57 protein-coding genes and 1 other RNA gene (2 of these 58 only partly in view) are annotated in these 57,671 nt (G+C 27.1%); 3 read left to right on the forward strand and 55 right to left on the reverse strand.

Going from position 1 to position 57,671, the window contains the following annotated elements:
- The 20 genes from ABDZ71_RS18060 to ABDZ71_RS18155 form a co-directional block, all read right to left on the reverse strand.
- On the reverse strand, positions 1 to 1,668 hold the 5' portion of the coding sequence (locus tag ABDZ71_RS18060; RefSeq protein ID WP_343763972.1) for a YhgE/Pip domain-containing protein. It extends 489 nt beyond the left edge of the window; 1,668 of the gene's 2,157 nt are visible here — the first part of the coding sequence; its start codon is at positions 1,666 to 1,668; the stop codon falls past the left edge of the window.
- 264 nt (positions 1,669 to 1,932) lie between these two features.
- Positions 1,933 to 2,367, reverse strand: coding sequence for a type II 3-dehydroquinate dehydratase (gene aroQ / locus ABDZ71_RS18065; protein WP_343763974.1), 435 nt, complete (start codon positions 2,365 to 2,367; stop codon positions 1,933 to 1,935).
- Positions 2,368 to 2,471: 104 nt separating this feature from the next.
- Positions 2,472 to 2,966, reverse strand: coding sequence for a shikimate kinase (locus ABDZ71_RS18070; protein ID WP_343763976.1), 495 nt, complete (start codon positions 2,964 to 2,966; stop codon positions 2,472 to 2,474).
- 9 nt (positions 2,967 to 2,975) lie between these two features.
- Positions 2,976 to 3,785: a shikimate dehydrogenase gene (gene aroE, locus ABDZ71_RS18075; protein WP_343763978.1), complete on the reverse strand. Its 810-nt coding sequence runs from the start codon at positions 3,783 to 3,785 to the stop codon at positions 2,976 to 2,978.
- Between the two features lie 18 nt (positions 3,786 to 3,803).
- The gene (gene pheA, locus ABDZ71_RS18080) at positions 3,804 to 4,976 is read right to left on the reverse strand and encodes a prephenate dehydratase (RefSeq protein WP_343763981.1); all 1,173 of its coding nucleotides are present in this window, start codon (positions 4,974 to 4,976) and stop codon (positions 3,804 to 3,806) included.
- 172 nt (positions 4,977 to 5,148) lie between these two features.
- On the reverse strand, positions 5,149 to 6,234 hold the full coding sequence (gene aroC, locus ABDZ71_RS18085; protein ID WP_343763983.1) for a chorismate synthase: 1,086 nt from the start codon (positions 6,232 to 6,234) through the stop codon (positions 5,149 to 5,151).
- Positions 6,206 to 7,501, reverse strand: a complete 1,296-nt coding sequence (aroA, locus tag ABDZ71_RS18090; RefSeq protein WP_343763986.1) for a 3-phosphoshikimate 1-carboxyvinyltransferase — start codon at positions 7,499 to 7,501, stop codon at positions 6,206 to 6,208. Before aroA ends, aroC begins: the two co-directional genes overlap by 29 nt.
- A 163-nt stretch (positions 7,502 to 7,664) precedes the next feature.
- Positions 7,665 to 8,735 (reverse strand): 3-dehydroquinate synthase, encoded by a 1,071-nt coding sequence (aroB, locus tag ABDZ71_RS18095; protein WP_343763988.1) that lies wholly within the window; start codon positions 8,733 to 8,735, stop codon positions 7,665 to 7,667.
- A gap of 5 nt (positions 8,736 to 8,740) precedes the next feature.
- Positions 8,741 to 9,586, reverse strand: a complete 846-nt coding sequence (locus tag ABDZ71_RS18100) for a prephenate dehydrogenase (RefSeq protein WP_343763990.1) — start codon at positions 9,584 to 9,586, stop codon at positions 8,741 to 8,743.
- Position 9,587: 1 nt separating this feature from the next.
- A complete protein-coding gene (gene aroF, locus ABDZ71_RS18105; protein WP_343763992.1) occupies positions 9,588 to 10,604 on the reverse strand; it encodes a 3-deoxy-7-phosphoheptulonate synthase in 1,017 nt (338 codons plus the stop codon).
- A gap of 90 nt (positions 10,605 to 10,694) precedes the next feature.
- Positions 10,695 to 10,862: a hypothetical protein gene (locus tag ABDZ71_RS18110; RefSeq protein ID WP_343763994.1), complete on the reverse strand. Its 168-nt coding sequence runs from the start codon at positions 10,860 to 10,862 to the stop codon at positions 10,695 to 10,697.
- A 230-nt stretch (positions 10,863 to 11,092) separates the two neighbouring features.
- Positions 11,093 to 11,824 (reverse strand): GntR family transcriptional regulator, encoded by a 732-nt coding sequence (locus ABDZ71_RS18115; RefSeq protein ID WP_343763996.1) that lies wholly within the window; start codon positions 11,822 to 11,824, stop codon positions 11,093 to 11,095.
- Between the two features lie 249 nt (positions 11,825 to 12,073).
- Entirely contained in the window at positions 12,074 to 13,000 is a 927-nt protein-coding gene (pfkB, locus tag ABDZ71_RS18120) for a 1-phosphofructokinase (RefSeq protein WP_343763999.1), read from the reverse strand.
- A complete protein-coding gene (locus ABDZ71_RS18125; RefSeq protein WP_343764002.1) occupies positions 12,997 to 13,854 on the reverse strand; it encodes a tagatose bisphosphate family class II aldolase in 858 nt (285 codons plus the stop codon). The genes pfkB and ABDZ71_RS18125 overlap by 4 nt, the downstream gene beginning before the upstream one ends.
- A 67-nt stretch (positions 13,855 to 13,921) precedes the next feature.
- Positions 13,922 to 14,674 (reverse strand): DeoR/GlpR family DNA-binding transcription regulator, encoded by a 753-nt coding sequence (locus ABDZ71_RS18130; protein ID WP_343764005.1) that lies wholly within the window; start codon positions 14,672 to 14,674, stop codon positions 13,922 to 13,924.
- 203 nt (positions 14,675 to 14,877) lie between these two features.
- Positions 14,878 to 16,281, reverse strand: a complete 1,404-nt coding sequence (locus ABDZ71_RS18135) for a PTS galactitol transporter subunit IIC (RefSeq protein WP_343764008.1) — start codon at positions 16,279 to 16,281, stop codon at positions 14,878 to 14,880.
- 54 nt (positions 16,282 to 16,335) lie between these two features.
- Positions 16,336 to 16,638: a PTS sugar transporter subunit IIB gene (locus tag ABDZ71_RS18140; protein ID WP_343764011.1), complete on the reverse strand. Its 303-nt coding sequence runs from the start codon at positions 16,636 to 16,638 to the stop codon at positions 16,336 to 16,338.
- 195 nt (positions 16,639 to 16,833) lie between these two features.
- Entirely contained in the window at positions 16,834 to 17,319 is a 486-nt protein-coding gene (locus tag ABDZ71_RS18145; protein ID WP_343764013.1) for a PTS sugar transporter subunit IIA, read from the reverse strand.
- Entirely contained in the window at positions 17,312 to 17,824 is a 513-nt protein-coding gene (locus tag ABDZ71_RS18150) for an RpiB/LacA/LacB family sugar-phosphate isomerase (protein ID WP_343764015.1), read from the reverse strand. The genes ABDZ71_RS18145 and ABDZ71_RS18150 overlap by 8 nt, the downstream gene beginning before the upstream one ends.
- Positions 17,825 to 17,840: 16 nt before the next feature.
- Entirely contained in the window at positions 17,841 to 18,275 is a 435-nt protein-coding gene (locus ABDZ71_RS18155; RefSeq protein WP_343764017.1) for an RpiB/LacA/LacB family sugar-phosphate isomerase, read from the reverse strand.
- A 402-nt stretch (positions 18,276 to 18,677) separates the two neighbouring features.
- Between ABDZ71_RS18155 and ABDZ71_RS18160 the strand changes: the two genes are divergently transcribed.
- Complete coding sequence (locus tag ABDZ71_RS18160; RefSeq protein WP_343764020.1) at positions 18,678 to 20,234, forward strand: BCCT family transporter; 1,557 nt, start codon at positions 18,678 to 18,680, stop codon at positions 20,232 to 20,234.
- A 239-nt stretch (positions 20,235 to 20,473) separates the two neighbouring features.
- Here ABDZ71_RS18160 and rnpB read toward each other — a convergent pair.
- From rnpB to ABDZ71_RS18200, 8 genes are all read right to left on the reverse strand, one after another.
- Positions 20,474 to 20,828: RNase P RNA component class A (gene rnpB / locus ABDZ71_RS18165), an RNA gene on the reverse strand.
- A gap of 75 nt (positions 20,829 to 20,903) precedes the next feature.
- Positions 20,904 to 21,617: a zinc ribbon domain-containing protein gene (locus ABDZ71_RS18170; RefSeq protein WP_343764023.1), complete on the reverse strand. Its 714-nt coding sequence runs from the start codon at positions 21,615 to 21,617 to the stop codon at positions 20,904 to 20,906.
- Between the two features lie 117 nt (positions 21,618 to 21,734).
- Positions 21,735 to 22,538 (reverse strand): Nif3-like dinuclear metal center hexameric protein, encoded by an 804-nt coding sequence (locus ABDZ71_RS18175; RefSeq protein WP_343764025.1) that lies wholly within the window; start codon positions 22,536 to 22,538, stop codon positions 21,735 to 21,737.
- Positions 22,538 to 23,221 (reverse strand): tRNA (adenine(22)-N(1))-methyltransferase, encoded by a 684-nt coding sequence (locus tag ABDZ71_RS18180; RefSeq protein WP_343764028.1) that lies wholly within the window; start codon positions 23,219 to 23,221, stop codon positions 22,538 to 22,540. The genes ABDZ71_RS18175 and ABDZ71_RS18180 overlap by 1 nt, the downstream gene beginning before the upstream one ends.
- A gap of 28 nt (positions 23,222 to 23,249) precedes the next feature.
- Entirely contained in the window at positions 23,250 to 24,137 is an 888-nt protein-coding gene (locus ABDZ71_RS18185; RefSeq protein ID WP_343764031.1) for a PH domain-containing protein, read from the reverse strand.
- 182 nt (positions 24,138 to 24,319) lie between these two features.
- Complete coding sequence (gene rpoD, locus ABDZ71_RS18190; protein ID WP_425544739.1) at positions 24,320 to 25,384, reverse strand: RNA polymerase sigma factor RpoD; 1,065 nt, start codon at positions 25,382 to 25,384, stop codon at positions 24,320 to 24,322.
- 48 nt (positions 25,385 to 25,432) lie between these two features.
- Positions 25,433 to 27,205 carry a DNA primase gene (gene dnaG, locus ABDZ71_RS18195; protein ID WP_343764035.1) on the reverse strand — a complete coding sequence of 591 codons (1,773 nt, stop codon included), beginning with the start codon at positions 27,203 to 27,205 and terminating at the stop codon, positions 25,433 to 25,435.
- Between the two features lie 259 nt (positions 27,206 to 27,464).
- The gene (locus ABDZ71_RS18200) at positions 27,465 to 28,493 is read right to left on the reverse strand and encodes a deoxyguanosinetriphosphate triphosphohydrolase (protein ID WP_343764037.1); all 1,029 of its coding nucleotides are present in this window, start codon (positions 28,491 to 28,493) and stop codon (positions 27,465 to 27,467) included.
- A 163-nt stretch (positions 28,494 to 28,656) separates the two neighbouring features.
- Between ABDZ71_RS18200 and ABDZ71_RS18205 the strand changes: the two genes are divergently transcribed.
- Positions 28,657 to 29,733, forward strand: a complete 1,077-nt coding sequence (locus ABDZ71_RS18205; RefSeq protein WP_343764040.1) for a CotS family spore coat protein — start codon at positions 28,657 to 28,659, stop codon at positions 29,731 to 29,733.
- A gap of 294 nt (positions 29,734 to 30,027) precedes the next feature.
- On the opposite strand, the gene ppdK is transcribed toward ABDZ71_RS18205, so the two are convergent.
- From ppdK to gpr, 26 genes are all read right to left on the reverse strand, one after another.
- Entirely contained in the window at positions 30,028 to 32,661 is a 2,634-nt protein-coding gene (gene ppdK, locus ABDZ71_RS18210; protein ID WP_343764043.1) for a pyruvate, phosphate dikinase, read from the reverse strand.
- A 54-nt stretch (positions 32,662 to 32,715) separates the two neighbouring features.
- Positions 32,716 to 33,357: a transcriptional regulator CcpN gene (gene ccpN, locus ABDZ71_RS18215; RefSeq protein WP_343764046.1), complete on the reverse strand. Its 642-nt coding sequence runs from the start codon at positions 33,355 to 33,357 to the stop codon at positions 32,716 to 32,718.
- Between the two features lie 314 nt (positions 33,358 to 33,671).
- Positions 33,672 to 34,241 carry a DUF4342 domain-containing protein gene (locus tag ABDZ71_RS18220; protein WP_343764049.1) on the reverse strand — a complete coding sequence of 190 codons (570 nt, stop codon included), beginning with the start codon at positions 34,239 to 34,241 and terminating at the stop codon, positions 33,672 to 33,674.
- A gap of 2 nt (positions 34,242 to 34,243) precedes the next feature.
- On the reverse strand, positions 34,244 to 34,987 hold the full coding sequence (gene recO, locus ABDZ71_RS18225) for a DNA repair protein RecO (protein ID WP_343764573.1): 744 nt from the start codon (positions 34,985 to 34,987) through the stop codon (positions 34,244 to 34,246).
- A 91-nt stretch (positions 34,988 to 35,078) separates the two neighbouring features.
- The gene (gene era / locus ABDZ71_RS18230; protein ID WP_343764052.1) at positions 35,079 to 35,969 is read right to left on the reverse strand and encodes a GTPase Era; all 891 of its coding nucleotides are present in this window, start codon (positions 35,967 to 35,969) and stop codon (positions 35,079 to 35,081) included.
- Positions 35,970 to 36,023: 54 nt separating this feature from the next.
- Complete coding sequence (locus ABDZ71_RS18235; protein WP_343764054.1) at positions 36,024 to 36,419, reverse strand: cytidine deaminase; 396 nt, start codon at positions 36,417 to 36,419, stop codon at positions 36,024 to 36,026.
- Positions 36,420 to 36,501: 82 nt separating this feature from the next.
- The gene (locus ABDZ71_RS18240) at positions 36,502 to 37,200 is read right to left on the reverse strand and encodes a diacylglycerol kinase (protein ID WP_343764057.1); all 699 of its coding nucleotides are present in this window, start codon (positions 37,198 to 37,200) and stop codon (positions 36,502 to 36,504) included.
- Between the two features lie 49 nt (positions 37,201 to 37,249).
- Complete coding sequence (ybeY, locus tag ABDZ71_RS18245; protein WP_343764060.1) at positions 37,250 to 37,750, reverse strand: rRNA maturation RNase YbeY; 501 nt, start codon at positions 37,748 to 37,750, stop codon at positions 37,250 to 37,252.
- Between the two features lie 10 nt (positions 37,751 to 37,760).
- On the reverse strand, positions 37,761 to 39,842 hold the full coding sequence (locus ABDZ71_RS18250; protein ID WP_343764063.1) for an HD family phosphohydrolase: 2,082 nt from the start codon (positions 39,840 to 39,842) through the stop codon (positions 37,761 to 37,763).
- Between the two features lie 38 nt (positions 39,843 to 39,880).
- Positions 39,881 to 41,116: a sporulation protein YqfD gene (yqfD, locus tag ABDZ71_RS18255; protein WP_343764065.1), complete on the reverse strand. Its 1,236-nt coding sequence runs from the start codon at positions 41,114 to 41,116 to the stop codon at positions 39,881 to 39,883.
- A gap of 1 nt (position 41,117) precedes the next feature.
- Positions 41,118 to 41,402, reverse strand: a complete 285-nt coding sequence (gene yqfC, locus ABDZ71_RS18260; protein WP_343764068.1) for a sporulation protein YqfC — start codon at positions 41,400 to 41,402, stop codon at positions 41,118 to 41,120.
- A gap of 141 nt (positions 41,403 to 41,543) precedes the next feature.
- Complete coding sequence (locus ABDZ71_RS18265; protein WP_343764070.1) at positions 41,544 to 41,993, reverse strand: GatB/YqeY domain-containing protein; 450 nt, start codon at positions 41,991 to 41,993, stop codon at positions 41,544 to 41,546.
- Between the two features lie 41 nt (positions 41,994 to 42,034).
- Complete coding sequence (gene rpsU / locus ABDZ71_RS18270; protein ID WP_343764073.1) at positions 42,035 to 42,211, reverse strand: 30S ribosomal protein S21; 177 nt, start codon at positions 42,209 to 42,211, stop codon at positions 42,035 to 42,037.
- 151 nt (positions 42,212 to 42,362) lie between these two features.
- On the reverse strand, positions 42,363 to 42,707 hold the full coding sequence (locus ABDZ71_RS18275) for a histidine triad nucleotide-binding protein (RefSeq protein WP_343764076.1): 345 nt from the start codon (positions 42,705 to 42,707) through the stop codon (positions 42,363 to 42,365).
- Positions 42,708 to 42,762: 55 nt separating this feature from the next.
- Complete coding sequence (gene mtaB, locus ABDZ71_RS18280; RefSeq protein WP_343764079.1) at positions 42,763 to 44,058, reverse strand: tRNA (N(6)-L-threonylcarbamoyladenosine(37)-C(2))-methylthiotransferase MtaB; 1,296 nt, start codon at positions 44,056 to 44,058, stop codon at positions 42,763 to 42,765.
- A complete protein-coding gene (locus ABDZ71_RS18285; RefSeq protein ID WP_343764082.1) occupies positions 44,058 to 44,816 on the reverse strand; it encodes a 16S rRNA (uracil(1498)-N(3))-methyltransferase in 759 nt (252 codons plus the stop codon). The genes mtaB and ABDZ71_RS18285 overlap by 1 nt, the downstream gene beginning before the upstream one ends.
- A gap of 30 nt (positions 44,817 to 44,846) precedes the next feature.
- Positions 44,847 to 45,782, reverse strand: coding sequence for a 50S ribosomal protein L11 methyltransferase (gene prmA / locus ABDZ71_RS18290; protein WP_343764085.1), 936 nt, complete (start codon positions 45,780 to 45,782; stop codon positions 44,847 to 44,849).
- Between the two features lie 213 nt (positions 45,783 to 45,995).
- Positions 45,996 to 47,150 (reverse strand): molecular chaperone DnaJ, encoded by a 1,155-nt coding sequence (dnaJ, locus tag ABDZ71_RS18295; protein ID WP_343764088.1) that lies wholly within the window; start codon positions 47,148 to 47,150, stop codon positions 45,996 to 45,998.
- 148 nt (positions 47,151 to 47,298) lie between these two features.
- Entirely contained in the window at positions 47,299 to 49,182 is a 1,884-nt protein-coding gene (gene dnaK / locus ABDZ71_RS18300; protein WP_343764091.1) for a molecular chaperone DnaK, read from the reverse strand.
- Positions 49,183 to 49,234: 52 nt separating this feature from the next.
- Positions 49,235 to 49,906: a nucleotide exchange factor GrpE gene (gene grpE, locus ABDZ71_RS18305; RefSeq protein ID WP_343764094.1), complete on the reverse strand. Its 672-nt coding sequence runs from the start codon at positions 49,904 to 49,906 to the stop codon at positions 49,235 to 49,237.
- A gap of 21 nt (positions 49,907 to 49,927) precedes the next feature.
- A complete protein-coding gene (gene hrcA / locus ABDZ71_RS18310; protein WP_343764097.1) occupies positions 49,928 to 50,941 on the reverse strand; it encodes a heat-inducible transcriptional repressor HrcA in 1,014 nt (337 codons plus the stop codon).
- A 193-nt stretch (positions 50,942 to 51,134) separates the two neighbouring features.
- Entirely contained in the window at positions 51,135 to 52,286 is a 1,152-nt protein-coding gene (hemW, locus tag ABDZ71_RS18315; protein ID WP_343764575.1) for a radical SAM family heme chaperone HemW, read from the reverse strand.
- A gap of 33 nt (positions 52,287 to 52,319) precedes the next feature.
- Complete coding sequence (gene lepA / locus ABDZ71_RS18320) at positions 52,320 to 54,128, reverse strand: translation elongation factor 4 (RefSeq protein ID WP_343764099.1); 1,809 nt, start codon at positions 54,126 to 54,128, stop codon at positions 52,320 to 52,322.
- A gap of 157 nt (positions 54,129 to 54,285) precedes the next feature.
- Positions 54,286 to 54,693, reverse strand: coding sequence for a hypothetical protein (locus ABDZ71_RS18325; RefSeq protein ID WP_343764101.1), 408 nt, complete (start codon positions 54,691 to 54,693; stop codon positions 54,286 to 54,288).
- A 71-nt stretch (positions 54,694 to 54,764) separates the two neighbouring features.
- Positions 54,765 to 55,844 (reverse strand): stage II sporulation protein P, encoded by a 1,080-nt coding sequence (locus ABDZ71_RS18330; protein ID WP_343764103.1) that lies wholly within the window; start codon positions 55,842 to 55,844, stop codon positions 54,765 to 54,767.
- 88 nt (positions 55,845 to 55,932) lie between these two features.
- Positions 55,933 to 56,907, reverse strand: a complete 975-nt coding sequence (gene gpr / locus ABDZ71_RS18335) for a GPR endopeptidase (RefSeq protein WP_343764105.1) — start codon at positions 56,905 to 56,907, stop codon at positions 55,933 to 55,935.
- Between the two features lie 191 nt (positions 56,908 to 57,098).
- Between gpr and rpsT the strand changes: the two genes are divergently transcribed.
- Complete coding sequence (gene rpsT / locus ABDZ71_RS18340; protein ID WP_343764107.1) at positions 57,099 to 57,365, forward strand: 30S ribosomal protein S20; 267 nt, start codon at positions 57,099 to 57,101, stop codon at positions 57,363 to 57,365.
- 33 nt (positions 57,366 to 57,398) lie between these two features.
- On the opposite strand, the gene holA is transcribed toward rpsT, so the two are convergent.
- Positions 57,399 to 57,671 carry the end of a DNA polymerase III subunit delta gene (gene holA, locus ABDZ71_RS18345; RefSeq protein ID WP_343764109.1) on the reverse strand. Its footprint extends 762 nt past the window's final position, so only the last 273 of its 1,035 coding nucleotides appear in the window; its start codon lies off the right edge, out of view; it ends in the stop codon at positions 57,399 to 57,401.

Genomic DNA, 57,671 nt, shown 5'->3' on the forward strand with positions numbered 1-57,671 from the left:
ATAACACTGTCTATATGTAAATCTATTTTCTAAATCTTTAACATCAACGGAAATAAGAGAAACCAGTATCAAAGCACCTACCCATAGAGATAAAACAGTAAAAAAAGGTGCCATAGCAGAACCATAATTAGGTATAGGAAACATTCTATTTTCTTTTATATTTATAGGATTTGCTATAAACTCACTTTCCTTTTTAGCATTATTTTTTAATAACTCTATCATTTCATTTAACTTTTCATCATCATTTAGTTCTTTCAATTTATCACTAAGTTTATGGATATCTAATTGAATATATGGAAGTTTTTTCTTTAATGTATCCATATATTTTTTACCTTTTATAGAATCATTTTTTACATTATTTATTATTTTTTTTATTTCTGGTAAATCTTTATTTATCTCTTTTGTAATAACTAGAGTTTCATCAGCTACTTTTATTAAATTATCAGCTAATTTATTTATAGAAGGTGCAATCTTACTATCATAATTTTTTATACTTTTATCTAATAAATCATTAATTTCATCTGATTCACTATCTAATCTTTTTAATAAGTCTAAAGAAGGATTTTCACCTTTATTTATAATTTGAATAATTTTATCTATTATAGTTGTTTTGTACTTTATTTTATCTTGAATTAAAGAAATATCCCCTTTAAATTTATTTATATTATAATTATTTTCTTTTTTATTCATTGAAGTTAGTATCTTTTCTATGTCCTCTATTTTATCTACTACAAAATTAAGATTACCTTTAACTTTTATAAGCTTCTCTTTTATATTGGATTTATTATTTGTTATATAATCTATAGTCCCTGGTAAAATCTTTTTAGAAGTGCTTAATACATCTTTTATAACAATTAAATCATCCTTTATAAATGGAGATACTTTTTTAAATGTATCTTTAGATTTTTGTAAAAAAGATTTGCTTTTTACGGATATATCATTACTAATTTCTAAGACATCTTCTATTGAAGGCATATTTACATTTATTTCATCTATAAATTCTCTTAAAGTCAATGCTCCTTTTTGTACTTTATCTATAGCTTTATTTATTTCTGGAGATTTTTTATCTATGTAAAAAATTATATTCATCATGTCTTTAAGTTTTGGTTTGCTCTTTTCTATTTCTATGCCTAATTTATTAAATAAATTAAATATTATTCCATTAACAGTTTCTACAAAAGTTTTCGTAAGCTCTGCCTGAACATTAGTTATACCTTTATCTGTAATTTTAGGTGCTATAGCATTTATTTTTTCATTGACAGAATATATTAAATCTGGTTTTTCAGGGTTATCTTCTACTATTGTAAGTATCTTTTGTGAAAAATCTTCTGGAACAACTATGCTAGCATAATATCTACCATATTTAACTCCTTCTTGTGCTTCATTATAATCTACAAACTTCCAACCTATTTTTTTGTTAGTTTTTAAATTGTTAACTAATTCTTTTCCTATATCTATACTTTTTTCTTTAAATGTAGCACCTTTATCTTTATTAACTACAGCTATAGATATTCCACTAGTCTTTCCATAAGGGTCCCAAGAAGATTTTATATTAAACCATGCATATAAAGAAGGTAATATTATAAGTCCTAAAACAACTACTAAAAGTACCCAATTAGTAATTATATTTTTAATATCTAAATAATAAATTTTAAATATATTTTTCATCTATTTCAACCTTTCAAATACATAAACTATATATAAATAATCAATTTATATTAAAATCAATATTAATTATTATTTTCTTATTTATTAATTTGATGTATTATATATGAAAGTTTTACTAAAATAAAAATATATCTTTTTACTTAGATAACGAAAAATATTAAGCCTATTATATAGTACGTTTAAAATACTACATAATAGGCTTAATATTTTTTATTTAATTATATTTTTTACTATCATGCCTATAAGTTATAATAATTTAATAAATTACCTGCCCTCTTGTTCTTTCATAGCTTCCATAGCCATAACATAGGAAAATATTCCAAAGCCACAGATTTGGCCAATACAAGCCCCTGCTGTTACTGATTTTTTTCTATATTCTTCTCTTTTATGTATATTACTAATATGAACTTCTATAGCTTTCATATTAACAGCTTTTAATGCATCATAAATTGCTATACTATAATGAGTATAGGCTGCGGGATTTATTATTATTCCATCATATTTTTTATATGCAGATTGTATATATGTAACAATTTCTCCTTCTACATTACTTTGGACTATATCTAAATCAATTTCTAATTTATCTGCTTTTTTATTAAGATAACTGCACATTTCATCATAAGTCATATTTCCATATATGTTTTTTTCTCTAATACCTAACATATTTAAATTAGGTCCATTTATAAGTAAAATTTTCATATATATATCACCTCTAACAAGCATTAATATATGGTACTTTATTTTAAATTAATCTAAAAAACTTATTATTTCTATAATAAATACATAAAATATAATTTGTTATTTTATCTATTAATATTACTAATAATATTATCTATTACAGAATGTAAATCTAAATTATTATTAATAATAACATCACTATATTTTTTATAAAGTTCATATCTTTCATTATACAAATTAATTAAATTACTTTTTTTATCTTTAAGTAGCGGTCTAGAATCTGTATCTATATCATTTATTATATTTTCAAGTGGTCTATTTATAAAAAATATTTTTCCTTTTTCTTTTAACTCTTTAATATTTTCTTCTCTTTTTATTACTCCACCACCAGTAGAAATAACAATATTTTCTTTTTTGCATATCTCTTTTATAGCACTACTTTCTGCATCTCTAAAATATTCTTCTCCTTTTTTAAACAAACTAGAAATTAATTCATCTGTCATTTCTTCAATATATTTATCTACATCATAAAACTCTAAGTTAATTTTCTCTGACAATATTTTTCCTATTGAAGTCTTACCACAGCCTGGCATTCCTATTAAAACTATATTTTTTTTCATTTAAATCACCTATATAATTTCTACTAATTTATCATATATTTCATCTATTATTTCTTCATCAAACTTAATATTGTTCCATAGTTCTTGAGCTTTTATAGCCTGCCCTACTAACATATACAATCCATTAACAGAGGTATTTCCTACTTTTTTAGATTTTTTCAAAAACAACGTTTCTAAAGGATTATATATTAAATCTACACTAACTTTAAAATTTTTTAGAATATTTTCCTCTACAATTGAGTTATCTACATTAGGATACATTCCTATTGGTGTACAGTTTACTATAATTTCTGAATTGGTTACATTTTTTAAATCATTATAAGTGATAAACTCACAATTTTTAAATTTACACTGAGCTTCTTTTATATTCCTAGTTACAATTATAATCTTTTTTGAACCTTTATCTTTTAAATACTGAACTACAGCTTTAGAAGCTCCCCCACTTCCTAAAACTACTACAATTTTATCTTTAACTTCTACTTTAAATTTTTTAAGCATCATGCCAAAGCCATAATAATCTGTATTATATCCTATCATTTTGTTATTTTTTAAAACTATAGTATTTATAGCACCTATTTTTTTTGCTTCTTTAGACACTTCATCCATATAGTCCATAACTTTAATCTTATAAGGTATAGTAACATTTAAGCCTTTTATATTGAAATCTTTAACTTTATCTACTACATCTTTAATATTATTTTCACTTACTTCATATAAATTATAAATTCCATTAACATTTAATTTTTCAAATATTAGTTTATGTATTTCTGGGGATAAACTATGTCCAAGCTTTTTTCCTAATAAACCATATATATTCAAAATTATCCCTCCAAACTTCTATTCACAAACTTGATCTTTAATATATTCTCCTAATATTTTAAAATACTGGCTATTTTGCTTTATTAACTCTATTGCCTTTGAAACTTCTTTATTTTGACTATTACCTTCAAAATCTATATAGAAGAAATAAGTCCAATTTTTATCCCCTGTAGGTCTAGATTCTATTTTAAGCATATTAATATGATTTTCTGAAAAATATTTTAATGCATTATATAAGGTTCCCACTTTATGTTCTAAAGAAAACACTACACTTATTTTATTATTATTAACATCATTAATTAAATCTCTTCCTATTATAATGAATCTAGTATGATTATTTTTATTATTATTTATATTTTTTTCTAAAATTTCTAATCCATATATTTCTGAAGCTCTTTTACTAGCTATACATCCTTTACTTAAATCCTTTTGATTTTTTATATATTCTGCACTTATAGCCGTATTATAATATGGTATTAATTTAACCTCTTTATAATCCTTTAAAAATTTATTACTTTGTTGAAATGCTTGAGGATGAGAATATATTTCCTCTATATTTTTAATTTTACTTCCTTTTATTCCAAGAATATTATGTTCTACTTTTATACACTTTTCCCCTACTATATAAAAACCATACTTTCTTAATAAATCATACACATCAGATATAGCTCCAGTAGAAGAATTTTCTAAAGGAAGTATTGCATAATCTATAATTTTATTTTCCAAATTCACAAAAACATCTTCAAAAGTTTCAAAATTAAAAGTGTCTACCTCTTCTCCAAAATAATCAAGTAATGCCTGTTCACTAAAAGAACCTCTTACTCCTTGGAACCCTATTTTATTTTTTTCATTAAATATTAATCTATCTTTTTTATTTTTATAAATTTTATCTTCTTTTTCTTTAGCTAAATTTTTATTTAGTATTTTATCTCCCTGATATTTTCTACTTATACTCATTGTATTTTGGAAAAATTCCTCAGCATATAGTTTTAGATTTTTATCTTTCAATCTATTTACGTTTTTTTGTAAAACCTCTTTTTCTCTTTCCCCATTAAATATAGCAATATTATTTTCTTTTTTATATGCTCCTATATCCTTTGCAATATTCATTCTTTCTTCAAAGAGATCTATTAATTTTTTATCTATATCATCTATTTTGTTTCTTAGCTCATTTAATTTATTTTTACCCACAAAAACACCTACTTTTAATTTTTAGGCATATTAAAATAAATAGTAAGTCAAAGATGCCACGAATATCTTGTAAAATACAATGACTTAGGTTCTACTAATAGTTTCTTTATTAGTAGGTTCTAAGGAAAAAGTAGTTTGCAAAATAGACTAGCTTACTGACTTATTTATTTTTTTAATGTGCCTTACTTAAATAAAAATCTAATAATGAAATAGCCGCTACTGATTCTATTACTGGAATAGCTCTTTGGACTATACAAGGGTCATGCCTACCATTAACATTTAAAGTTACGTTTTCTTTTTTACTTATATCTATAGTTCTTTGACTTTTTGCTATAGAAGGTGTTGGTTTTATAGCACATCTAAAAATCAGTGGCATCCCATTTGTTATTCCTCCTAATATTCCTCCATTATTATTACTATAGGTTTTAACACCATCACCATCATAATAAAATTCATCATTAGATTCTGATCCAAACATTTCAGTTATGTCAAATCCTGCTCCAAATTCTACTCCTTTAACTGCTGGGACTGAAAATAATAAATGTGACATTACGCTCTCTATAGAATCAAAAAAGGGATTTCCTAATCCTACATCTAAATTAATAGCAGCACATTCTATTACTCCTCCTACAGAATTTCCTTTTTCTTTTGATTTTAAAATTATTTTTTCCATTTCATCTTTTTTATCTTTATTTATAGTAGGAATTTTTTCTTCCTTTAATCTTTTTAGTTTTTCTTCTTTTATACTACAAAAATCAAAACTATCATCTTCAATATCTTTAATTGATTTTATATGACTTCCTATAATTACACCTTTTTTTTCTAATAATTGTTTTGCTACTGCTCCTGCAAAAACTATAGGAGCTGTTATTCTTCCTGAAAAATGTCCTCCACCTCTATAATCATTGAATCCTTTATATCTAGCATTACCTGTAAAATCTGCATGACCTGGCCTCATTACATCTTTTATTTTAGAATAATCTTTTGATTTTTTATCACTATTTTTTATCATAGCACATAAAGGTGTTCCTGTAGTTTTTCCTCCAAAGTATCCACTTAATATATTAAATTCATCTTTTTCTTTTCTAGCTGTTGAAATAGGATTACTACCTGGAGCTCTTCTTTTCATTTCATATTTTATATAATCTAAATCTAAATCTAATCCACTAGGTAATCCATCTATAACTATTCCAATAGCTTCTCCATGAGATTCACCAAAAATAGATATTTTAACGTTCTTTCCCCATACTGCACTCATAAACTTTACCTCCAAGCATTTTAAAATCATCCCAAAAACTAGGATAAGATTTTTTAACTGCATCTGAATTCTTTATGAAAATACTTTTTTCACATTTTATTGATGCTATAGCAAGTGCCATAGCTATTCTATGGTCATTCCAGCTATCTACTTCTTTGCCACCTTCTAATATTTCTTTTCCTTTAATTATAAGACCATCTTCTAATTCTTCAATATCTGCACCAATTTTTTTAAGCTCTGTTGCCATAGCTTTTAGTCTATCACATTCTTTTATTCTTAATCTTTTAGCATTTACTATTTTAGTTTTTCCTTTACTTAATGCTCCTAGTACTGAAAGAACTGGAACTAAATCTGGGCATTGTGATACATCAATTTCAGTTCCCTTTGTCTCTGATTTAAAAACTTTAACTTTATCTTTTTCTATATCTATGTCTCCACCCATATCTTTTATTATTTTTAAAATAGCTTTATCCCCTTGAAGTGAATCTTTATGTATATTAGAACATGTTAAATCACCTCCAAAGAGTCCTGCTACTAAAAAAAATGCTGCTTGTGAAAAATCTCCTTCAACCTTATAATCTTTACTAGAATATTTCTGATTACCTTTTATATAGAATTCTTTATAATCTTTATTTTCTATTTTTATATTAAACCTATTAAGCATTTCAAAAGTTAAATCTACATATCCTTTAGATTCAAGAGTAGTTGTAATTATTATTTTTGAATCTTTATCTAAAAGTGGTAATGAAAATAGTAATCCAGTTATAAATTGTGAACTAACATCTCCTCTTACTTTAAAAGTTCCAGCTGTTAAAGGTCCCTTTACTTCTAAGGGAAGTTTACCCTTTGAATTTTTATACTCAATTCCTTTTTCCTCAAATATTTTATAATATACATCTAGTGGTCTTTCTACTAGTTTTCCTTTACCTTTAAATGTTACTTTATTATTTTGTGTTAGAGCTATTGGAATTAAGAATCTTATTGTAGAACCAGACTCATTACAATCAATTACATTATTTATTAACTGAAGTTTATTTCTACCTTTTATATAAATTTCTTTTTTTTCTTTTATACAATCTATATTGGCTCCTAAAGATTTCATAGCTTCACAAGTTGCTATTATATCTTTAGAAAAAATAACATTTTGAATTTTAGTTTTATCTTCACTTAAACTAGCACAAATTACAGCTCTATGACTCATACTTTTAGAAGGAGGTATTTCTATCTTACCATTTAAATTACAGGGCTCTATTTTTAAATTTTTCACAAAACTTCACCTACTTATTTTATAAATTTTAAAATTTCTTACTTTTTAGGGTTAAAATATATATAAAGTCTACTGTAAAAACACAACAAACCTCACTAGAACTTTGAAATTACTACAATATAATAGTTTTATTTAAACATATATAAATACTTTAAAATAATTATTAATCTTTAATTACATATTTTGAAGCTTCTTCTTTTTTTATTTTTTTTATAAAGCTTTCCCCTATACTTTTAATTAAAATTAGATTTATATTGTTTCCTTTTCTTTTTTTATCTAAGCTAACTGTTTCTACAATTTTGTCTATATCAACTTTTTTAGAAGCATAAGGCAAGTTGTATTTTATTAATAATTTTTTTATTTTTTCTGCTGTACCTGTGTTTGTTTCTCCTATTTTTTCTGAACTATTTGTCATCATGTACATTCCAATAGCAACTGCTTCTCCATGAGTATATAAACTATAATTAAAGTATCTTTCTATGGCATGACCTATTGTATGTCCAAAATTAAGTATCATTCTTTTTCCGGTATCTTTTTCATCATCTTCTACAAATTCTTTTTTTATACTACAACATCTATGTATTATATACTCTATATCATTATATAACTCTTCATAAGACTTATAGCCTTCAAGCTTTGAAAAAAGCTTTTCATCTTTTATACATCCATACTTTATACATTCACCTAATCCGTCATTAAATACTCTTTTATCTAAAGTTTTCAAAACTTTAGGATCTATAAATACAGCTTTAGGATGATAAAAGTTTCCTATTAAATTTTTTCCTCTTTTTAAATTAACTGCAACTTTACCACCTACACTACTGTCAATTTGAGAAAGAAGGGTAGTCGGAATCTGTATAAATGGTACCCCTCTTAAAAATGTAGCTGCAGCAAATCCGCCTATATCACCTACAACTCCACCACCAAAAGTTATTATAAGATCACTTCTTGTAAGATTAAAATCTAAAAATCCGTTATATATATCTTGAAGTACAGTAATTGATTTGCTCTTTTCTCCATTTTCTATAACAACAAACTTTATTTTAAAATTAATTTTTTCTAATATATTTTTTATTTTATCTCCATATATTCTATATACATTATCATCTGTAACTATTGCTATTTTTTCACCTTTATATATTTCTTTTATCTTATATCCAACTTTATCTAACAAACCTTTTTCAATAAAAATATTATAATTTTCATCTGGCAAATTTATACTTAGACTTTTCACCTATATCATATCCTCTCTTTATTTTCCCGACCTTTATCAAATATCTCTTTTAATTTATGGTAATCTTTTAAATCTATTAAATTTTCTATTACTTCTAATTGAGTTATAAAATCCTTTATTTGTTTTACAACATTATCTTTGTTTTCAATTAAAAGTTCTACCCATAAATCAGAATTAACATTTGAAACTCTTGTAATATCTTTAAAACTTCCACCTGAACATATATTTTCTTTATCGGCCATACTATTGTTCATAATAGAAGTAGCTATTATATGAGGAAGTTGACTTACATATGCTATCATTTCATCATGGTCTTTTACACTTGTTTCTACTATCTTTTCAAATTTCATTTCTTTAATTATTTCTTTTAATAATTTAATATTCTCTGGCTTATTTCTCATAGTAGGAGTTAAAATATAATCTGCATTTTCAAATATCTTTGCTGATGAAATATCAAATCCTTTGCTTTCTTTTCCTGCCATAGGATGGCCCCCTATAAAGTCTATATCATCACGGATTAAATTTTGAATTACTTCAACAATATTAGATTTAACTCCTGTAGCATCTGTTATTATAGAATTTTCTTTAAAATTTTTTAAATTGTCCTGTATAAATTTTACCACTAATTCAGGATATAAGCATATTATTGTAATATCAGATTTACTTAAAGGAATACTTGGATTTGTAAACCCTTTATCTATTATATTTAGCTCTTCAGCTTTTCTTAAGTTCTCTTGGTTTATATCTATAGCCCATAAATTTTTAAACCCACATTTTCTTAAAGATTTGGCAAAGGACCCTCCTATAAGTCCTAAGCCTACAATAGATATATTAAAATCTGAAAAATCCATTTTATATTTCTCTCCCAACTGCAGTTGCAATATCTTTTAAATCATTCATTAATTTATTAAATCTCTTTGGTGTTATAGATTGTGCTCCGTCACATTTAGCATTTTCCGGATCATTATGAACTTCTACTATAATTCCATCTGCTCCAACAGCAATAGCTGCTTTAGTTAATGGTTCTACCATCCACCATAATCCTGCAGCATGGCTTGGATCTACAATTACAGGTAAATGACTTAATTTTTTTATAGCTGGAATAGCACTTAAATCTAATGTATTTCTAGTATATTTTTCAAATGTACGAATTCCTCTTTCACAAAGTATTACATTTTCATTACCTTCTGACATTATATATTCAGCTGACATTAAAAGTTCTTCTATAGTAGCACTTAATCCTCTTTTTAAAAGTATTGGTTTGTTGGTCTTACCAAGCTCTTTAAGCAAATCAAAATTCTGCATGTTTCTTGCCCCAACTTGAATTACATCTACATCTTCTTGAAATTTTTCTACTAATTTAGGAGACATAATCTCTGTAACTATAGGTAATTTAGTTTCTTTTCTTGCAATCTTTAATAATTCTAATCCTTCACTTTTTAACCCTTGGAAACTATAAGGAGATGTTCTTGGTTTATAAGCTCCACCTCTTAAGAAAGATGCTCCACCAGATTTTACATTCTTAGCAATTTCTACAATTTGTTCTTCACTTTCTACAGAGCAGGGACCTGCTATAATACTTAATTTTTTTCCACCTATCTTATTTCCTAGTATATCTATAACTGAGTTTTGTGGATTTAAAATTCTATTAGCTTTTTTGAAAGGTTCTTGTACATGCATAACTTTTTCAACTCCACTCATACAAGTAATTTCTTTTTGATCTAAACTACTAGTATCCCCTATAAGACCTAATATGCGGTATTTATCACCTTTAACCTCTCTAATTTCTATATTCCCTAATTTTCTAATCTTTTTCTTAATGTTTTCTAATTCTTTTTCTGATAAATTGTTTTGTAATACTACTACCATTTTTACATCTCCTTTTTTGGGTTAATAATTTTTATAAAAAAAAAGAGCCTCTTAATGAGACTCTTTTACTTACTAAAATTTATTTTAGTATTAACCTACCAAACTGTAGGTTTTTGAATTTGTAATTTTCTCATTAGAAAAGTATTTAAATATTTTTTTGTAAGACAAAGTTCTAGCGCTAAAATAAAAGCCCCAGCTAAAATAATAATTTTTAAATTGTAATTGTCCTACATTAACTTTTCTAGCGATCAATTCCATAATTCTCCTCCAAAATATAATTTTTTATTAATATAACCTATATTACATATCATAACTATAAATTATAATATTGCTTTTTATCTATTTGAATATTTCAATTTTAAAACTATTTAAAATTTATTGTAACAGAAAAAAATCTAAAGTCAAGGAAAAATTTTTTAACATTTCTCCTTATATTTAAACACTTCTAAATATATAAAAAATATATTTATGTTCATGAATACGTTACACTAATTGGTATTATCCAGTTTAACTCTGTACTTAAATTTATCTCCTCTTGCAATACTTATAGTATATTCTATTATTTTATTTTTTTCATAAGTGTATCTTGCTATTTTTAAACTAGGACTACCTTCTTTTATTCTTAAGATTTCAGATTCATCATAATTAGTCAAAATAGGTCTGAAAAATTCTTCAGCCATATCTATTTTTAAATCATATTCTTCTCTTAAAATTTCATACAATGGTTTTCTCTCTAACTTTTCTTCACTAACTCCCTTAAATCTATTATAGGGTATATAGGTAGTTTCAAGCATCATTGGTACTTTATCTGCCAGTCTTAATCTCTTTAATTGATAAAGAGGTTCTCCTTCCATAATCTCCATTTTTTTACTCAAGCTACTAGTAGCTTTAATAATGTGAAAATCTAATATTTTAGAAGTTGGTGTTTTCCCTAATTTTTTCATTTCATCAGTAAAACTATAAAATTGAACTAAATCTTGATGTACTTCCTTATCAGCTACAAAAGTCCCTTTACCATGCATCTTATATATATATCCATCTCTTTCCAATTCACTTATAGCCTGCCTTACAGTGGATCTACTAACATCGTATTTATCACATATTTCTCTTTCTGAAAGTAATTTATCTCCTTTTTCCATGGTATTTTCAATTTTATATATTATTATGTCCATTAGCTGTAAATATAGTGGTACTCTACTGGTTTTATCAATAGTTCTCATTTTTTTCTCCTTTCCTTTAATAAAATTATACTAAAATTCTTCCTCATTATCTTATAATGTTGTTATTACCAGTTATACTTCTATTATAATTTTAGATTACCATATTTTCAATATATTATCACTATTTTATACAAATATAATAAAGAAGATATGTTATATTATACCTTCTCTACTATAAATTTAACCATTGAAATTGAAAATATATGTTCTAAAGATAATATTTACAAAATAACTCTTATAATTTAAAAATTAAATTACACTTATTTTAATATCTTTTACTATTTCATCTACTACTTCTTTTCTAACAAATCCTGTTTCTTCCTCTATTGCATTAGCTGTACCACAAGCTGCAGCTAGTGCTATTGTATCTTTTATGTTATATCCTCTTTCAAGTCCTACAGCAAATCCTCCTACAAATGAATCTCCTGATCCTACTGGATTTATTGCTTTTATCTTTGGAACTTCTACTTTATATATTTTATCTTTATATCCAACTAAAGATCCATCTTTTCCTAAAGATACTGTAACGCACTCTATTCCCATTTCTCTTAATTTCTTTATTTCTTTTATTATTTCTTTTTCATTTGAAACTTTATTTCCTGTTATCATTTCTATTTCATCTTGGTTAGGCTTTATAAAAAAGGGCTTTGCTTCTATACCTTTTAATAAAAGCTCTCCACTTGTATCTAATAAAAACTTTTTCCCTTCTTTTCTTGCTTTTTCTATTAATGTTTTATATATATCTTTTGGTACTTTTTTAGGTACACTTCCTGAAGCTGAAATTATACTGCTTTTTTTAAGAAGGTCATCGTATTTTATCAAAAATTCTTTTAACTCTTCTTCTTTTATACAAGGACCAGACTCTAATACTTCTGTTTGCTCTAAATCATCTGTTATAAAAGCTAGGCATTCTCTTGTAGAACCTTCTACCTTACTAAAATCACCTTTTATCCCCATATCTTTAAGCTTGTCTTCTATAAATTCTCCAGTTTTTCCACCTAAGAATCCTGTAGCAAGTACATCTTCTCCAAGTATAGTGGCTACATTAGCTACGTGTATTCCCTTGCCTCCTGCAGTATTTTCTACAGATCTTGCTCTTATAACTTTTCCTTTTTCTATATCTTTTATTTCATATCTTTTGTCTATTGATGCGTTTAAGTTTAATACAGTTATCATGCTCTATTCTCACTTCCACACATTTTTATTTTAGCTACTACTATTTCTTTCATCGCTTCTTTTCCTGGTGTCATATATTTTCTTGGATCATTTGCATCTGGATTTTCTTTAAAATATTCTTTTACTGCCTTTGCAAATGGTATTTTTAAATCTGTTGCTATATTTACTTTACATATTCCAAGTTCTATTGTATTTTTAACTGATTCTTCTGGTACATCAGATGCTCCGTGAAGTACTAAAGGAACTTCTACTTCTTTTCTTATTTCTTTTAATCTATCATAATCTAATTTAGGTTCACCTTTATATAGTCCATGAGCTGTTCCTATTGCTACTGCTAAAGAATCTATTCCTGTCTTTTCTACAAACTCTTTTGCTTGATCTGGGTTTGTATACATTGCATCTTTTTCATCTACTACTAAGTCATCTTCTTGTCCACCTAATTTACCAAGCTCTGCTTCAACTACTACTCCTCTTTCATGAGCATAGTCAACAACTTCTTTAACTGTTTTTATATTTTCTTCATAGGATTTTTTAGATGCATCTATCATTGCAGACGTAAATCCTTCATCTATATATTTTTTTATTTCTTCTACATCTTCAAAGTGATCTAAATGTAGCGCTATTGGAATATTGTGTTTTTTAGATGCAGCTTCAAGTATTGCTACTAAATATTCTCCTCCAGCATATTTAATTGTTCCTGGTGTTCCTGCTATTATTACTGGTGATTTCATTTCTGCAGCTGTCTCTACTACTACTCTTATTGTTTCTAAGTTATGAATATTAAAAGCTGGTACTGCATACTTTCCTTCTTGAGCTTTTTTTAATATTTCTTTTGTTGTTACTAATTTACACATTTAAATCCCACCTCTTAAAGTTTATTTATTTAATAGCACATAACTTTTTATATATTCTACATAATAACTAATTTATAACTTTAGTTATATTTTCATATGATTTTTTTACTTCTTCATCTATTTTATTGTCCGTTATTATAGCTGTAGTATCTTTTAAATTATAAAAACTATAAAAATCTTCTTTATCAATTTTACTACTATCACATATAATGTATTTTTCTAAAGCATTATCTAATATTATTCTTTGGCATACCCCTTCTTCTTCATTAGATGTAGTTACGTTATTACCATATATACCATTAACTCCTACGAAAGCCATTTTAACTCTTATCTTTTGTAAAATTTCATTAGTGAAATTCCCTACAAACACATCTGTTCTTGAACGAAATCTTCCACCGGTAAGAATAAGTTCAAAACGACTATCATTTTTTAATTTAGTAAATATAGACATTGAATTAGTTATTATTTTTGCATAGGACACGTCAATATAATCACATATATATTCATTAGTAGTTCCTGGTCCTATATAGATAATATCATTTTCATGTACTAATTCACTTGCTAACTTAGCTATATATTTTTTTTCTTCTGTATGTATCTTTCTTTTTTCATTATGTGATAACTCTTTAAAAAGAACTTCTTTTTTCTTTTTAGCACCACCATGAATTCTAATCAATAAATCTTTTTCTTCTAAAAACTTCAAATCTCTTCTTACTGTCATTTCTGTTACACCTAAAATTTTTGTAACATCAGAAATCTTTATTATATTTTCTTTTTCTATAAGATCTAATATTTTTTGAAATCTTTCATCTCTAAGCACTTCCTATACTACCTCCAATAAATTCACATCAAAAGTTTATGTTCGTTTTTGTTTGATTTTGTTGTCATTCTAACATTTTTATTCTTATTAGTCAACAGCTTATAATTAAAAAATATTAAATCTTTTTAAAGCATTTCTAACATCCCATCTCACAAAACAAGGATACAGTCTAAAAAGACTATACCCCTTAATTTTATTATAGACTAATTGTTAGATGCATATTCCTCATTACGTTTTTTCATTTGAGCTCTATACCATACAAATAATAATATATATACTACTATTACTCCTAAAGCCATCAATATGTCTCTCATTGCACCAGCACCTGCTCTACCTACTATTATAGCAATGAATTTTTCTACTGGTCCTTCTAAAGTTGAATGAGTAATCATAGTAGAACTTGCTAATCCTTTTGGAAAAGCTCCTACTGCTTTTGCAGTATTTGTAACAAAAGGTGCTATAGCTGTACCTGACCATAAAAATACTGGTAACATTAATGTTCCTACTATTATCATTCTAATAATTTTACCACGAGTTACTACTAATAATGCTGGAGTTAGTCCTATTGCTATTATTCCTCCAAGAGGTAAAATTTTATTTCCTGGTAATACTAATGCCATCACAAGCATTATAGGTGCTAATATATTTGCCGCTGCCCACATTTCTGCTCTTGCAGCTATGAAAGGCCAATCAATACCTATATTAAATGTTCTTCCTTTTAATTTTTTACTCATAAAGTTTGTTATTCCTTGAGATAATGGTTCAACTGCTGCTATAAACCAGCTACCTACTGATGAGAATAGTTCTAAACACATACCTCCTGTAAAAGCTAGTGTAAATATTTCTTTGGCTGGTTGTCTACCTAATAGTCCTACAAATACCCCAAGATAAACTCCTATAGCAAATTTACTTCCCCAAAATCCTATCTTCTTATTTAAAGTAGCTGCATCAAAATCATATTTATCTATAAAAGGGAAAACCTTATCAAAAATCTTATCAAAAACCATTATTATAGGATTTAACATAAAATTTAAATGTGTTGTTGTAGTGGGATTTGAACTTGGCATATTTAATAAATCATTAAATGTTGGCTTCATTAAATCTGCATTTATAAATTTCATTACTCCTATTAATGCAACTAATGCTGTTGCTAATACTAAGTTATTATTTGAATAATACATAGTTATTAAACCTACAATAGCTGGATGCCATACATTAAATATATCAACATCTAAAGTATCAGTTTTATTAGTTACAAGCATAATTATATTTATTATGATTAATATGAGTAAAAAGTATAACGTATACACTGAACCCCAAGTTATTGTTGCAAGAGGAGCCCAACCAACGTCTGTTATAGATAACTGAATACCTGTAGATTTAACAAAAGCTTGTAGTGCTGGCGCAAAAGCATTTGTCAAAATACCAATAATTGCTCCCATAGCTGTTAAAGCTATTGCAAGCTTTATACCACCTTCTAAAGCTTTAGAAAGCTTTACTCTCATAAATAATGCTATAATAGTTAAAACAACTAACATCATAGGCGGTGCACCTAAATCTATCAAAGGTTTAAAAACCTTATTAGCTACTTCTATTATTCCTCCCATTTAAAAATCCTCCTCATTTACTTATAAATTATCTTTTGTCATCTTCTTAAAGCATTATTTATCTAATTTTTTTATTATTTCTTCTAATTCATCGAAAACCGGCTGAGACATTGCAGGTATTCTATAAAGTATTGGTCCTGCTTCTACCATAGGTATTGTTATATCGAATCCAAAGTCTGGTTTTGAAATAGGTGTAAATACATCATATTTATTTAGCATTTCTTCTGTAATATCTTTTATTACAACTGCATCTGCTGATACTTTGTATCCTCTATTGCCCATTTCTTCCTCTATTGCTGTTTTTATTTGATGACTTGAGTTTATTCCTGCTCCACATGCTGCTAAAATTTTTATCATAATTAACCCCTCCATTTAATTAATAATTTATAATATTACTTACTACTTTAATGAAATATAAAAGTATCACATAGTAATTCAAGTTAGAGGAAAATAAAACACTTCATTGTAAAAATATAATTAAAGCATTTATATGAATCTAAATCAGTAAAGTAGTAAGTATACATTAGTACAACTTAATTTTAATATTTAAAATTATTGTTTAACAATACAATCATATATTTCTTTTGTGCTATTAGATTTACATAAACTCTTCATATTTTCTAATTGTGTAACAAACCCCATTAAGTTAGATAATATGTTAGTTTGTGCATCTTTTTCGTTATTCAATATCATAAATAGAAATCTTACATTTAAACTTTTTTCAGGAGAAATCATATTTTTGAATTCTACATCCTTTTCAAGTTTAACAACAACAACATTCTTACAATTACAATATTCTGTTTCTGTATGTGGTATAGCAACATTAGGTATAGCAGCCTCATCATTATATACAACTTCTAAATCTATTCCTGTAGGATATCCTTCTTCTCTTTTTATAACTTCTTCTATAAAGTTATCCCTTACTAATCCACGTTCTATTAATTTTTTGCCTACCTTATTAAAAATCTCTGAACTATCTTTACCTTTTTCTATAAAGACTAAATCTTCTTTAAATAACTGAGAGATTTCATTAATCATGGTAATACCCCTCATTCCATTTTTTTCTTTCTTCTTCAAAGTACTCACCTTTATTAGCTTTTTCACTTATTAATCCATCTATATAATCACGAACTTCAACATTTTCTTTGCTATCATCGAATTTAGTATTTAAAAATTCTTCTATAATATTTTCGATTAAACCTATTCCTGTTATTCTTCCACCAACTCCAATTATATTAGCATCAAATTTTTCTCTAGCAACTTTAGCTGTTTCAACATCTCTTGCTAATACACATCTAGCTCCTTTTACTTTGCTTGCAGAATTTGTTATTCCAACTCCTGTACCACACATAACTATACCTAAATCAAACTTTCCACTTGCTACAGCTTCTCCAACTCTTTTACCGTATATAGGAAAGTGAGTTCTTGTTTTATCATAAGTTCCAAAATCAACTACATCGTATCCTTTTTCCATTAACCATTCTCTTATTGAATTCTTTATATCTGTAACTATATGGTCGCAACCTATTGCAATCCTCTTCATTATATTCACACCCTTCTTAAGCCATTTTATTTAACATATCAATTCTAACCATATGTCTTCCTGCTGAAAAATCTTTGTCTATAAATATTTTAACTAATCTTTTAGCTAAAACTTCTCCTACTAATTCATATCCTATAGCTAAGCCTAAAGCTCCATTGTGATCTCTAGTCATTTTAGCTGAATGTTCATCTGTAACACATGCTGTTACCATTCCTTTAACTTTAGAAGAAATCATAAATGATTTTGCTCCTACTTCATCTAAAAATATAACTCTATCTACATCACCTTTAACAGCTTTTTTAGATACTTGTACAATTTTATCAAGATACTCTTTTGAATCTTTTCCTTCTAAAATTGTTTCTACTTCATCGCCTAATTCTTTTACATAACTTTCTAATACTTCTTGCAATTTAGCTGCCTTCTTATCAGCACATATAACTACCTTTTTCATATTATACTGCCACCTCCATAGTCTATATATTGTTTATAAATTTCATTTTATATATCGTTTTTGTTTGGTTATGTTTTGTTTTGTACTTTAATGTTATTTTATCATCTGTATGATATCGATGTCAATATATATTTTTGCACTTTTGTTCTTTTTTTTTATTTTTTGTTTTATATTTTGATTTTTAATTGTTTTTCGAACTTAATAAAACTTACACATATATTTTTTCATTATTTTACCATATAATTATATGCTTATGTAAATGTTTAATTAAATTAACCTTTTCTTAAATTTATAAATAAGCTTTATAGACTTTTGGATATTGCTGGTTTTTATGTTATAGTATATACTTGTGTGCTTATATAAAAGCACTTTTATATAAAATACTTTCTTAGGAGGCTAAGTGTGAATTCAAAAACAAAAATCGACAAACCTGTGCTGACGATAAGTGGAGGTATACTTATCATCTTTGTACTAGGTTCTCTAATCAATGCTAACCTTGTTAGCAATTTGGTGAACAGTTCTTTTAATTTTGCAACAAATTATTTCGGGTCATTTTGGCAAGTTTTAATGCTAGTTACTTTTCTTGTTACCTTAGGAATGACATTTTCCAAATTAGGAAATGTTCGTTTAGGTAAATTAAATACTCCAGAGATGTCTAGCTTTAGATGGATAGCTATTATAATGTGCACATTACTTGCAGGCGGAGGAGTTTTTTGGGCAGCTGCAGAACCAATATATCACTTTATATCTGTTCCCCCTGTAAACAAAGGAATTACTGCAAGTACTAAAGAAGCAATAATCCCAGCTTTATCACAATCTTTTATGCATTGGGGATTTTTAGCTTGGGCAATACTTGGAACTTTAAGTTCTGTAGTATTGATGTATGGACATTATCATAAAGGAATGCCATTAAAACCACGAACTTTACTTTATCCTATATTCGGAGAAAAAATAACAAAAAAAAGTATATTAGGTACATCTGTAGATGTATTTTCAATAATAGCAGTAGCTGCCGGTACTATAGGACCTATAGGTTTCCTTGGTCTACAAGCAGCTTATGGCCTTGAATGTTTGTTTGGTATACCAAACACTTATACAACTCAAGCATTAATTATATTGTTTTTAGTTTCAATAGCTGCTATATCAGCAGCATCTGGCATTGATAAAGGTATTCAAATCTTAAGTAGATTTAATATTATACTTACTTTCATTCTAGTTATATTAATGATATTTATAGGACCAGCTAGATTTATATTTGATTCTTTCTTAGGTTCTATTTCTGTATATATTGAAAACTTTTTAAAAATGAGCCTATATAGAGGTGATCCTAAATGGTTATCTCATTGGACTGTATTTTTCTGGGGATGGTTCATAGGATACGCTCCTATGATGGCTATATTTATAAGCCGTATTTCTAGAGGTAGAACAATTAGAGAGCTATTTATTGCAGTTTCAGTTATAGCTCCTTTAGTAACAAACTTTTGGTTTACAGTAATAGGGGGATCTGGTATATCTTTTGAACTTAATAACCCTGGCTGTATTTCTAATGCTTTAAATAATTCTGGTATGCCAGCGGCAATGATTGCGATTACCAATCAATTACCTATGTCTACTTTAATGGCATCCGCATTCTTGTTTGTTACAGTATCATTTGTAGCCACTACTGTAGATTCTATGGCTTATACTATATCTATGGCTATAACAGGTTCTGACAGCCCTTCAAAGTCTCTTAGAGTTTTCTGGGCTCTTATAATGGGATTTGTAGCTGCAGTGCTTATATCCCTTGGAGAAGGAAGTGTTAATTCACTACAATCTTTTATTATAGTAACAGCTATCCCAGTATCTATAATTATTTTACCTACTGTATGGCTAGCACCTAAAGTAGCAAAAGAATTAGCTTATGAACAAGACATTTTAAATAACTATAATTATGAATACAAAGAAAAACGAGCAAGTTAAAAAATTAATATTTTTGCATTTTTAAAAAAAGACTAACAAGATTAATCTTGTTAGTCTTTTTTAGCATGTATAAATTTTATTTAAAACTTTAAAATTTATTTTCTAATAAATTAAATTATATAAATAATTTAATAGACACAAATCCAAATAAAAATTATTAATTTTATAAAAGCATTATAAATGGTGGAAGATTGGTGGAAGAAATGAAAAAACACCAGGCGTTAACCTAGTGTTCATCATGTACGAGATAAGTCTATAAGCCGAGTTCTGTATTAGACAATCATCTATCTAGGCCTATTGTCTCCAATAAGCTCAAGCGATACTACCCGGAAGCGGGACGGGCCGCCCCTGAAAAGAACTACCTTTTCTGCTTCCCTATTCGATCTTGCTCCAGATGGGGTTTACATAGCCATATAGTCACCTATATGCTGGTGAGCTCTTACCTCACCTTTCCAACCTTACCGAAAATCGGCGGTATATTTCTGTTGCACTTTCCTTAAAGTCGCCTCCACTGGGAGTTACCCAGCACCCTGCCCTGCGGAGCTCGGACTTTCCTCTCCCACAAAATGTGGCAGCGATTGTCTGGCTTACTCGCATGTATTATATTAACACGTTTCTTATTAAAAATCAAATTAATTTTCTTATATCTTTAATTTACCATTTTAATTTTTATTTAGATTTATAATATAGTATTCTTCCACAGTTATCACAGTGAACTATTTCTTCTTCTTTTCTTATCTTATCTTTAGTAATAAAAGAAACTTTCATTTTACATCCTATACAAACATCTTTTTCTATAGGCACAATTGCTATACTTTTATGTTCTCTTAAATAGTCAAACTGTTTTAGAGTTTTTTCTGGTATTTTTTTTCTTATTTTTTCTATATTTTCTTTACATTTTTCTATATCTAATTTTGATTTATTTATTTTATCACTACTGCTTTTTTTGTATTCATCAAAATTAAATTTTAATTCCTTTAATTTTTCTCTTAATATATCATTTTTTTCTGTTATTTTTTCATCTTCTTCTAATAGTTCCACTTCTAAGGTATGTAACTCTTTTATACTTCCCTTTATTTTTTCTATATCCTTTTCTAAAGTATTTATAAGCTTCATATTACTTCCTGATTTATTATATAAAATATATTCATTATTTTTAAGATTTTCATTTTCTTCTTTCATTTTTTCGCTAATATTTTTATATTTTTTCTTTATGTCTTTTAATTTTTCTCCATTTTCCTTATACTTTAATTTTTTACTTTCAAACTCAGTTTTTAATTTCTTTAAAAAGTATATATAACTTCCATCTTTTAAAATCTTTTTATTACTAGCCAAAATACTATAATTTCTTTGTAACTCCATTAATAAATCTAAAATTCTCATCTAACCATTCTCCTTTTAATCTAGTTTTAGGTTATCTATTATAATTATACATATACTAAATTAACTATATGTTATAAAAATATAAAAAAATAGAAACGAGAACCCCTATCCTCATTCCTATTTATATTTGTACGGTGATTTATTACATTTTGATATATATACACTATTTTCGTATCCTAGTTCTTCTAATCTACCTTTAATCCATTTATAAACACATACTAATGCTGGCCATTCTGTATAAAAGTGCTCTCCATCAATAACAGCTACATTTTCTTCTATAATATCACTTACATAATGATATGTAGTATCCCCTGTTATTATGCAATCTGCCCCTAGTATTTTAGCCTTATTAAAATAATCTTGACCACTACCATTTACTATAGCTACTTTCTTTATTTTCTTTAAGTCATCTCCACAATATCTTATAGCTTTTGCATTAAATAACTCTTTTACTCTTTGAGATAACTGCTCTAAGGTTATAGCATCCTTTAAATAACCTATTCTCCCTATACCAGCTTCTTTATCTAATGGATTTTTATCTATTATTTCTATCTCATTAAGCTTAAGCAAAGAAGCCATAATATCATTAAATCCATTTTTTACAGAATCTAAGTTAGTATGGCTAGAATATACATTTATATCATTTTTAATAACCTTTATTATTTTTTTACCTATAAGAGAATTAGTAGTTATAGTTTTTGGCTTTCTAAACAGCATAGGATGATGAGTTATTATTAAATTACAATTTTTATTTTTAGCTTCTTCTATTACTTCTAAAGTACAATCTAAAGCTACTAATATAGAAGTTACTTCACTATCAGAATCTCCTACCATTAGCCCTACGTTATCATAGCTTTCTTTTAAAAATAACGGAGCATATTTACTCATAAAATCCTCAACTTGCTTAACTAACAAAGCCATTATAACAACTCCCTAAGTTTTTGTATTTTTACTTTAAGTTCTCTTTTTCTTAACATAGCTCCTTCTGTATCTTGGGTTATATTATTTAAGATTTTTAAATTAACATCTATTTTATGATTTAAAAATCTCTTAAGAAGGGGATGTTTCTTATCTATAAGGTCTTTACCTATTTCATAATATATATCATCTTCAATAGGTACTCTAATTTTATCATACTTTATTTTAATTATCTCATAAAATCTATTTTCGTCAACTGCTAATTGTTCTTCAATTATTTCATATCCATTTTTATACAAATAGCATCTCAAAGCATCTGGGTTTTGCACCGGTTGTAACACTAAAAAATCTAAAGATTTAAATACATCTTTTGACTCTTCTAGTATATCCTTTATCATATGTCCACCCATACCTGCAATTATTGCTCCTTGCACTTCCTTTGGACTTACTGTAGTTAATCCAGGACCTAATCTACACTCTATATTTTTATCTAAATTTTCCCTAACTATATTAATCTTAGCTTTATCTATAGGTCCTTTATTTATATCTGATGCAATAGCATATTTGCATAGACCTTTATTTAGTAAATATATAGGTATATAGGCATGATCTGTACCTACATCTACTATTTTTTCACATTTATCAACCATTAAAGCTACAGTTTTCAATCTATTGCTTATTTCCATATCTAACTCTAAACTCCTATTTATAATTTTATAAGAATGTAGTTAATATCTTTATCTGCATGATGAAGAAAGTTACTACTATTATCAATGGTACATATATAAATTTATAAGCATAATCCTTATCATACTTGTAATAAAAATATGATACATAATACATACATATTAATATAACCATATTTAAAGCCCCATATATAGCCTGTTTAAATGCAAATTGTTTGCCTGTCCCAAAACTCATAGGCTTAAATTTAGCATCAAATATTAAAGGCATTTTTGATGGTAACTTATGCTGAAGGTATAATACCATTGGAATTAAAACCATTATTACAGTTATAATGGCAACTAAACCAAAAGGAATATAATATCTTTTATCCTTTAAAATATGACTGTCTTTATTTATCTTTATTTCAAAGTCATGTTCTTTTATATTTCTATTATCTAAAATCTGTTTAAATTTATTATAATCTTTTGGTGATATACCATAATTAATTTTATCAGTTTTTAAATAAATTATATTCCTACTAGATGTAACATACATATATGTATTTCCTATTTTGTTCATCATGTTTCTTCCTATAGCATAATACTTACCACTAAGTCCTGATATTCTTATGCTTTTTATAGTTCCTGAATATGTTTTATAGCACTCTATAGATTTTATAGGTATAATATTTTTTTTAATACCAAATATACTAGTTATATAAAAATTATCTTTATCTACATAGTATTTAGTAGTTGTATAAATAAATATGTAATAAATTAAATATAAATTCAGGCCTATTATGGAAATTTTAAGCAATTCCGCAACTTCATATGAATTAATAAAATAAGTTATAAATATTACAAATATATTGCAAAGAAAAGCATTGAGAACAATAGATACTAAGCCACTTCCTTTTGCTAATTTAAATTCCTCCATTATATCACCTACCTTTTCAATATTATATCATATATTTATACATCTATCTAAGATTAAAGTTCCATATTACTAAAAAATATAGAAGCAGTTGCCTTTAATTTTATATAAATAGAGAAACACTTAATTATATTCATCTAAATCTTTATTTTACTCTAAAAAAAAGAGCACCTTGTTATGGTGCGTTAATCTAAATAATCCTTAAGTTTTTTACTTCTACTTGGATGTCTTAGTTTTCTTAATGCTTTAGCTTCTATTTGTCTTATTCTCTCTCTAGTTACATTGAATTCTTTTCCAACTTCTTCTAGTGTTCTAGCTCTTCCATCGTCTAATCCAAATCTTAATCTTAATACCTTTTCTTCTCTTGGTGTTAATGTATCTAAAACATTTATTAATTGTTCTTTAAGCATTGTAAACGCAGCTGCTTCTGCTGGTGCTGGCGCTTCATCATCTGGTATAAAGTCCCCTAAATGACTGTCTTCCTCTTCACCTATTGGAGTTTCTAAAGATACTGGTTCTTGAGCTATCTTCATTATTTCTCTAACCTTATCAACAGGCATTTCCATAATTTTTGCTATTTCTTCTGGTTGTGGTTCTCTACCTAACTCTTGTAAAAGTTGTCTTGATACTCTTATAAGTTTATTTATAGTTTCTACCATATGAACAGGTATTCTTATAGTTCTTGCTTGGTCAGCTATAGCTCTTGTAATCGCCTGTCTTATCCACCAAGTTGCATAAGTACTAAATTTATATCCTTTTCTATAATCAAATTTTTCAACTGCTTTTATAAGTCCCAAATTACCTTCTTGTATAAGATCTAAAAATAACATTCCTCTTCCTACATATCTTTTAGCTATACTTACAACTAATCTTAAGTTAGCTTCTGCTAATTTCTTTTTAGCCCTCATACTTCCAGCTTCTATTCTCTTAGCTAAATCAATTTCTTCTTCTGGCGTTAATAATGATACTTTTCCTATTTCTTTTAGATACATTCTTACTGGGTCATCTATTGCAACACCTTCTGGAACTGATAAATCTATATCTTCCTCTTTTACATCTATATCATTCATATCTCCAGTTACTTCTACACCCATAGATTCTAGAGCTTCATATATCTTTTCTATTTGTTCCGGAGTTAATTCTACTTCTTCTAATTCATCCATTATCTGCTTATAAGTTAAGGATCCTGTTTTTTTTCCTTTTTCCATAAGACCTCTAACTAATTTCATCTTTTCATTTTTATCTTTTATCTTTCTTTTACCTTTTTGTTTCACTATTATTGCCTCCTTTCATTCTTACTACATATCACCTAGAATTTTTTGTATTTTTACAAGTTCCTGACTCATATATATAGATTCTTCATACTTCCCTTCTGATTCACATTTCTTAATTTTATTCAAAAGTTCTTCTTTTTTCTTATTAAACTTATATCTCTTTATATTTTTAATAGAATCATCTATAATATCCTTAATTGAATCTAGATTGTATATATAGTTAACATCCAATACTTTTACCCATTCTTCTAATATATATATTTCATCACATTTTGATTCTATGTTAATTTTCCTTTTTTCTATATCATCCTTACCTAGAAAACTTTCAATTATATACTGATATATAATTTTGTGATTTTCTAATAATAAATCTTCTTTTTTTATGTTATCTTGTATATAACCAAAATATTCTTTATTAGAAAATAAAATTTTAAGTATTAATCGCTCAGCTTTTACATAGGTAGGCTCTACATATAATTTTTGTCCAAAACCCTGTAAGGTATTCATTTTATTATGATTTTTGCCACTTTTTCTTATTATCTTATTTAATTCGTCATAAAGGGTTTGATTATCTACATTTAATTCCTGAGACAACCTTTTTATATACATATCTATCTCTATTGGATCTAAATCTTTTATTATATTAATAACTTTTTCTACATATTTTATTATTTCATCAGACTTTTTTAAATTTAACCCTTTTTTTTGCATTTCTATTTTATAGTCTATAAGGGGAAGGGCATTATTAACAAGATCCATATATGCTTCTTTACCATGTTTTCTTACAAATTCATCTGGATCTTTACCATCTGGAACCGTTAAAATTTTTACTTCTAATCCAGCATCTTTTAATATTTCAAGTCCTCTCATAGTAGCCATCTGTCCTGCTGCATCAGAATCGTATGAAATGACAACTCTATTTCCATACCTTTTTAAAAGCTTTGCCTGGTTTTTAGTTAATGCTGTACCTAATGATGCAACTACATTAGTTATTCCAAACTGATGTAAGGCTATACAATCCATATAACCTTCTACTATAATAAAAGTGTCATTATTATTTCCTTTTATTGCATAGTTTAGCCCATATAAGTTAATACCTTTTTTAAATATTTCAGTTTCAGGTGAGTTTAAGTATTTAGGTTTAGAACTATCAAGAACTCTACCTCCAAAACCTATAACCTTCCCTCTATAATTAAAAACAGGAAAAATCACTCTATTTCTAAATCTATCATAAAAAGAGTTATTTTTACCTTTTATAATAACGCCTGCACCAAGCATGTCATTTTCTTTATACTTCTTACTCTTTAAATATTTTAAAAGACCATCCCAGCTATCTTTCCCATAACCTAATCCAAATTTTTTTATAGTTTTTATGGTTATACCTCTATTTATAAAGTAATTTACCGCTTTTTTATTTTTGGTCAAGTTATTAAAAAAATACCTAGCAGCTTCTAAATTTATTTGATAAATTTTATCTTTGGTATTGTTTTTAGAATTGTTATCTTTATTTATGTCTACATTTATATTGGCTCTTTCTGCTAATATTTTTACGGCTTCTGGAAAAGTAACATTACTTTTTTTCATAACATAACTTATAACATTTCCTGCTTCACCACATCCAAAGCACTTATATATTTGTTTAGTAGAAGACACGCTAAAAGATGGTGTCTTTTCATTGTGAAAAGGACACAATCCAAAATAATTTGTTCCTGATTTTTTAAGCTTTACATCTTCTGATATAATTTCTACTATGTCATTTTCTTGTTTTACTCTTTGAATGACATCTTCCGATATCAAATATTACTCCCACCTTACTTTTTTTTATATAAATTTAATAAGATATGTATTTATTCGTGCAAAGTTAATATATTCGACAAAAACTCTTTTTTTCCTGCTAAAAAATCAATAAGTTTTAATTGACATTATGAAGTTACTATTATATATTCTTTATAATTATTGTATTTCCTTTAAAATCATATAAATTATTTAAATTTACGCCTTATTATTTTCTGTAATAATTAACAATTTATACTATATATATCGAACTATTTTAAAATTAATATATAACTACTTTAGGAACATATATTTCATTAAATAATAACAAACAATAATCATCACTCATACCAGCTATATAATCTGCTACTCCAATATATATACCCTCATCATTAGCTATATCAAGATATAATTTAGGCATTTTAGAAGGATTTTTTACAAAATAATCATAAACTTGTTTTAACACAAATTTTGCTTTTTTTCTTTCTTCTTTTAAAATAGATCCATTATAAATTTTATCAAACATAAATTTTCTAAGATTTTTTAAAGCTTTATAAATATCTTTACTTAAAGCTACTTCTACTTCATTATTATTTAAATTTTTTAAAGTAGTATATATGCAATCCTCAACTAAAGTGTTTATTCTTTCTCCATGAGTTAATCCTAATTTATTTAATAAATTTATTGGTATATCTCTTTCATTTAATAATCCAGCTCTTATAGAATCATCTATATCATGATTTACATAAGCTATCTTATCACTATATCTTACTACTTGGCCTTCTAAAGTATAAGGTTTTTCATCCTTTTCACTAAAACCACTATGATATAATATGCCATCCAAAACTTCTTTTGTCAAATTTAGACCTAATCCTTCTTTTTCTATTTTAGTTAAAACTCTAACACTATTCTTATTATGTCTAAATCCATTAGGCAAAAGATCATTTAAAACAGCTTCTCCATTATGAGCAAATGCAACATGTCCTATATCATGGCCTAAAGCTATAGCTTCTATTAAGTCCTCATTAAGCCCAATTCCTCTTCCTATAGTTTTAGCTACCTGACAAACTTCTAAAGTATGAGTAAGTCTAGTTCTATAATGATCCCCTGTAGTTTTTATGTATACTTGTGTTTTATGTTTTAATCTTCTAAAAGATTTACTATGAATTATTCTATCTCTATCTATCATATAACAAGTTCTAAGAGTATCCTTTTTTTCTTCTATATTTCTACCTTTAGAAGTAAAAGAAAAAGATGCGTTATCATTTAATATAAGCTTTTCTTTTTTTTCTATATTTGATCTTATATTCATAAAACCACCTCCTTTTATATAATAATTGATTATTAAGTTATAACATCTAAACTCAATATGTACTTCTATATGAAATTTATAAGTCCTTTTTTTTATTATAATGTATAATATTCTCTTTATACTAATATTAATATAAGAGAAGCATTTTATAAGGAGTGTTACTATGACTTACAAATCTAAGTCATTTGATATAAACTTATTATCTGAAGAAAATGTAAAAAAATACGTTCTTCCTAAATATAATTTACAAAATACAGAAGTTTACCAAATAAAATTTAAGAATACTGATAAACAAAGGGCTATATACAAAGTAGTTGATGAAAATGAAACCTATTGTTTAAAAAAAGTATACTTTGATAAATCTGAATTATTATTTGTATACTCAGCAATTGAATGGTTATATCGATATGGCATAAATGTTCCTAGAATTCTTCCTACTAAAGATAGAAATAGGTTCGTAAACTATAATAATATGCTTTTTATACTAACTCCTTGGGTTTTAGGAGATAAATGTGATTATGACGATAAAAAGCATGTTATTAAATCTATAGAAAATCTAAGTAATATGCACTATTATTGTAAAAATTTCACCCCTATAAAAGGAGGATATAGAAAAGAGAAAAAAGATATACTTTTTAAGTCTTATAAAAAACATTTTTATCAATTGATTAAATGCTCTAATTATGCATTTAAATGTAAAGATAAATTTTCTGATATATTCTTAGAAAGTTTTGATAAAAATTTATTTTTAGCTAATATTTCTGTTCAAATATCTTCAACTATACAAAATTTCAATCTTAAAAGATGCCTTTGTCATTTAGATTATGTAAATAAAAACATAATAGTTGATTATAAAAATAACATATGGACAATAGATTTTGATAAATGCGCTATAGAATACAGAGTTCATGATATTTCATATTTTTTAAGAAGATTACTTAGAAGATCCTCTACTAATTGGGATGTTGATTTGACTATTGATGTTCTTAATAGTTATGATGAAAAAGATCCTTTAACTTTTGATGAATACAAATATATATTAAGCTATCTATGCTTTCCTCAAAAGTTTTGGAAAATATCTAAAGACTATTATAACAATATAAAAAAATGCAACAAACATTCTTTCCAGAAAATATTAAATAAATCCACAGAAAACATCAATAATCAAATGAATTTTGTATATAAATTTAGTAAACACATAGAAAATAAATTTAATAAATCTCTAATAGATTATAACTAAGATAGTTAAAACTAAACATAAATAAAACTTACAACTTATTTATAAATAATAAAAATATGACTATAGTTATCTATTAGTACTAAACTTATCACTTTAATATAATTAATTATAATTATATTAAAGTAAATAAATATTAAAAATCTTATTCTACCTTAAATACTCCTAATAAACTATTTATTAGGAGTCCCTAAGGTATTACATCTCATAAACAGCTGTAAAACCCTTCACTTTTTATTTATTTTTCTATGCTAAAAGACATCCTATATAAATATAAGATGCCTTTTAATATAATTTTTATTTTCTTGGATTGTTTATTTGTGATTGAGCTGCTGCAAGTCTCGCTCCTGGTACTCTATATGGAGAACAAGATACATAATCTAATCCTACCTTATGACAAAAATCTATTGATGAAGGTTCTCCACCATGCTCACCACAAATGCCTAGTTTTATATTTGGTCTAGTTTTTCTTCCTAATTCTGCTGCCATCTCTACTAATCTACCAACACCATTTTGATCTATTCTTTGGAATGGATCAAAATCATAAATCTTCTTATCGTAATAGCAAGTTAAGAATTTACCTGCATCATCTCTTGAAAATCCAAAAGTCATTTGTGTTAAATCATTTGTGCCAAATGAGAAAAATTCTGCTTCTTTAGCAACTTCATCCGCTGTTATAGCCGCTCTTGGAATTTCTATCATTGTACCTACTTGATATTCTAATTCTATATCTTTATCTTTAAAAACTTTATTTACCGTATTAACTACTATATCTTTAACATATTTCATTTCTTTTAATTCACCAATCAATGGAACCATTATTTCTGGTTTAATTTTCACATTATTATTTTTAGAAACTTCTATAGCAGCTTCTATTATTGCTGTTGTTTGCATTTCTGCTATTTCTGGATAAGAAACTGCTAAACGACAGCCCCTGTGACCCATCATAGGATTAAATTCATGTAAAGAAGATACTGTATCTTTTAATTCTTCAAAAGATATATTCATTTCTTTTGCCAAAATTTCTATATCTTCATCTTTTTTAGGTAAAAATTCATGTAGTGGCGGATCTAAAAGTCTTATAGTAACCGGTCTTTCTCCCATAGCTTCATATATTCCAATAAAATCTTCTTTTTGCATTGGAAGTATTTTAGACAATGCCTTTCTTCTTTTATCTTCTGTTTTTGAAAGAATCATTTCTCTTACTGCTGTTATTCTTTCTTCTTGGAAGAACATATGCTCTGTTCTACAAAGTCCTATTCCTTCTGCACCAAAACTAACTGCTTGAGCTGCATCTCTAGGAGTATCTGCATTTGTTCTTACTTTCATTACTCTTATCTTATCTGCCCAGGCCATGAATTTTGCAAAATATCCACTTATTTCAGGAGCAACTGTTTTTATAAGTCTTCCATATACACTTCCAGTATTTCCATCAAGTGAAATATAATCTCCTTCTTTATAAGTTTTTCCTTTTACTATAAAATATCTTTCTTTTTCATTTATTGATATATCTCCACAGCCAGCAACACAACATGTTCCCATGCCTCTAGCAACAACAGCTGCATGTGATGTCATTCCACCTCTTACTGTAAGGATACCTTCTGAAGATACCATACCTTCTATATCTTCCGGTGAAGTTTCTAATCTAACTAATATTACTTTTTCTCCTATATCATGATGAGCTTTAGCATCTTCTGCTGTAAAATATATTTTACCTGAAGCAGCTCCTGGTGATGCAGGAAGGCCCCTTGCTACACTTGTAGCACTTTCTAAATCATCTTCGTCAAATTTAGGATGAAGAAGTGTATCTAATTTACTAGGATCCACTTTAAGAAGAGCTTCCTCTTTTGTTATTATCTCTTCTTCAACTAAATCTACTGCAATCTTTAAAGCTGCAGCTGCAGTTCTTTTTCCATTTCTAGTTTGAAGAAAATATAATTTACCTTGCTCTATGGTAAACTCCATATCTTGCATATCTTTATAATGAATTTCTAATTTGTTAGCTATATCTATGAATTGTTCATAACATTCTGGCAATTCTTTTTGTAACTTAGTTATTGGCTGTGGTGTTCTTATACCTGCTACAACATCTTCCCCCTGAGCATTTATCAAATATTCCCCAAATATTTGATTTTCTCCAGTAGAAGGATTTCTTGTAAATGCAACTCCTGTTCCTGAAGTATCTCCCATGTTACCAAAAACCATAGCTTGAACATTTACTGCTGTTCCCCAGTCTCCTGGTATATCATTTAGTCTTCTATAAACTATAGCTCTTGGATTATTCCATGAACTAAATACTGCTGTTATAGCTAATAGTAATTGTTTTTTAGGATCTTGAGGAAAATCTTCTTTTATTGCCTTTTTATATATGTCTTTAAACCTTTTCACAACGTATATTAAATCAGTGCAATCTAAATCAGTGTCATATTTAACATCTTTTTTCTCTTTTATTTCATCTAAAACGTCTTCAAAATCTCTTTTATCTAATCCCATAACTACATCTGAAAACATTTGTATAAATCTTCTGTAAGAATCATAAGCAAATCTTTCATTTTTAGTAAGCTTAGCTAATACTTTTACAGTGTTATCGTTTAATCCTAAATTTAAAATAGTATCCATCATTCCTGGCATAGAAACTCTAGCACCTGATCTTACTGAAACTAAAAGTGGATTTTCTTCACTTCCAAATTTTTTGTTTGTTTTATTTTCAATATCTTTCAATGCTTGTATTATTTCATCTACTATATTTTCATCTACCTTTTTTCCATCATCATAGTACTTTGTACAAGCTTCAGTTGTTACTGTAAATCCTGCTGGAACTGGAATTCCCATATTAGTCATTTCTGCAAGATTTGCTCCTTTACCACCTAAAAGTTCTCTCATTTTAGAATTACCTTCACTAAAAAGATATACATATTTGTGTTTAACCATAACAAAACATCCCCTTTATACTTTATGTTATATTCTAATTCACACTATTAAGTGTTATTTATTCTCTCCCATTTTTACAAATAATCTAGTTATATTAGTTTTAGATACTTTACCTATAATTTTTAATTCTTCTTTTCCATTTTCAGAAGTCTTTTCAACTACAGGAAGACTATCTACTTCATGTTCTATTATTTTCTTTGCAGCTAAATATGCTGGATCTTCCTTCTTAACATATACAATATTAGGCATTCTAGTCATTATGATTCCTACTGGAACCTTATGCATATCTGTTCCGCCCATAGCAAATTTTAAAAAATCTTTTCTTGAAACTGCCCCTACTAATATATGCTCATTATGAACAAATATAGTTCCTACATCATTTAAAAATAGATGTAAAATGGCATCATAAACTGTAGTATTTTCTTCTACCATAATAGGGCTAGACATTATACTCTTTACTTCTATGTTATTTATATAGTCATATAAAAAACTATATGAAGGCTTATGGGAATAAATATATCCTACTTTTGGTTTTGCCTCTAATACTTCCATCATTGTTAATATAGCCAAATCCGGTCTTAATGCTGCTCTAGTAACGCCTAAGTGGCCAGCTAAATTTTCACTGGTTATAGGTTCATGTTCCTTTACTAATTCTACTATACGTTCTTGTCTTTCAGATAGTTTAATAGCCTTCACCCTCTTCCATATTTTTTAGTAATATAATATCTTTTATGATTATTATATCACTAAATTCGAAACATTAGTATATCACTTTTCATTATTTATGCTAGATTATTTCAAATTATGTTATACTTATTGTGAATTTCTTTTCATTGCGCTATATTTTATCCTAATATAATCTAGAATTAATATACTTATTGGATTTGTAAATAATAAGGAGACATTTTGTTATGAATTATAATAATACATTTATTATATATTATATACTATTTATTAAAAATATAAAAATCAGCAGCACATATACTACTGATTCTTATATACAAATTAACTTATTTATTTTCCTCTGAATCATTTTTATTATCATCATCTTCGAAATTAACAGTATATTGATAAAAACCACTTTCGTCTTCTTCATCTTCTTTATTAAATTTATCTTTTATATTAGAAGTTGTATCTTGCATTTTTTCTTTTATATCTTTAGCAGTATTTTTTATTATTTTATTTACTACTTCAACAGTTCCATCATCTTTTGTTATTTCTATAGTAACTTTTGTAAATATAGCTGCAGCTACTCCTATTCCAAGTAGTGGTGGCCAAACTAATGCTGCTAATGTAGCTGCTACACCTGCATTAACTGGTATATCTACAATAACCTTTTCACCTTTTCTAACTTTTATCCTATTTACATTCCCTTTACTTACTAAACTCTTTATCCAATCTACAAATTCTTCTTTTGTTGTATAATTTGAACTTTCATCACATTCCTCTTCATTTTCTATATACACTAGAGCATCAACTACATTACCATCACAGGCTTCTAATGCTTCTTTTGCCTTAGTATAGGTAACACCGCTCCTCTCTCTTATTATGTCAATCTTTTCCAAAGTTACTTCGCTCATTTTTAATCCTCCTTCATAAAATTTAACATTTGAAGACTTTTAGGCTTCTTCATATAATTTTGAGATATTATCATAGATAAAATTTTAAATAATTCTTTTTTAGTATTTTTAGAAATAGATAATCTATGTAATTTTTCTAAAGGCATCTTAAGTAAATATTTAAGAACATTGTAAGTTTCTAAATTTATATACACGCCATTAATCTTTTCACATTCATCGCATATACCTGATAAGTACTGAAAATTTATATAATTAGACTTATTTATCTTTTTACCACAAAAACTACATCTATCTAAGTTCAATTCATATCCTGTTGCTCTTAATAATTTAACTTCAAATGCTCTTGTTAATACTTCTATATCTATGGCATTAGTTTTTATTAAGTAAAAACTCACCATTAGTTCTTTAAATAAATATCTGTTGCTTTCTTTTTCCTGTACACAGATATCTATTAGCTCACACAAATAAGAACAATATGTCAAAGTATCTAAGTCTTTTAGAAAATCTTGAAAGGAATCTATAATTTCAGCTTCAGATATATTAAATAAATTTCTACCTTTGTAAATAACATAGTTTCCATAACAAAACTGCATAGTATTAGAAAAATACTTACTTCTATTTTTTTTAGCACCTTTAGCTATACAAGTTATTTTTCCTAATTTTTCTGTGTATAACCACACTAACTTATCAAATTCTTTATAATCTTGAGTTTTTATTACAACCCCTCTTGTTTTAAATACAGACAGACACTAATCACCTCTTATTTGTATTTAATATAATAATATATTATATGCTATTTATAGATTTTGCTTTTAAATCTGTTAATATACTACTATATTACTTTTGCCTTTTATATCCTAATTCCTTTAATAATAAATTACTATCTCTCCACTCTTCTTTTACTTTAACCCATAATTTAAGGTAAACTTTATTATTTAAAAAAGTTTCTATATCTTGTCTTGCATATTGAGATATCTTCTTTAACATTTTTCCATCTTTACCTATTATTATAGGTTTATGAGATTTCTTTTCACAAAGCATATTAGCATCTATATTGTATATCCCTTTTTTATCTTTTCTCATTTTAATTATTTCAATAGCTATTCCATGAGGAACTTCTTCTGATAAAAGTCTTAATGCTTTTTCTCTTATTATTTCTGATACTATAAATCTTTCATTTTGATCTATTATCATATCTTCTGGATAAAACTTAGGACCTTCTTTTAAATTTTTAACCATAAGTTCTTTTAATAAATCCACATTTTTATTTTTAAGCGCAGATATTGGTATTATTTCTTCAAAATCCATAAGTTTAGAATAAGCTTGTAATGTTTCTGCTACCTTTTCTCTTGGATTTTCATCAATTTTATTTACAACTAAAAATACTGGTTTGTTTATATCTTTTAATTGATCAGCTATAAATAAATCTCCTTTTCCTGGTTTAGAATCTACATTAACTAAAAATAGTACAATATCCACGTCTTTCATAGAATCTGATGCTACTTTAACCATATACTCTCCAAGCTTATGTTTAGGCTTATGTATTCCTGGTGTATCAACAAAAACAAGTTGATAGTCCTCTTCTGTAAGTATAGTTTGTATATTGTTTCTTGTAGTTTGTGGTCTACAAGAAACAATAGATAACTTTTCTTTCATTATTGCATTTAATAAAGTAGATTTTCCTACATTAGGTCTTCCTACAATAGTTATAAATCCTGATTTAAACATATCTTATCTCCTTAAATTAACCACACTCAAATATTTTATTTATTTTTATATGGCTTATAGTAAATTATCTTTAGTAAAAGAATCTGGTAAAATTTCATTCATCTTTTTAATTTTATAGTTATCTTTATCTTTAACAATTATAATATCTATATCCTTATCTGCAAATTCACTTATTACCTGCCTACATATTCCACAAGGAGCAGTGTAGTTTTTTTCATCTCCTACTATAGCAATAGCTTTTATTTTCCTATATCCTTCTGAAACCGCCTTAAATATAGCTGTTCTTTCTGCACAATTTGTAGCTCCATAAGAACAGTTTTCTATATTACAACCTGTGTAAATACTATCATCTTCTGTAATAAGTGCTGCTCCAACTTTAAAATGTGAATATGGAACATAAGCTTTTTCTCTAGCTTCTATAGCTTTCACTATAAGGTTATCATATTTCATATAATATCCTCCTATGAACTTAAATTTTATTGTCATTTATATTGTAAATAAATTATAACATTATTTTTTGTTATTTCAACCATTATCCAAATATCTTGAATAAAATGGTAGTAATAAGGGTTCCAAATATAGCTCCAACAACAACTTCTAATATAGAATGAACTTTTGAATCTACCCTACTTTGAGCTACTACAAATGCTAAAAAATAGCTTAAAACAATAATAGGAAATTCTTCAGTTATAAAAGCTATTAAAGTTGCTATAGAAAAGCCTAGAGTACTATGACCACTTGGCATTCCACCCTTTAATGGTGTTCCTTCTCCATACAGAGCTTTAGCTACAATAGTTAATATACAAACAATAACCAAAATTATAAATATAGTATAAGGGTTAGTATCTTTTACTTTGTTTATAAGAACAAAATTTATATATTTTAATTTATCCCAAAATATTAAATATCCAACTACAACAGCATTTATAGCAGTAACTAATACAGCTCCTGCTGCTACGTTTTTAGATATTTTAGCTAAAGGATGATAGTAGTTTGTAGTAGCATCTATAGCAAATTCTATTGCGGTATTTATAAGTTCTGCAAAGATAACTAATGTTATTACTATACATATAGCTACTAATTCTATTTTAGTTAGATCATAGAAAAAACAAGCAGTTAAAACCAAAAGAGCTACAATCATATGTATTCTCATGTTTCTTTGGGTTCTAACTGCATATATAATTCCATCTATGGCATAATTAAAGCTATCTAAAAGCTTATTAACCTTCAATAACCAAACACCACCTAATACTATTGAATTTATAGCTTACTTTTTATATTTATCTCAATATATCAAACTTTTCAAGAATTGCTTCTTCTCTTTTTCTCATTATATTCTTTTCTTCCTCTTCCATATGATCATATCCTAAAAGGTGTAAAATGGAATGGATAGTTAAATAGCAGGCTTCCCTTAAAAAACTATGTTTATACTCTATACTTTGTTCTTTTGCCCTTTCAAGTGAAAGTGCTATATCTCCTAATACTAATCTTCCTTCATCTAAATCGCTATCATCAAATTCATAGTTTAAATAACAATCTTTATAAACTTTACCTTCTTTATAAGGAAGCATTGGAAAAGAAAGCACATCTGTAACTTTATCTATATTTCTGCATTCTTTATTTATATTTTTTATTTCTTCATTATCTATAAATATAACACTTACTTCATAATCAACAGATACCTTTTCTTCTTTTAAAGCATAATCAATAATTTTTTTTAAAGTACTTTCTAAATTCTCATCTACTTGTATTTTATTTTGTCTATTGTCTAAGTATATCATTTCCGTCCTCCTATTTCTTTATCCATTTATCTTCTGGATACTCTATTCTTTGATGATATATACCTGTTAAAACTTTCAAAAAAGATTCTTTAATATTTTTAATATTTTTTAATGTTAATTCACAATTATCTAATTGTCCTTCATCTAGTCTATCTTTTATTATCTTCTCTACCATTGCTTTAATTTTCTCATTTGTAGGATCATTTATAGATCTTACTGCAGCTTCTACTCCATCTGCAAGCATTATTATAGCAGCTTCCTTAGTTTCTGGAACAGGTCCATCATATCTAAAGTGATTTTCATCTATCTGATCTGGTCTTTCACAATTATTTTTAGCTGTTATATAAAAATATTTGACTAAAGAATTACCATGGTGCTGCTGTATTATATCTTGTATAATTTTAGGTATCTTATGTTCTCTACTAATTTCTAATCCGTCCTTTACATGGGAAATAATAATTAAAGCACTCAGATTAGCTGATATTTTATCATGGGGATTTTCTCTTCCAACTTGATTTTCTTTAAAGAAATAAGGTCTTTTAGTTTTACCTATATCATGATAGTAAGCTGCTACTCTTGCTAAAATAGGATCTCCTCCTACGATTTCTGCTGCAACTTCTGCTAAATTTCCTACTAAAACACTATGATGATATGTACCTGGAGCTTTTATTAAAAGTGTTTTTAATAAAGGATGATTAGGGTTTGAAAGTTCTAATAATTTCATTGTAGTTACTATATCAAATGTACTCTCAAGCAAAGGTAAAAATCCTATAGTAAGAACTGCAGATATTATACTTCCAATAAAGCTAAAAAGAGCTTTTTTGCCTACATCAATAACACTGTTACTTAATATAAACCCTGCGGAAAAAGAAAGTATCACATTTATAACTGCTATATACAAAGAAATATATATTATATCATTTCTCTGCTGCATCTTTCTTAAAAAGGTAGCTCCTAAAACACCACTTACTATTGATATTAATAATATCTCTACATTAAAATTTACAGCTACAGCTATTAGTATGCAATTAAGCAAACTTACTACTAATGATATCCTATGATTTAAAAGAAGGGTAAGCATCATAGGAACGCAAGCTAAAGGTATTAAAAAAGGAGATATTATAGTTAAACTTCTAGCTAAAAGTAAAAATACACAATTTACTAAACTTATTAATATTAGATTGTTAGAATTTTCAAAACAACTACTATGATATTTATATAAATACATCCATTGGATAAATTGTACCAATAATACAAGGGCAGCTAAACTAATAAATGTATACCATTGGAAATTAGAACTAGTATTTAAAAGTCCTAATTCTTTTAAAATTTCTAATTCGACCTTGCCTATTGGCTCCCCTTCTTTAGCTATTATCTGTCCTTTCTTTATCATAACAGGAGGTGTATTTTTTATAACTTCTTTTTTTGCTTCTTCTGTCTTTTCCTTATCATAAAAATAATTAGGTTTTATCTCATGAATCCCTATTGTTTCAGCTAATCTACTAAGATTACTAGATAAATCTGAAGATCTAACTTTTATATATATACTGTCTTGTGCTTTTTTTATAGTTTTCCCCACTACACCTTTAGTATCAGTTTCATCTATTATATTATAGTTTTCATATAAATCTGACATAAGATTTATTAAAAACTCTTGTAACTTCTTAACTCCTTCTTTATCTAAACTAAGTATTGATTCATATTGATCCTTTGACAAGTTAATTTTAGATATTTTAGCTAATTCACTAGTAGCTTGATTTTTATCACTATATTTTGAAGACACTGATTCAACTTGCAGAAAAAAACTTTTTATATTATTTAAAACCTCTGTTTTTACTTCTGCTTTTTTTGTGTATTCTGGAGTAACAGCTTCTAATGCTTGATTTAGTCTAGCTTTTGTAGAAGATTCATCTTTTATTTCCATTGGAGCTTTAATATTTGTCTTTGGTATATCTCCTTCTTTTAAATCGTACTTTTTAGTTACTAATCCTGTTATTAAAATAACATAAGTACATATAAATGTAATAAAAAATATAAGATATTTTTTAAATCTATAATCTTTCATTATCTTATTCATAGATATTTTCCTCATAAACTATACCACCTTTTGTATATCTCATCCATGGAATCTTAATGATTGTCATCATTTTGATTATTATGTTCTTGATTGCTGTCTTTTTCGCTACCGTCTTCATTCTCCTTATCCTCATCTATGGTATCATCAATTTTAATTGGTTTTGATATATCCTCTTCTGCTATTACAAGCACTCTTATTTTACACTTATCTCCACTTATACTATGATTAATTTTTTTATCAACAGCTTTAATAGATTTGTCAAACTGATTTACAATCTTATTATACATTTTTAAACTTTCAGCATTAACAACTTTATCTACATTTACTTTTTCTTTTTTCTCTTTAACTTCATAAAACTCTTCTTTACCAAAAATAAATTTATTACTTTCTATTTTATCATATTTATCAAATTTATTTGCACCCTTTGTAAAATATATTTTCTTTCCTCTAAAATTCATATAAAATCTTTTTGATTTTTTCCCTGTTCTAATTTTATTTGTTTTATATATATCCACTTCTTTAGTTAATTCAAAAAATGTCTTTGCTATTACTTTTCCCTTAGAATGTACAAAATATTTTTCAGTTTCTTCTTCATTTCCTTGTTCTCCTTTAACTAAAACATCACCTTTTTTAACTATATCACCTTTTTTAACTACAGGTGTTCCGTTTATTGTATATACCCTCTGTATTTCTCCATCTTTTTTGGCTACTAAATCACAAGGTTCATCATCTTTAATAATTTCTGGTGGTGATTGTCTTTCCTGAGCTTTTATTATAAGCTTAGATCCTTCAAGTCTAGCTTTTACCCACATTATATTATCTATATCTTTTATTAAATTTTCTTCTATATTAAAAATATCCACTTGAGATTTATTTATTCCTAAAGTTACACCATATCCTTTTAACTTTTGCCTTATTTCATAGGGAGTAACATTTACGCCTCCTTCACAGTGTATATCTATCTTCCATATAAATGTGGACATAATAAATAACATACTTATAAATAAAATAGTACCAACTATAAATGCTATTCGCTTTCTTAACATTAATATAAAAAAAGAAATTCCCTTTCTATCTACTATCTTAACTTTAGTTCTTGTTCTTTTAGCTATACACTTGATTGTCTTATAGTCTTTCAAATTCACTTCCATTACCATTATAGTCATACTTATTTTTCTTATGTTTTTTATTTCTACACTATTTTTCCAAAGTAAATTAACAAATTTTTCAGGTATCAAGGATTGAATTTCAATAGTAATAACTGCCTTTTTAAATTTTCTAAAATTCATATTACTCATCTTTTTCATAAACCACAGATTTAAAACTTCCGCCTATAGTTATTGTGGTCCCTCCCATAAATAATATTTCAAAATTCTTCCCATATATGCATATCAACCCTGACCCAGAATTAACTTTCACTTCATCATCATCAAAACTGATTACCCCTCTATGATTTTCTATAGTAATTTCTCTATCTCCTGTAACAACTATTTTAGGTAAGTTCAACACAATATCTTTAGGCAATTCAAGTTTTTCAGCTATTGTTTGCCTTGTTTTATAAAATTTTTTGCCCAATTTATCACCTCTAAAACTGCTTTCATACTAATTTATGAAATAAATGTTTTATAAATGACTAATAAATATTATTGTTTTATAAAATATTTATCAAATGTACTTTAAAACAAAAAATAAAAAAAGCTGAGTAAAACTCAGCTTTTATTGTTTACTTAAAATATTTTTAACTTTTTGACTTACAAGTTTACTATCAGCTCTGCCTTTAATCTTAGGGATAACAATATTCATAACATCTTTCATGTTTTTTATACTATTAGCCTTTGTAACATTAACCGCTTGATTAATAATTTCCATAATCTCATTTTCAGTCAACTGCTGAGGAAGGTAACTTAACAAAACTTCTAATTCGAAATTAGTTTCATCTATTAAGTCTTGTCTGTTTCCCTTTTTAAAATCTTCCAAAGCTTCTTTGCGCTGCTTTACTTCTTTTGATAAAACATCAATAATTTCAGAATCATTAAGATCTCTTCTTTTATCTTTTTCTACCAAAAGAATAGATGATTTAAGCATACTTATTATGTTAGCCCTTTTTTTCTGTTTAGATTTTAAGGCCTTCTTCCAGTCCTCTTGTAAAGTTTCTTTAAGAGACATTAAATCTAATACCCTCTTTCAAAGAAATCATTTATTTAAAACTATCTAAATTTTCTCTTTCTTGCAGCTTCAGATTTTTTCTTTTTCTTTACACTTGGTTTTTCATAGTGTTCTCTTTTTCTAACTTCTGATAAAACACCTGCTCTTGCACATTTTTTCTTAAATCTTCTTAGTGCATTTTCTAGTGATTCATTTTCTCCAACTTTTATTTCTGACATATTTTCTCCCTCCCTCCGCTAGTTCAGTTTAGTAAAATAAAAAAGCAGTTAATGCGGACCAAAATAACACACTAGGTATTATACAACATATTTTATACAGCTGTCAATGATTTAATATAAGTAGCTTTAAATAAATCATATCAAGCTATATCTAGCCTGGTGGCCACTGTAAGTTTCTACCTGCAATCAAGTGAAAATGGACATGAGGCACTGTTTGACCTCCAGCTTCTCCACAATTTGAAACAACTCTATATCCATCTTTATCTACACCTAGTTTTTTTGCTATTTTACTAGCTATTATAAATATATGAGAAATAACTTTACTATTTTCCTCATTTAAATCATTTAAACTAGATATATGTTTTTTTGGTATTATTAAAACATGATGAGGTGCTGCTGGTTCTATATCATTAAATGCATATACTAGTTCATCTTCATATACTTTCTCACTAGGTATATCTCCTTCTATTATCTTACAGAAAATGCAATCTGTCATTTTATCACCTCCTTATAGTTTTATTCAATAGGTTTTTATAGATTCCTTCTATATATTAAATTTTACCATAGGCAAATTCTTGATCTGATTTTTCAATACAAGTTTCAACTATATTTCCTGAAATATCATTTTCACAATTAGATAAAACTTTTATGTAATTAGGAGTATAGCCTTCATAGTATCCATCTTGTTTACTTAATTTTTCATATAACACACTCATACTTTGTCCTATAAATTTATTTATAAATTCCTTTTCTTGAATTTTATCCAGTTTTATAAGTTTGCTACTTCTCTTTTCTTTAATTTTCCCATCAATTTGATTATCCATTTTAGCTGCTCTAGTACCTTTTCTAGGACTAAATTTAAAAACATGCATTTTTGAAAGTTTTATATCTGATAAAAAATTATAAGTTTTTTCAAATTCTTCTTCTGTTTCTCCTGGAAATCCTACTATTATATCAGTAGTTATAGATACACCTTTTATTCTTTCTCTAAGACTAGAAACTATGTATTTATACTGCTCTACTGTATATTTTCTATTCATTCTTTTTAAAGTTTCATTACACCCACTTTGAAGTGACAGGTGAAAATGAGGACATAATTTTTTAAGTTTACCAATACCTTCAATTATATTATCTTTAAAAAATGTAGGATCTATAGAACCTATTCTTATTCTAGTAACCCCTTCTATTTTATCTAATTCTTTTAATAGTAAAAGCAAATCCCAGTTTTCATTTAAATCTACACCATAAGAAGCTATATCTATTCCTGATAGTATTATTTCCTTAAATCCGTGATTAGCTAATTTGCGCACTTCTTCTATAACTTTACTTGGATCTTTACTACAAACAGCTCCTCTTGCAAAAGGAATTAGACAATAGGAACAAAATCTGTTACATCCATCTTGCACCTTTAAAAAAGCTCTTGTTCTATCTTGATATTCTTCTATATTAAGTTCTTCAAATGTTTTATTTTTCAAAACATCCTTTACTTCTATTATCTTTTCTTTTTCTTCCATAGCTCTGTGTACCCAATATACCACATCACCTTTGTTTCTAGTACCAAGTACTACATCTACACCTTCTATACTAGAAACTTCTTCTGGAGCTATTTGAGAATAACAACCTACAACTGCTATTATGGCATTTTCATTTTCTCTTCTAGCTCTACTTATCATTTGTCTTGATTTTCTATCTCCCATATTAGTTACTGTACAAGTGTTTATTACATAAACATCTGCCAATTCATTAAACTGTACTATATCATAGCCTTGCTTTATAAATTTTTCTGACATAGCCTCTGTTTCATATTGATTAACTCTACATCCTAAAGTAGAAAAAGCAACTTTCATTACAAAATGCCTCCTAAATCTCCTAATTCATATAAAATTATTGACGAACAAACTATTCCAGCAGTTTCAGTTCTAAATATTCTAGGTCCTAAAGTAATTATGTTAGCTTTTTCGTCTTGTAATTTTTTTATTTCACTTTCTTCAAATCCGCCTTCTGGCCCTATAACTATAGCTATATTTTTTATATTATCTTTTATTTCTGATATGTCTTTCATAAGAGATTTTATTCCATAGTTATATTTATTTTCATAAGGAACTAGTACTAAATCCATAGATTTCATCTGATCTATAGCTTCTTCAAATTTTATGGGATCGTAAACCTTAGGTATAATAGACCTTTTACATTGTTTACAAGCTTCTAAAGCTATTCTATTCCATCTATCAATTTTTTTTGATTCTTTATTTTGATTTTTAACAACTACTCTATTAGTTATTAAAGGTATTATATGTTTAACCCCTAATTCTGTTGATTTTTGAACTATGTAATCCATCTTTGTAGATTTAGGAAAACCTTGATACAAATATATATTTAATTGAGATTCATTATTTTTATCTAGTTTTTCTATTATATTTACTAAAACTAATTTTTTATCTATAGTATCAATAATTCCTAAATACTCTTTTCCATTACAATTATTTATACTTACTTTTTCTCCTGGTTTCAATCTTAAAACTTTATGTATATGTTTTACGTCTTCTCCTTCTATAGAAGCTATATTGTCATTTATATTTGTAGCTGGCACAAAAAACTTATGCAAACAAATCACCTACTTTAAAATAATAATAATCTAAACTCTACTTACAACACATACCCATTCCCCATCTTCTATTATCTCTTCTATTTTAAAATTCTCTTTTTCTAATTTTTCTATTACTTCTTCTTTTCTTGTATTTAATATTCCTGAAGCTATAAAATATCCCTTTTCTTTTATAAAATTCTTAACTCCTTCTGATAAAAACATTATTACATCAGCTATTATATTTGCAACTACTATGTCTGCTTTTTCATGAACTACTTCCATAAGATTTCCTTCTAATATGTGAACATTAGAACAATCATTATAAGTTAAGTTTTCTTTTGATGATTTTACAGCTACAGGATCTAAATCTACTCCTATTACCTTTTGTGCTCCTAATTTACTTGAAACTATAGAAAGTATTCCTGATCCACAACCAATATCAAAAACTTCAAAGTCTTTATTTATATACTTTTCTAATGATTTTATACACATTCTAGTAGTTTCATGAGTACCTGTTCCAAAAGCCATTCCAGGATCTAAATCAACAACTAGTTCTTCTTGTTTTTTTAAATAGTTTTCCCATATAGGCTTTATAACTATTTTATCAGATACTTTAGTAGGTTTATAATATTTTTTCCAGTTATTAGCCCAATCTTCTTCGTTAACTTCTGCTACTGTAACTATTCCTTCTCCTTTATCTATTCCAAATTCACCTAAATTTTCAACAGATTCTTTTATATATTTTATAGTTTTTTCAAAATCATCATTTTCTTTATAATATCCTTTTATTATAGCTGAATCTTTAACTTTAAGTAAAGTCTCATCAAAATAATCCCAATCTCCTGGATTTTTCTTTTTAAACTCTATATCTTGAGGATCTTCAATAGAAACTCCTTCTATTTCTGTATTATAAAGTATTCCAGACACTGCCTCTACTGCTTCACTACTTGTGTATATAGTAACTTCTAACCAATCTTTATTCATAAATTAACCTCCAAATTATTATATAAATAATTATTACATTGTTATATCAATCTTTAAGTTCTTTTAATAAACCTAATAAATAGATTTAAAATAAACTACAAATATATTTGATTTACAATGTTACATTTAACTATATATCTTATATTAACGAAAAACAAGCTGCCTTATCCTATGGCAGCTTGCAAAATATAAAATTTATGCAACTTTAGTATACTATTTAAAATTCTTTTTTAATTTATCTATAAAAGAATCTTTAGCAATATGCTTAGTAGATTCACCACTAGCTTCCATATACATAAGTAATGCTTCTTTTTGTTTATTACTTAAGGATTTAGGGACATCTACAATTACAGTAACATATTGGTCTCCTCTTCCTCTTCCACCTACTTTAGGAACTCCTTTGTTTCTCAATCTAAATGTTGTTCCTGATTGTGTTCCAGTAGGAACTTCATATTTAACATTGCCATCAACTGTAGGAACTTTTATTTCTGTTCCTAAAACTGCTTTTGGAAAACTTATGTGTGTATCTATATAAATATCAAAGCCTCTTCTTTTAAATGTGTGATCTGGTGCTACACGTATATTTATATATAAATCCCCTGAAGGACCACCATTTACTCCTGGTTCACCTTCTCCTCTTATTGGTATAACATTTCCAGTATCAACACCTGCTGGCACATTAATTTTTATTGTCTTTGTTTTTCTTACTGTTCCAGTACCATTACATTTATGACAAGGACTTTCTATTGTCTTTCCGCTTCCATTACATTTATCACATGTAGTTACAGTCATCATACTTCCTAGTATAGTATTCTTTTGAACCTTTATCTGACCTGTTCCACCACATTTGCTACAAGTTTTAGCAGTAGTACCAGGTTTTGCCCCTGTTCCACTACAAACATCACATTTATCTTTTTTCTTTATAGAAATTTCTTTTTCTACTCCAAATACCGCTTCTTTAAAATCTAGGTTTATAGAATATTCTATATCTGCTCCTCTTTGTGCAGCATTTCGTCTTCTTCCACCAGAAGAAAAACCTCCTCCTCCACCAAAGAATGAATCAAATATATCTCCAAATCCACCTAAATCTGAAAAATCAAAGCCACCAAATCCTGAACCATTAAAACCGCCTGCTCCACCTGCACCAAAGTCTGTAGTACCAAATTGGTCATATTGAGCTTTTTTCTGAGGATCTGATAATACTTGATAAGCTTCATTTATTTCTTTAAATTTATCCTCTGCGGCTTTATTGCCCTTATTCTTATCTGGATGGTATTTTATGGCTAGTTTTCTAAATGCTTTTTTTATTTCTTCTGGACTTGCACCTTTATCTAAACCAAGAACCTTATAATAATCTTTTCCTGCCATCCTTTTTTCACCACCTATTTAATGATAGTTAACTATTATCTTATTAATAAAATAATTCCATACTTAAATTAAGGGAGGAGTTAAACTCCGTCCCTTAACTTCCCATATATATATTATACATACTTTATGAAATATGTCATTACTTTTTTTATTTATCGTCTTCAACCTTATAATCTGCATCTACTACATTATCATCATTTTTCTTTTCATTGTTTTCAGCGCCTTGTTGTGCTCCTGCACCAGCTCCAGCACCTGCTCCTGGGTTAAATCCTGCACCTTGTTGTCCCCCTTGAGCTCCTTGTGCTTGATAAATTTTTGAAGAAATTCCATAGAAAGTTTGAGTTAAATCTTCTGTTGCTTTTTTAATTGCTTCTAAGTCTTCTCCATCTTTTATATCTTTAACAGCTTTTAATTTTTCTTCTACAGTTTTCTTATCTTCTGCAGAAACTTTATCACCTAAATCATTTAAAGCTTTTTCTGTTTGATAAACTACTTGATCTGCATTATTTTTAATTTCTATTTTTTCTTTTCTCTTTTTATCTTCGCCTTCAAATTTCTTAGCTTCATTAACAGCTTTATCTATTTCATCATCTGTTAAATTTGTAGTTGCTGTTATAGTTATATTAGCTTCTTTTCCTGTTCCTTTATCCTTAGCTGATACATTAACTATTCCGTTAGCATCTATATCAAAAGTAACTTCTATTTGTGGAACTCCTCTTGGTGCTGAAGGTATTCCAGATAAAGTAAATCTTCCAAGGCTCTTATTATCTGCTGCCATTTGTCTTTCACCTTGAACTACATGTATTTCAACTGAAGTTTGACCGTCAGCAGCTGTTGAGAATACTTGGCTTTTCTTAGTTGGTATTGTAGTATTTCTTTCTATTAATGGAGTAGCTACTCCCCCTAATGTTTCTATTCCAAGAGTTAATGGAGTAACATCTAATAGTAATACATCTTTAACATCACCAGTTAATACTCCTGCTTGTATTGAAGCACCCATTGCAACAACTTCATCTGGATTAACGCCTTTTGTTAAATCTTTTCCTGTATATTGTTTAACAGCTTCTTGAACAGCTGGTATTCTTGTAGATCCACCAACCATTATAACTTTATCTATATCTGAAAGTGTAAGACCTGCATCATCTAAAGATTTTTTCATTGGCTCTAAAGTACGTTGTACTAAATCATGAGTTAATTCATTAAATTTAGCTCTAGTTAAATTCATATCTATGTGTTTTGGACCTGTTGCATCTGCAGTTATAAATGGTAGATTTATATTAGTTTGAGTTGATGAAGATAACTCAATTTTAGCTTTTTCTGCAGCTTCTTTTAATCTTTGTACTGCCATTTTATCATTTCTTAAGTCCATTCCATTTTCTGCTTTAAAAGTTTCTGCTATATGATCTATTATCTTTTGATCAAAATCGTCTCCACCTAATTTTGTATCACCATTAGTAGCTTTTACTTCAAAAACTCCATCTCCAAGTTCAAGTATAGATACATCAAAAGTACCGCCACCTAAATCATATACAAATATTTTTTGGTTTGTATCCATTTTATCCATTCCATAAGCAAGAGCTGCAGCAGTTGGTTCATTGATTATTCTTAAAACTTCAAGTCCTGCTATTTTACCAGCATCTTTAGTTGCCTGTCTTTGACTATCATTAAAATAAGCTGGAACAGTTATTACTGCTTGATTAACTTTTTCTCCTAAATAAGATTCTGCATCAGCCTTTAATTTTTGAAGTACCATAGCTGATATCTCTTGTGGAGTATATTCTTTTGAATCTATGTTAACTTTATGATCTGTTCCCATATATCTTTTTATAGAAATTATAGTCTTTTCTGGGTTAGTTATTGCCTGTCTTTTTGCAACTTGACCTACTAATCTTTCATCGTTTCCTTGGAAAGATACTACTGATGGAGTTGTTCTTGATCCTTCAGCATTTGGTATAACTGTTGGTTCTCCACCTTCCATTACAGATACACAAGAGTTTGTTGTTCCTAAATCAATTCCAATTATTTTTGCCATTTCCTATTACCTCCTAAATTAATTAAAATCTTTTTATAATTGAATTCCAAAATTAATTTGCAACTTTAACCATACTATATCTTATAACCTTTTCTCCTTTTTTATATCCCTTTTGGAAAACTTCAGCAATTTCTTTTTCACCATAGTTTTCATCATCTATATGCATAACAGCATTATGATAATTAGGATCAAATTTCTCATCTGATTTTATTTCTTCTACTCCTAATTTTTCTAAAGAAGTATTAAATTGTTTTACTGTCATTTCAATACCTTTTTTTATATCTTCAATGCTTCCTTCAACTTTATAAGCTCTTTCTAAATTATCTAACACTGGAAGCATTTCTTTTAATACATCTTCACATGCATTTGTATAGATATCTTCTTTTTCTTTAGCAGTTCTTTTTCTATAATTATCATATTCAGCTAAAGTTCTTAGAAGTTTTTCTTTTACATCCCCTAATTCTTTTTCTAGCTTTTCATTTTTCTTCTTAGACATACTTAACATATCTTCAAATTCCTTTTCTCTATTTTCTTTATCGCTTTCACATTCTTCTTCACTGTTATTTTTAATTTCATCCTTAGTTTCCACTTCAGATTCATCTTTTAAGTCACAAGACTTATCCTTACAATCACAAGTTTCAATATCTTCATTTTCAACTTCTTCTACTAAATTTTCTTTATTTTCTTTTACGCTCTTTTTTTCGTCAGTACACTTATTTGACAATTATATCCCTCCATTACAAGCTTATTTTATTAAAATATCATTCATTTCTTTAACTATAGTATTTATAACGGATATTATTTTACTATAAGGTATCCTAGTTGGTCCTATAACTCCTATAGTACCTATAGGCTTATCTCCCATGCTATAAACTGCTGAAATAACACTGCAAGTTTTAGCATCATCTATAAAATTCTCATTTCCTATTCTTATGGAAATTCTAGAACTAGATTCTAAAAGATCTTCTACTTTGTGTTTATCATTAAGCATTGATAAAAACTCTTTAGCCTTATGAATATCATTATATTCAGGGTATTTAAATATATTAGAAGCTCCTTCCATATATATTTCAGACCCATTAATATCTGTAAGCATCTCATATAGTTTATAAATAACAGGGACAAATATGTCTTGAAATTCTGTTAATTCATCTTGAAGTTCATCTATATATTTAAAATCTAACTTTTCTAAATTAAATCCTTTTAACTTATCATTTAACATGTTATTTAATTTAACTATAGACTTTGAATCTAAATTATTTTTCACTCTAACTATGCTATTTTTTATTATTCCATTATCAGTAATAACAACTAACAACAAATTATTGCCATCAATCTTTATAACTTGTAGAGATTTTAAACTACTCTTTATTATTGAAGGTAATTTTACTAAACAGGCTAAATCAGTAAGCTTAGATACTAAAGCTGTAGACTGTCTTATAATCTTATCAACTTCATATAAAGCAGAGTCTAATAAGTTTTCTTTTATTAATATTTGTTCTTCTAAAGGCAGATCAGATAACCTCATAAGTTTATCTACATATAATCTATAACCTTTATCAGATGGTATTCTACCAGATGAACTGTGTATTTGTTCTAAATACCCCATATCTTCAAGATCTGCCATTTCATTTCTTATAGTAGCAGAGCTAACTCCTAAATCATATTTTTTAGCAATAGTTCTAGAGCCTATAGGCTCTCCGCTATTTATATAATCATTTATTATAGCTTGAAGTATTCTGATTTTTCTTTCATCCATATCATAATGCCACCTCTTTTATTAGCACTCGCTTTTAATGAGTGCTAATTACTATAATTAAAATCTACCATTGTACAAATCATTTGTCAACTTAATAATTTTATATTATTTATATTAAATACTGCATATATTATAAATTTCTATATTATATAGTAAAAATCTTATTTTTTCTAAGTTTTCCTTTTATTTTCTCTTATTTTAAAACAAAATCACTAAGTATAGTATTAGATACATTTATCCCTTCTTTAGATAGCTTCAATGTATCCTTTTTTAATATTAAAAATCCTAGTTTTACATACTTATTTATAATATTCCCATATAGATTAAAAATATCTATTTTAAACCTTTTTGTAAATTCTTTTATAGAAATTCCTTTTATTTTTCTAAGTCCCATAAAAATAAATTCTTCTATTTCTTCTTCTAAAGTATTTTTGTGTGATTCTTCTCTTATTTTTATTAAGCTGTTATCTTTCATATAATTTATGTACTCTTCTACTAAGGAAGTATTCTTATATCTATAACCTTTTATATATGAATGTGCTCCTACTCCACATCCTAAATATTCTTTCATATTCCAATATACTAAATTATGTCTACACTCTTTATTATACTTGGCAAAATTTGAAATTTCATACTGATTATATCCATTTTTCGCTAAAAAATTTATACAATATTCATACATTTCTCTTTCTCTATCTTCCCCAGGTAAATTCAAAACTCCATCATTATACATATTATAAAAAGGTGTATTTTCTTCTACTATAAGACTATAGCAAGATAGATGTTCTGGTTTTAATGTAAGAACTTTATTTAAGGTATCTTTCCAAACTTCAAAACTTTGACCTGGAAGTCCAAACATTAAATCTATATTTATATTATTAAAACCTACTAATCTAGCTTTTTTAAAGCTATCTATAAATTCTTTAGCATTATGTATTCTTCCTAATTTTTTTAATAATGCATCATCAAAACTTTGTAGTCCTATACTTAATCTATTTACTCCCATAGATTTTAAAAGTTTTAGTTTTTCTAAGGTAAATGTACCAGGATTACCTTCTACTGTAAATTCTAAATTTATATCTTTATGTATTTCATCTATAGATCTTTTTAGTATCTTAAGCTCTTCTAAAGATAAATAGGTGGGTGTACCCCCACCTATAAATATAGTATTAATTATTCTATTTTTAGTAACTATAGATATTTCTTTAGAAAGGGCTTTTATATACTCTTTTTTAAGACTTTCTTTATTAGAGTAAGATATAAAATCGCAATACAAACACTTTTGTTTACAAAATGGTATATGTATATATAAAGATATGCTATTACCATTTATTTTTGTTTCAATCAAAATTTCCCCTCCTAAAATTTCGAAATTCTATTATTCATCAGTTTTTAAAACTGCCATAAATGCTTCTTGTGGAACTTCAACAGATCCTACCTGTCTCATTCTCTTTTTACCTTCTTTTTGTTTTTCTAGAAGTTTTCTTTTTCTAGATATATCTCCACCGTAGCATTTTGCAAGGACATCTTTTCTCATAGCTTTTACAGTTTCTCTAGCTATTACTTTTGAACCTATAGCTGCTTGAATTGGTATTTCAAATAGCTGTCTTGGAATTAACTCTTTTAATTTTTGAGCCATACTTCTACCACGGCCTGCTGCTCTTTCCCTAGGAACTATCATAGATAAAGCATCTACCATTTCTCCATTTAATAATATATCTAATTTTACTAAATCCGCTTCTTTGTATCCGTGTAATTCATAATCAAAAGATGCATATCCTCTTGTTCTTGATTTTAACGCATCAAAGAAATCATATATTATTTCATTTAAAGGTATCTCATAGTTTAAAGATACTCTAGTAGTATCTAAATACTGCATATCTTTAAATACACCTCTTCTGCTTTGAGCAAGTTCCATTACTGCTCCTACATAATCTGAAGGAGCTATTATAGAAGCTTTAACTATAGGCTCTTCCATGTATTTTATTTCAGATGGACTAGGCATATTAGTAGGATTAGTAAGTTCTATTAATTCTCCATCAGTTTTTGTTATTTTATATATAACAGATGGAGCTGTAGTTATAATTTCAAGATTAAATTCTCTTTCTAATCTTTCCTGTATAATATCCATATGTAATAATCCTAAAAATCCGCATCTAAACCCAAAACCTAAGGCTATAGATGTTTCTGGTTCAAAAGATAGTGCAGCATCATTAACTTGTAATTTTTCTAATGCATCTTTTAATTCCTGGTATTTTGCTCCATCTACAGGATATATTCCACTAAACACCATAGGAACTGCCGGTCTATACCCTTCTAAAGGAATTTCAGCTGGTCTTTTAGATTCAGTTATAGTATCACCAACTCTTGCATCTCTTACATTTTTTATTGAAGCTGTTATATATCCTACATCTCCTGCACTTAATTCTTTTACAGGTAAATAATTTGGGACAAAAGCTCCTACTTCTGTTACTTCATAAACTTTTTTTGAATTCATAAGCTGTATTTGTGTACCAACTTTAACAGTACCTTCTTTTACTCTTACATGACAAACAACACCTTTATAACTATCATAATAAGAGTCAAAAATTAGAGCTCTTAAAGGAGCTTTTTCATCATCTTCTGGTGACGGTACTTTTTCAACAATTGCTTCTAAAACATCTTCTATATTTAGTCCTGTTTTTGCTGAAACGAGTGGTGCGTCTTCTGCTTCTATTCCTATTACATCTTCTATTTCTGCTTTTACTTCATCAGGTCTTGCACTAGGTAAATCTATTTTATTTATAACAGGAATTATCTCTAAATCGTTATCTAATGCTAAATAACAGTTAGCAAGAGTTTGTGCTTGTATTCCTTGAGTTGCATCTACAACAAGAATAGCCGCTTCACAAGCTGCCAAACTTCTTGATACCTCGTAGTTAAAGTCTACATGACCTGGAGTATCAATTAAGTTAAATATGTACTCTTCACCACTTTTACTTTTATAAACAAGTCTAACTGCTTGAGATTTTATTGTAATTCCTCTTTCTTTTTCAAGCTCCATATTATCTAAAACTTGAGATTCCATTTCTCTTTTAGTTAATGTTCCTGTTTTTTCTATTAATCTATCTGCTAAGGTAGATTTACCATGATCTATATGTGCTACTATAGAAAAATTTCTTATATGTTTTTGTCTTTCAGTTTGCATTAATCTTTACCCCCAAAATGTAAAATAACTTATATAACTAAAATATACTTAGGTAAAATAATCAATGTAAATTATATCATAAAACAATAGCTTAGTGTCAACTTAAAGACACATATTATATGATTTCACATTGTTAATGTACATTTCAATAAATAAACTAATAAGTATGATAATTTATTTTACTATAGCTCATATCAAAGATACCAGAAAAATATTCTTTAATATTTATAATCTCTTCACTAGCTTTTTTAGATATTGTAATAAAAAAATCTTTACCATGACTAAAAAAACTATTAATTTTTTTTCCTATATTCATATTAAAACTTTTTATATTATTTAAAACTTTATAATTTATATAAAAAGTATAGTTTTTACCTTTAATTTTAAAATCAAAAGGTTTTCTAGAAAAATATATAGAAAAATTAGCCTTATCTTTAACAAATTTAGGTAAACTATTACTTACAGTAACAAATCCAAAAATGAATATTATAAAACATATTAATATTACGGTTTTATATTTATTCCATTTTAATTTATGTTTTTTCTTTTTATTTATTACTTCCATAAAAAAAGTACACCCCCTTTTGAAATCTTATTATAAGGATGTACTCTTTTTTAAAATTTTATTCAGTGTATCTATTTATTTAAACATTCTCCAATTATTCTTGCTAAATACTTAGCAGTATTTTTAGCTTCTTCAGTAGTATTACAATCTGCCCCTACTTCTACTAAAACTGCGTTATTACTCTTATTTTGATTAAAATATCTTGTTCCATAATTATAATAGTATATCCCCTTACATAATCCTGGGAAAAGTCTGTTAGATGTATTTACAATTCCATTAGCTATTTTCATATTAGTATTAAAATGAGGATTTTTTCTAGCCATAACCAGCATAAATTTTGCTGCATTTTCTCCATTTAATTTAGCTGTTACTGCTTTTTTATTTGATACTGAATCTCTATGTAAGTCTATTACTAATTTAAATTCTTTATATTTTTTCATGTATTTATCTACAGTAACAGAAGATCTTGCATAACTTTGAGTATATGCTTGAGCATCATGAACTGTCTTATCATGAAGTGTATTTATTCCATAATTATTTATAAGTTCACTAGCTAAAGTATCACCTACTGCACAAACATTTTTAGATGTATCAAAATTACTTGGCTCTCCTGGTTTATAACTTTCTGTAGTATGGGTATGATATATAAAAACCTCTGGAGTTTTACCTAATTTTTTCTTTAATTTTGGATCATGGAGATTAACAACTTTATTTTGTAAATTCAAATCATCTTTACTTTGTTTTTTTTCATCTTTACTAAATTTAGATACTTCATTATCTTTTAGTTTAAAAGGGGTAAATGCCATTTTACTTTCTTGCTTTTCATCAGAACCTAAACTTAAAAATGGTATTTCTTTTTTTACAAAACTCATAGGTTTATTTGTACTTATACCAAAGGTTTGAAATACTACATCTTTTAAACTAAATTTATTCTCTGCCATATCTTCCTCATTAAAAGATACTGATTTAACACTAGGCATAGCATAGTTTAGAACTTGTACATAAAACATATTTCTCTTTCCAAAATCAATTTTACCTTTAGCTCTTACAATACAAGGTAAAATAGCTACAAAAAAAACTATTATTGTTAGTATAAGAATTTTATAAAACTTATTAAAGTTATTAGATTTTTTTATCTTTCTGTAATCCATTTTAACTCCCCCCTTACGTAGTACATATCACATTATATGAGAGGGAGTTATAATTTATTACTAATTTTAAAATGTAAAATAAATATTATTAATTTAAGTATCTTTCTATTTCATTAAGTTTTAAAGCTGGTTGAAGTGCTAAGTTTATTCCATTAGCAATAACTTTAGATATAGAATCTATAACCATATCTACTTCTTTAGGAGTAACTATTATATTCCCAAGTCTTGGGTCAATAACTTCCTGTATCATCTTTAATTTATCTTCATCATCTAAAGATTTTAACATAGTATAAAATTTTCCGCCTTTTTGAGATTTATCTATCATATCATCTATAACCATATCTATAGTATCGTTAGCCAAAGTAGCTGCGTCTACAACAGTTGGTACTCCAACAGCTATTACCGGTATTCCTAGAGTCTTTTCACTAAGTTCCATTCTTTTATTTCCTATACCAGACCCTGGTGATATCCCTGAAGTTCCTATTTGTATAGTTTTATTTACTCTATCTGTTTTTCTTGATGATAAAGCATCTACGCATATAACTAAATTAGGTTTTACTTTTTCTACAATACCTTTAATTATTTCTCCAGTTTCTATTCCTGTAATTCCAAGCACTCCTGGTGATACTGCTCCTACAGGCCTAATATTTTCATCTATTTGATCTGGAACTAACTCTTTTAAATGTCTTGTTACCATAACTTTTGATACAACTTTTGGTCCTAGTGCATCTGGAGTAACATTCCAATTCCCAAGTCCTACTATTAAAGCTGTCATACTTTTATCTAAATTTATTACTGAACTTATAGTTTTACCTAAAACTTCGCTTACTTCATCCATAGTATTTAAATCATAAGGGGTAAATTCTGGTATATCTAAAGTTAAATATGTTCCTTTAGGCTTTTTCATAGCCTCTTCTCCATCACAATTAACTATTTTTACTTCAGTTACTTTAACATCATTTTCTTTATATTTATAAACTTCTACTCCAGGTATAGTATTTTTACTTTTATTCTCATAAATTTCTTTTGCCTCTATTGCTAAATCTGTTCTTATATTAAACATCTACTTCACCCTTTCTTTCTTTTAATTTAGTTTTTCCCTATTTCTTTTGATTATTCTTTATATTGAAATAAAAAATAGACTTGAAGTAGCCCTGGATTAATGTTATAATATCATTTGTTGAAAAATATGTAATACATATGCAGGTTTCCCCAAAGCTGCTTAACCCTATAAAATTGCAAGGGGGTGAAAACATGGCAAACATTAAATCAGCTAAGAAAAGAATAAAAGTTATAGAAAAGAAAACTCTTAGAAACAAAATGCTTAAATCAGCATTAAAGACTACTATTAAAAATTATTTAGCAGATGTTAACAGTAAAAATTTAGAAGACGCTAAAGCTTCTTTTAAAACAGCTGCTAGAGCTTTAGATATGTCTGTTTCAAAAGGACTTCTTCACAAAAACAAAGCTGCTAGAACAAAATCTAGATTAGCTGCAAAATTAAATGCATTAAATGCTTAAAATAAATAACCCGTTTAGACGGGTTTATTTATTTTATGAATATGTAGAATTAATTATTAAAATCTCCACTTCTGTATTTGGATTTGCAGTAGTGGTTTTTATTTTTCTATCTGCCTCTAGGCATAAATTCATGGCTCTTTCTATTTGTCTTAATGTAAACTTTTTACTCTGTCTAATTAATATACTACAACCATAGGGGTGTATCCTTAATTCATGAGCTAATTGCTCTTTAGTTTTCCTGCTTTCCACTCCTACCTTAACTAAATACAAATTTCTAAATTGTTTTTCCATCATAGCAAGTATATG

Origin of the sequence: Clostridium oceanicum, from assembly GCF_039521385.1 — a bacterium.
Taxonomy (GTDB): domain Bacteria; phylum Bacillota; class Clostridia; order Clostridiales; family Clostridiaceae; genus Clostridium_F; species Clostridium_F oceanicum.

Bases quoted from the DNA above. Each gene is read 5' to 3' on its own strand.
- ABDZ71_RS18265 (WP_343764070.1), bottom strand. From the start codon at position 41,993: ATGTCTCTTAAAGAAACTTTACAAGAGGACTGGAAGAAGGCCTTAAAA.
- dnaK (WP_343764091.1), bottom strand. From the start codon at position 49,182: ATGGCAAAAATAATTGGAATTGATTTAGGAACAACAAACTCTTGTGTA.
- ybeY (WP_343764060.1), bottom strand. From the start codon at position 37,750: ATGATATACTTAGACAATAGACAAAATAAAATACAAGTAGATGAGAAT.
- ABDZ71_RS18135 (WP_343764008.1), bottom strand. From the start codon at position 16,281: ATGGGAGGAATAATAGAAGTAGCTAATAAGGTTTTTAAACCTTTGATA.
- ppdK (WP_343764043.1), bottom strand. From the start codon at position 32,661: ATGGTTAAACACAAATATGTATATCTTTTTAGTGAAGGTAATTCTAAA.
- lepA (WP_343764099.1), bottom strand. From the start codon at position 54,128: ATGCAAACTGAAAGACAAAAACATATAAGAAATTTTTCTATAGTAGCA.
- pfkB (WP_343763999.1), bottom strand. From the start codon at position 13,000: ATGATAACTGTATTAAACTTAAACGCATCAATAGACAAAAGATATGAA.
- mtaB (WP_343764079.1), bottom strand. From the start codon at position 44,058: ATGAAAGTTGCTTTTTCTACTTTAGGATGTAGAGTTAATCAATATGAA.
- era (WP_343764052.1), bottom strand. From the start codon at position 35,969: ATGTTTAAATCAGGATTTATAACTATTGTAGGAAGACCTAATGTAGGA.
- aroQ (WP_343763974.1), bottom strand. From the start codon at position 2,367: ATGAAAATTTTACTTATAAATGGACCTAATTTAAATATGTTAGGTATT.
- ABDZ71_RS18100 (WP_343763990.1), bottom strand. From the start codon at position 9,586: ATGGATTTTTCAGATTTTAATATATCTATTGTAGGCTTAGGACTTATA.
- ABDZ71_RS18110 (WP_343763994.1), bottom strand. From the start codon at position 10,862: ATGGAATTGATCGCTAGAAAAGTTAATGTAGGACAATTACAATTTAAA.
- ABDZ71_RS18150 (WP_343764015.1), bottom strand. From the start codon at position 17,824: ATGAAGAGGATTGCAATAGGTTGCGACCATATAGTTACAGATATAAAG.
- ABDZ71_RS18180 (WP_343764028.1), bottom strand. From the start codon at position 23,221: ATGGAAATAAGCAATAGATTGAAAACTGTAGCTTTAATGGTTGATAAA.
- ABDZ71_RS18145 (WP_343764013.1), bottom strand. From the start codon at position 17,319: ATGATTAATGAAATCTCTCAGTTATTTAAAGAAGATTTAGTCTTTATA.
- dnaJ (WP_343764088.1), bottom strand. From the start codon at position 47,150: ATGGCAGGAAAAGATTATTATAAGGTTCTTGGTTTAGATAAAGGTGCA.
- ABDZ71_RS18115 (WP_343763996.1), bottom strand. From the start codon at position 11,824: ATGAGAACTATTGATAAAACCAGTAGAGTACCACTATATTTACAGCTA.
- hrcA (WP_343764097.1), bottom strand. From the start codon at position 50,941: ATGGATGAAAGAAAAATCAGAATACTTCAAGCTATAATAAATGATTAT.
- ABDZ71_RS18200 (WP_343764037.1), bottom strand. From the start codon at position 28,493: ATGAATATAAGATCAAATATAGAAAAAAAAGAAAAGCTTATATTAAAT.
- ABDZ71_RS18175 (WP_343764025.1), bottom strand. From the start codon at position 22,538: ATGGCTTTGTTAGTTAAGCAAGTTGAGGATTTTATGAGTAAATATGCT.
- ABDZ71_RS18125 (WP_343764002.1), bottom strand. From the start codon at position 13,854: ATGTGTAAATTAGTAACAACAAAAGAAATATTAAAAAAAGCTCAAGAA.
- ABDZ71_RS18155 (WP_343764017.1), bottom strand. From the start codon at position 18,275: ATGAAAAAGGTAGTTATATGTGCTGATAAGAAGGCAGCTAAATTGCAA.
- gpr (WP_343764105.1), bottom strand. From the start codon at position 56,907: ATGTTTAATATAAGAACAGATTTAGCAATAGAGGCAAAAGAAATTTAT.
- ABDZ71_RS18330 (WP_343764103.1), bottom strand. From the start codon at position 55,844: ATGGATTACAGAAAGATAAAAAAATCTAATAACTTTAATAAGTTTTAT.
- rpsU (WP_343764073.1), bottom strand. From the start codon at position 42,211: ATGTCAGAAATAAAAGTTGGAGAAAATGAATCACTAGAAAATGCACTA.
- ABDZ71_RS18235 (WP_343764054.1), bottom strand. From the start codon at position 36,419: ATGAAATATGATAACCTTATAGTGAAAGCTATAGAAGCTAGAGAAAAA.
- ABDZ71_RS18185 (WP_343764031.1), bottom strand. From the start codon at position 24,137: ATGGAGGAATTTAAATTAGCAAAAGGAAGTGGCTTAGTATCTATTGTT.
- ABDZ71_RS18140 (WP_343764011.1), bottom strand. From the start codon at position 16,638: ATGATAAAAATTTTAGCAGCATGTGGAGCAGGAATAAACTCAAGTCAT.
- prmA (WP_343764085.1), bottom strand. From the start codon at position 45,782: ATGAATAAAGATTGGTTAGAAGTTACTATATACACAAGTAGTGAAGCA.
- ABDZ71_RS18275 (WP_343764076.1), bottom strand. From the start codon at position 42,707: ATGACAGATTGCATTTTCTGTAAGATAATAGAAGGAGATATACCTAGT.
- ABDZ71_RS18205 (WP_343764040.1), top strand. From the start codon at position 28,657: ATGACTTACAAATCTAAGTCATTTGATATAAACTTATTATCTGAAGAA.
- ABDZ71_RS18325 (WP_343764101.1), bottom strand. From the start codon at position 54,693: ATGGAAGTAATAAATAAAAAGAAAAAACATAAATTAAAATGGAATAAA.
- ABDZ71_RS18070 (WP_343763976.1), bottom strand. From the start codon at position 2,966: ATGAAAAAAAATATAGTTTTAATAGGAATGCCAGGCTGTGGTAAGACT.
- ABDZ71_RS18170 (WP_343764023.1), bottom strand. From the start codon at position 21,617: ATGAGAATTTTAGATTTATTAATGGAGTTACAAAGAAATTATAGTATT.
- aroF (WP_343763992.1), bottom strand. From the start codon at position 10,604: ATGGTAGTAGTATTACAAAACAATTTATCAGAAAAAGAATTAGAAAAC.
- yqfD (WP_343764065.1), bottom strand. From the start codon at position 41,116: ATGAATTTTAGAAAATTTAAAAAGGCAGTTATTACTATTGAAATTCAA.
- ABDZ71_RS18250 (WP_343764063.1), bottom strand. From the start codon at position 39,842: ATGAGGAAAATATCTATGAATAAGATAATGAAAGATTATAGATTTAAA.
- ABDZ71_RS18220 (WP_343764049.1), bottom strand. From the start codon at position 34,241: ATGAGCGAAGTAACTTTGGAAAAGATTGACATAATAAGAGAGAGGAGC.
- aroC (WP_343763983.1), bottom strand. From the start codon at position 6,234: ATGAGTGCAGTATGGGGAAAGAACGTTAAAATATCTATTTTTGGTGAA.
- rpsT (WP_343764107.1), top strand. From the start codon at position 57,099: ATGGCAAACATTAAATCAGCTAAGAAAAGAATAAAAGTTATAGAAAAG.